Genomic DNA, 46566 nt, shown 5'->3' on the forward strand with positions numbered 1-46566 from the left:
GCTCGAACTCGACGGCGACTTAGCCGGCGGCTTCTATATCCAGCCGACAGTGTTCAAGGGTCAGAACTCGATGCGCATCTTCCAGGAGGAGATCTTCGGCCCCGTCGTCGCACTGACCTCGTTCAGCGACTACGACGATGCGATGTCGATCGCCAATGACACCCTCTACGGCCTCGGCGCCGGCGTGTGGAGCCGCAGCGGCAACGTCGCCTATCGCGCCGGCCGTGAGATCCAGGCCGGACGCGTGTGGGTGAACAACTACCACAACTATCCGGCGCATGCGGCCTTCGGCGGCTACAAGTCCTCGGGCATCGGCCGGGAGAACCACCTCATGATGCTCGATCACTACCAGCAGACGAAGAACATGCTCGTCAGCTACTCAGAAGACGCCCTCGGCTTCTTCTGATCCTGCCATCTGCGACGGGCCGGGCTGGAACACAGCACCTGTGCCGGCCTGCGGTCAGACCGCTCGCCGACCCGCGGTCAGAACGCTCGCCGGCCCGGCTGCCGGCCCGTCGCAGCAGCACAGTGCACGCATGTGCACGGAGATGAGGTCCGATGTCCGATGACACCACCGTCGCCGATGGAGCCGCCGCAGCGTCAGCCGATCCGGCCGTGCTCGACTCCGCGCCGACGATCGAGGGGGAGACCCGTTCACGGGTCGCCCTGACAGAGGCGGCCGTCGAGCTGCTCCAGCAGCTCATCGACCAGCACGGGGACCTGATGTTCCACCAGTCCGGCGGCTGCTGTGACGGGTCGACGCCGATGTGCTTCCCGGCCGGAGAGTTCCTCACCTCGGATGCCGACGTTCTGCTGGGCCGGTTCGAGATCCCACGACCGGCTGGCACCACCTCGGAGCTGGAGTTCTGGATGTCAGCCGAGCAGTTCAGCTACTGGAAGCACACACATCTGACCGTCGATGTCGTGCCCGGGCGCGGCGCCGGATTCAGCGTCGAGACGCCGACCGGCAAGCGGTTCCTCATCCGCTCGACCCTGATGGACGCCGACGAGAGCTGACCGCACCGCCGGGACACGACTGGGGGCCAAGAGAGTGAATCTCCTGGCCCCCAGTCAGCTGCCCGCCGGTGCGCCCGCCAGCCCGCGCGCCTGCCCGCCCGCTCGGTGCTGCGCTCACGCTCAGTCGAGTGCGGAGAGCTCCTGCCACTCATCCCAGTCGTAGACCCAATCGGAGACGTCTGAGGACTCCTTCGACAGGGACACCGAGGAGCCTTTGACGATGACCGGGTCGCCGTAGATCGCCGAGTCGTAGTACTCCTTGGCCCGCTCATTGGTGAGGTTGATGCAGCCGTGCGAGACGTTCGCCGAGCCCTGTGAGCCGGCCGACCACGGTGCACCGTGGATGAACTCGCCGTTGTTGTGGATGCGCACCGCCCAGCGCACTGGCGTCGAATACCCCCAGCGCTCCGAGGTCATCGTGTAGTTCGCCGCTTTCGACATGACGATATGGGTGCCGTTGAACGAGGGTGAGCGTGCCGCGCCGAGCGAGGCGGGGTAGTCCATGATCGTCTCATCTCCGCGGGTGACGATCATCCGGTGCGTCTTGGCATCGGCGGTCGTGGTCTGTTCACGGCCGATCGAGAAGTCCAGCGAGACGTCCTTCTCACCGAAGCGCGTCTGCGAGAACGGCACGTCCTCCAGGGCCATTGTCACCTTGACCTTCGAGTGCTCCGGCCAGAACTCCTTGGGCCGGTAGTGCACCCGCGAGATCCCGTCGGTGTCGTACAGCCAGCCCCACGAGCCCTCGACCTCGCGCTCCTTACCGTCCTCGTCGGTGACCTCGACGGACAGCCGATGTTCGATGTCATCGCGGTAGGACTCCGGCACGGTCGCGCCGATGTTCACGATGATCGGGGCGGCCACGCCGACCTCCTGGTCATCGCCGATGACGGTGAAGATCCGCGCCGAGCGGCCCTGCGGTTCGGTCGTCGTGATCGTCCCGGAAGCCTCATGCGTGGCACCGTCCGGGGTGACGGTCGTCGCCGTCCACTCGTAGTCGGCGTTGCCGGCCAGCCCGTAGCTGGAGACCCAGCGGGTGCCCTGGCCCTCGGCATCGTCGCCGCTGGGGGTGCCGCCTTCGTTGGGAGTGCTGCCGCCGTTGGTCGTGCTGTCGCCGCTGGGGGCGCCGCCCTCGCTGGGAGTTGCGTCTGCGCCTGCGGCGCCGCCGCCGACGTTGGCGCTCTCAGTCTCCGTCGCCGAGGCGGTGGCCGGCTCGCTCGGATCGGTTCCCTGGGTTCCGGAGTCGAAGGTGCCGTCGACGCTCACCTCAGGGTGGTCGGCATCGGTGACGGTGACCTCGGTGAATTCGCCGCCGGACACGGTCAGCGCGAAATGCCCGCTGGGGTCGAGTTCGATGCTCGCACCATCAGCGTCGGCTGCACCGGTGGTGCTGTCTGCCTCCGGTGTGCCGCTGGCACCTGCCGCCGAGGCGGGTGTAGCTGAGGCGTCGCCATCGTCGACGACCGAGACCGTCACCTCGGGTGCGGGATGCGGTTCCGCGCTCGGAGCCGCCGCGGATCCGCGCTCAGCATCGGGTGTCGCCGTGCAGGCGGCGAGGGCGATGGCGAGCGAGACGCTGAGGCCGGCAACGAAGGGGCGGCGACGGAGCATGAGGGACCTTTCTCATGGCAGTGGAGACGATGCACAGTCGCAGAACTGCGAGGGCAGGAATGGGAAGGCGACAGCACAAATCATAGGAACCGCGATGTAACGGCCGTGGAACAATGCGCGCTCTCAGCCTGCGGATCGCCGAGCAGATAGCGTGTGACCAGCACAAACAGTGCGGAGGGATGTTGCGCAATTGTGACAGCGCGTCAATGCGAGGACTCCCCGTGCACCCGCCAGAGCTCGCTTACCCTTGCTGCCTTCCGGCCCTGGGGGAGTTCACAAGATGACGCCACACGGGGAGCCGCATAACAGTCTAGACCAGGCAGGGACCGAACCAAAAACGCCTGAGACGACCACCGCCTCGGGCACGGGAGATGGGCTACAGCAGGGGCGTTGACAGGGGAGTGCCGCCAGCAGCACTGAGTCCACACCGCCATCGGGGGACTGTCACCAGCAGACCGCGTTCACAACCTCGCGGGGAAGTACACCTAGGAACCTGATCCGGGTGATACCGGCGGGGGAGATCACATGATACAGATTCAGACGACCATTCACGTCCCGGCCGACTCGCCGGTCGGGCGGCTGCGGCTCGGCGACAGCGCCGGGCAGTGGGACGCCGCAGTCGGGCACCGCTTCGTCGACGAGCTGTTCTCAGGCACCATCGAGGATGCGGTGCTAGCCGGCTGCCTCGTGCAGGACTATCAGTTCTTCGACGCGTTCCTCTCGATGCTCGGCGGATGTGTGGCGCACGCCGATCGGCGCGACTCCAAGCTGCGGTTCGCCGCCCAGCTCGGGATGCTCGCGGCCGATGAGGACGGATACTTCCAGCGGGCCTTCTCGCAGCTCGGCGTCGCCGAGGACGACTGGCGGAACCCGCAGCTTTCGCGCGCGGCCGCCGGGTTCCAGGCCGAGATGTACGATGCGGTCGCACAGGCCGAGTACGCAGACCTGCTCGTCATGCTCGTCATCGCCGAGTGGCTCTACCTCGACTGGGGTGAGCGCGATGCTCCGCTGCCCGAACATTATGTGCACTCCGAATGGATCGAGCTGCATCGCGGGGAGGCGTTCAGCTCGTGGTGCCAGTTCCTCGTCGATGAGCTCAACCGCGTATGGCCGGCCGCCGAGGCCGCAGGGCGAGCCGCGGAGCTCACCGCCCGCTGGGAGCGCACGGTCGCCCTGGAACTCGACTTCTTCGACGTCACCTACGACAGTCGCGACAGCTGACCGGCACGAGGGCCGCGTCGACTGAGCCGGTGACGTGTGTCGGGGAGGTCTCGCCGACCGTGCCAGCGAAGCGAGCGGGCGGGCTGGGGATAACTTCCAGCCCGCCCGTTCGTGATCAGAGGTCGTTCAGCCTGCGCGGTTCAGGCGTTGCGGTCGGTGGCACCCGGCTGCAGACCGGCGTCCTCCTGCTTGTCCTTCTCCGGGGCCTTCTCTCCGCCCTTCTTCTTGTCCGTCTTCTCGTCCTTCTTCTCCTTCTTCGGCGGGTCCTTCTTCACCGGTCCGCCGTTCTTCTGGATCTCGGCGATGTCCTTGCGCATCTGCGGCAGCTTCCCGTAGAGCGCATCGCCTGGGCAGTCGGTCTGACCGAGGTCCCGGTGACCGGAGACGACGTTGATCTTCGTTCCCTTGAGCGTGGTCTTGCCGCCGGCATCGACACCGGAGAGCGCGAGCTTCCAGGCGATCGCATGATCGACCGCATCCAGGGTGGCCTGCGGGGGCGCGGACGTGCCGTAGCTGCCGATGACCGAGATGCCGAAGCTGCCCTGGTTGTAGCCGACCACGTGCGCGCCGACCGGGTTCTTCTTCAGCCCGCCGCCGCGGCCCTCCCACAGGCGGCCGTACTTATCGGCGAGCATGTTGTAGCCGATGTCATCCCAGCCGCGGCCCTGCTGGTGGTAGTGCTGGATGCCGCGCAGGATCGCCGGAACGTCCTCGGCCGTGTAGTCATTCGACCCGCCGGTGTGGTGAACGACCGCGGCCTGCACCTTCGCAGTCGTATCCGGATCCGACTTCGGCTTCGCGGCACCCCACGCCTTGCGGTGCTCGATCTTCGGAGCCTTCACACCGCTGTCCTTGGCGATGGTCTGGGCCGCCGCGGCACCGGGTGCGTAGGCCATCGTCGCAGCCGTGCCTGAGGCGGCAGGCGCCTGGTCTGCGGCGCTGTCGGCAGCGCCCTCGGTCACCGGGGTGTTGAACTCAACGGCGGTCTCATCGCCGCTCCAGCGCTTCGGGTCGATGCTGAGGATCCGAGCGTCGTGCGGGGTGGCGTCGCCGAGGATGCGCAGCTGCGCGGCATCCATCCCGGCCAGCGAGTACGGTTCGGTGCCCGCGGCGCCGGGCTGCTCGGGGTCGTTGTCGGAGTCGAGACCCGACCAGGCACTCCACTGACTGCCGGTGCGGGTGCGGATCTCGACCTCGGCGTCCTCCGCCCCGCTCCACACGACCCCGACGATGCCGGGAGCGTCATCGGCCGGCTTGACGACATCCGATAGGGCGGCGATCGTGCGCCCGTCCTCGGTGATGTCAGAGGCCGAGCCGTGGATCGTATCCGTCAGTGAGCCGTCGTCCGGCGCCGAGGTGTCGGCCTGGCTGGCAGGGTAGGCGAGCGGCTGTGCCAGGGCGGCGGTTCCGCTGGTCTCGGGTGCCGGTGCGCGCAGCAGGGAGGGCAAGAACGAGAGGTGATCCGCGCTCTGCTGGGCGGTCGCGGATTCGGCTGCCGCTGAGCGGTCGCGGGCGCCGGGGATCCCGATGCCGGAGTCGCTGATCTCGGCGAGGTCGATTTCGTTCATCTCAGGCTGCGGATCCGCGCCGAAAGCGGCGGACGGAGCGAGCCCGAGTCCGGTCAGCAAGCTGGCGGCGACCGCAGTCGCAGCCGCAGAAGCGATATAGCGCATGTATGCCTTTCAGGGAAGGGGAAGACAGGCATTTCGGCGGCGCCGACGCTGGCTGCGCAGGACTCGCCGTGTGCCACTATGGCACGCATTCACCCAGATGTCTCGGGTTGAGGTGCAGTCGTTGCCGAATCGAGTTCTTCGAGCTCTGCGACGGGAATCGTGCTGTGAGGGCCGGTGAGCGTGCTGGCGGCAGTGGCCCGGTTGGCCAGGTGTGCTGCCGGCTGCGCGGGCGCGATTTCGCTTAACGTTCGGATTCCGGTAAGATACTCTGCGGAGGATTCGCCTAGCGGCCTATGGCGCACGCCTGGAACGCGTGTTGGGTTAACGCCCTCAGGGGTTCAAATCCCCTATCCTCCGCGCGAGATGAAGGCCCCTGACCAGGGAAAACGTGGTCAGGGGCCTTCGTCGTTTGCGGGAGGGCACGTCAGGGTTGGAAATCATGGGTTAATGGGGTTAATGCGGGTTAATGCTCAAAATGTGTGTATGGGTTCGGCGTGTCAGTGGTGTCTGCCGGCCCATCCTTGTTGGATTCCGATGCCGTCTTCGTAGCTGAAAGCGGCTTCGTCGTCATCCTGCACCGACGGCATCGTCTGGTGGAAGTCGGCAACGACATCGGCGCTGTCAGTGAAGAACCGCAGCAGCACATGCTCCTCGCCGTCGGGATACATCTTGGTCGGAGCCGGTCGCCCACAGTCCACGGCTACCAGCGATCCTTCCAGGGGCCGAACAGGCCATCGTCCGGGAGGTCCTCAATGAGCCGGCTCCACTCGTCCAACGGTGTGCCGGGGGCGAACTCCTTCCTCTCGCTGCAGGCGCCGTGCCCCATCACCGACTCAACCGCGGCACCGCCCGCTCAACCGCAGATATGGAATCTGCCTTCGGGCCCGTGCCCCCATCGTCTTTCTGCGCCGAGCTCGTGGCCTCGTCAGTCACGAGCTGTTCGCCGCTGTCAGACGTGTCCTTTCCGGCTGTGCCCTCGGCGGCAGGGCTGGAAGTGGATTCGGCCGGTGGCTGCGAGCTGCTGCCGCGACCAGCCAGCAGCACAAGTGACGTGCGGAGTGCGGCGGAGAGGGCAGGAGATGTGCCAGGGCGCATAGCGGAGCCCTTCTGGGCATGCAGAGTTCGAGGTGCGACGTTCACATCGGTCCTATGGCACTCGGTATGTGCACTGCCGACTGCGGAGGCATCCCGCATCTGCCTCGCTGCAGTGTCTTCAATGTCGAACCCGCGATCCGATGCTGGGCAAGCTGTCGAAGACCGAAACCAGCCGTCGTGGGTGTCATCTTCACCTTGTCCCGGAGCAGGCACTGCCACCCCAGGCGCAGCCACCCCAGGCCCCGCCGCTCCAGGCACCGCCACCCCGGCAGTGGGCCCGAGGCGGCGGCTGGCGGTCACTTCCGGCGCGGCTTGAACGACGTGGAGCACTTCCACGTCGTCTTGCCCTTTGTGGCGGTGACGGTGACCTTGACCGTACGGTTCGGGGTCGCGCCCGAGATGTAGTACTTCAGGCTCGCCTTGCCCTTCGTCGAAGCGGTCGCCCGCTTCTTCGTCTTCGTCGTCTTGTAGTGCGCGACGGTTTCGACCTTGGCCTTCGAGCCGACCTTCGAGACCTCGACCCAGGTGTTCGAGTACTGGCGCGGCTGGCTGATCGACATCTTCGCGGAGCAGGACTTCGGCGCGGCCGCAGCAGGTGCGACATCGGTGAAGACGGAGCCGGAGATGAGAGCGAGCGCGGCAAGTCCGGCAGCCAGTGAGCGGCGAGCCGAGGCGGTGGCAGAACGGCGGGTGAAAACAGCAGCAGTCATGGCAGATCCTTGGAAGAGATGAAAATGAGAAGAAGTTGGCACTGCCTGCGCATTCGGTAGGTCAAGACATCATCAGCTGTTTCGTTCCGCAGTGCCGGTGATATGGAGCATCATACGCCCACCGGGGTATCGGCAGAGAATCGGGTCGCACGCGTCTGTCTGCCTGCCCGCCTCACCGTGGCCCCTTGACGGCACCGAACGTCTGTACGCTGAGTGCAGATGCCACAGAGTGACGGAAGCAGGCGACGATGAAGCACCCTCTGAGCGGACGCACTGTTCTCATCACCGGCAGCGGCAGCGGCATCGGCCGGCTGCTCGCCGAGGGTGCCGCCGCCCGCGGCGCCCGGGTGGTGATCTGGGATCTTTCGCCCACCTCGGGTGCGGCTGTCTGCGCCTCGATCCGGTCCCGAGGCGGTGCGGCGACCTCCTTCGCCGTCGACGTCACCGACCGGGAGGCAGTCGCCTCCGCAGCGGAGGAGACCGGCCCGGTCGATGTGCTCGTCAACAACGCCGGAATCGTCACCGGCAAGCGGCTGCTCGACGCTGCCGATGAGGAGATCGAGCGCACCTTCGCCGTCAACACCCTCGCCCTGTACTGGGTGACCCGAGCGTTCCTGTCGGGCATGACCGCCCGACGCTCCGGGCTGGTGGTGACGATCTCGAGTGCGGCAGGCCTGGTCGGGGTGGCGAAGCAGACCGACTACTCGGCCAGCAAGTTCGCCGCCGTCGGATTCGCCGAATCGCTGCGCGTCGAACTGGCCAAGGACGACACCGGTGTCGACTCCTTCGTCGTGTGCCCGTACTACATCGACACCGGCATGTTCGCCGGCGTCAAGACGACGTTCCCGCGGCTGCTGCCGATCCTCAGCCCGGACTATGCCGCCGGCCGGACCCTCGACGCGATCGAATCCGGGCGCATCCAGCTCATCATGCCCCGGTTCGTGCGCACCCTGCCGCTCGTGCGGATGCTGCCGGTCGCCTGGTTCGACCAGATCATGAACGCCCTGGGCGTCAACAACACTATGGATGCCTTCACCGGCCGCCGGCAGCCGGCAGAGCCCCAAACCGCAACGGTGGATCGGCAGGTCTGAGATGAGCTACCAGCCCTACCCGCCGCGCCCGCCGCGTCGGCCCGGACCACCGCCTCCATCCGGAGCGGGACAGCCGCTGCCACCCGGAAACCGGCAGCCTCCGGGACACCGGCCACCCCACGGCGGCCCCGGCCACCCGCCCCAGCAGGCCGGGCCCGGGGCGCCGCCACCGCCTCGGCGCCGGACAGACGGACCGCGAGTCGCGCACCCGCGACCGGATATGACACCAGGCTCAAAGCCTGCCGACCGGCGGCCGCCGCGCTGGACCTCCGACGTCGGCCGCTGCGTGGGGATGGCGATCGTGTGGCTCGTCATCGGCACTGCGTTCGTCATCGGCGTGCACTTCAGGCTCGTGCGCCACAACAACCTCACGACCATTGACAGCACGGAGGTCTTTGCGGCGATGTGGCTGGGACTTCTCGGCATGTTGGTGCCGTTGGCGTTCATCGGAGAGAAGCGCGTCGATCGCGGAGTGCGCTTCGACGGGCTCGTCTCGATGTTCACCATCAGCTCCATCCTCGTTGCGCTCATGGGACTCATCGCCACGGTCGCCTGGAAACCGATCATCGGCTCCGAAGCCGTGCCCGGCAGCGTGCTCGACGAGCTCTTCTCCACCCCAGCAGCTGCGCTCATCAGCTTCCTCTTCCTGCTCACGGCGACCGCCGTCGCGATCGCCGCAGCCATCCCGCTGGCGGCTGATGCGTTTCCGCGCTGGGTGAGCGCCGGGGTCGGTCTGCCGGTGTGGATCATCGCCGGCATCGCCAGCGGGTTCGCGGCGATCTTCGTCTTCGGCGGCCCGCCGACACTGCTGCGGCTGGTGCTGTGGTTCCTCGCCGCCGTCGTGAGTCTGACGGTCATGTGCCTCGTGCTCGTGCTGGTGCAGCGCTGGCGGGTCAGGCACGGCATGATGCCGGCTGAGGCACCGAGGGGCTGAAACTCTGCTGCGCTGAGTCTCTGAGACGCTGCGTCGGCGACTGCGGGCAGCGCCTATTGTGTGACTATGACGCACACCACAGATCGCTTTCCCGCCGCTGAGCTCACCGACCTGCCCGCCGACATCCGTACCCGCATCGAAGAGGTCGGTCAGCAGACCGGCTTCGTGCCCAACGTCTTCGTCCACCTCGCGCGCCGGCCTGCGGAGTTCCGCGCGTTCTTCGCCTACTACGACGCGCTCATGGAGAAGGACACCGGCAACCTCACCAAGGCCGATCGGGAGATGATCATCACGGTCACCTCGGCGGCTAACAAGTGCCTGTACTGTGTGGTCGCCCACGGGGCGGTGCTGCGGATCTTCGAGAAGGACTCCCACATCGCCGATCAGGTCGCCCTGAACTACCGGCACGCCGACATCCCCGCCAGGCAGAAGGCGATGCTCGACTTCGCAATGAAGGTCCAGCAGACCCCGTGGCTCATCTGCGATGACGACTTCGCGACCCTGGCCGCCCACGGGTTCGACGACGAAGACGCCTGGGACATCACCGCCATCACCGGGTTCTTCGGACTGTCGAACCGGATGGCCACTGTCACCGGGATGACCCCAAACCCGGAGTTCTACCTCATGGGCCGCATCCCGCGCGACAAACGGTGACACCTCAGTCGGCCGGTGACACCTCAGTCGGCGCCGCCCCGGTCTGTGACGGCCCTGTCGGTGACATCCCAGCACCCGCCGAGTCCTGAACAGACATCGCGCACCCGTTCTTCACGCTCCCGCAAGCAGCGCCGGGCGCGGCACATGCGGGTGGGCAGGGCCCAATCACGCAGAACGAATATGATGCCTCGCCGGCTGAGGGCCCTGCGCGTGGGGTGCCGCACCGGCTGCGGCAGCCGGTGCGACGAGCGTGCGGGCCTGCACCCAGGTGAAGGCGGCGAGCACACAGAACAGCACCGCATCGAGGGCGATGTAGACCAGATGCACGGCACTTCCCGGGGCGCCGGTGCCGTTCAAGACCGCTTCGGTGCGGGCGTTGAGCAGCGGGCGGACGATGGCGACCTTGATGAGCAGGATGCCGGTGATCGTCGCGAGCAGCGTCCAGGCCGGGCGGACCTGCCGGCTCATGACGACGGCTGCGATGAGCATGATCGCGAGCACGCCTTCGACGCTGTTCATCGCGGTGAAGACGAGCCGCCCGATGCCCAGTCCCAGCGGGATCGTGATCCCCGGCGCCTGGAACTTCAGGGGTGCCTCGATGAGGTCGATGGCGATGATGAGGCCCAGCCAGATCGCAGGGATGATGAGCCGGGCGGTCAGGGCAGCAAAGCGCATGACGGCAGTCTACGCCCAGCCGGCGCCACTGCCGTCAGTTGACCAGCATGTTCAACCGATGATCCCAAAACGGTAGCCGGCGTCCTGATAGTGCTTGATGATCGCCGGCAGCGCCTTGGTCGTCAGCTGCTTGTTCTTCGCATCGTGCATGAGCACGACCTCGACGTTCGGGTTCTGCTCAGCGTCCCGGCGCTGGGCCAGCCGATCGAGCTGACCGGCGACGTCGTGGGGTCTGCGGCTGGCCGGTTCGGCATCGCCGTTGACGGTTGACCAGTCGACCCACGTCGCGCCCCGGTCGGCGAGTGCCGCATCGGCGGCTTGCATGTTCTTCCACGACATGTGCCCGCCGGGATACCGGTAGGCCGTCGAAGCGTAGTCCTCACCGAGCACCCCGCGCACGGCCTTGACCGCACGGTCGTAGTCTCGGCCGATCTGCCCGGCGGCGGCCTGCTTGCCGGGGTACAGCCGCTTGTAGTCATGCGAGTGCGAATGGATCGCCACCGCGCTGCCCTGGTCGATGACCTCTCGCACGATCGGCGCTGTGGAGTTGTTGATCTGCTTGCCCACTTGGAAGAACGTCGCATGCACGTCGTGGTCGCTCAACACCTTCAGGTTCTTCGTCGTCTGCTCCGTCGGCCCGTCATCGAAGGTGAGGAACACGATCTTCTCATCCGGGTACCCCTTCGCTTCGCTGCCCTCGTGCAGCCACCGGCTGACGTCCGCAGCAGGGTAGGCGTAGTCCTCGGCGGCGGCCGCATAGGCCTTGCCCGGTGCCACGCCCGAGGCGGCAGGCGCCTTTTCGCCCAGCTCGCCGGGCGGCCGGGTCGGGGTCTCCTGCGGGGCGGTGAGCTCAGGTTGTCGGCTCGTGTCCGGCTGCTTGTCACCGGCGTCGCCGAGGCGGGCCTCCGGTTCGGTCTCCGGCCTGGACTCGCGGCGTTCGGCAGTGGAGTGGGAGGCCGGCTCGGCTTGGTGGGTCTCGGCGTATCCGGCTGCGACGGTGCGTGCCGAGTGTGTGTCGTGCAGCAGGGTGTGGGCGGCGGCCGGGGCGACGGTCAGGGCGCCGAGCCCGACAGTGGTGCAGGCAGCCAGAGTCGCCAGTCGCTGACGCGAAGTCATGGGGGAAGTCCTTCCGCGGTTGCGTTCTTCTCCGCATTCAACTCCCGATTCGCCCCGAATGCGAGGACCCAGGCCGGTCATGCCGCGACTTTCTCATCTCGGCTCCAGCCGCGCGGCGGTGGGATGCCCTCCGATGTGCAGGGACCTGGGCGGGTTCATCGGGGTTTCACCGCGGTGTCACGAGATTGCCACACGGGTGCGCCGTTCGATCACCTGAGCGCGTGATGGGGCAGGGTACATTGGCTCCCAACTGCCCATCCTGTGCCCGCCCGGCATCGCTGCCGGCAGGCCACGACTGAGACGAAGGACATCCGATGAGATTGCCCACTCGCATCGCAGCCGCACTCGCCGCGTGCGCTCTGACGCTGAGCATCCCGACCGTCGGCTCCGCTGCCACCACCGTCGACCGCGCCGCGGACGCGACCGCTGCCGAGTCGGCCACCGCCTCGGGCGCGGACACTCCAGCGGCTGGTCCGCTTGCAGATCCCGCCACCGCCGGCGGTTCGACTGCAGGCAGCAGCGGCGGCAGTCAGCCGATCATGCTCATCATCGACGGTTCGGGCTCGATGAAGGCCGCCGACGTCGACGACAAAGGCACCACCCGGTTGGATGCTGCGAAGGATGCGGCCAAAGACGTCATCGACAACCTCAACGACAGCGCCCAGGTCGGCCTGACCGCCTACGGCATGAACACCGGCAGCTCTGATGCAGAGAAGGCCGCCGGCTGCAAGGACATCGAGGTGCTCTCCGCAGTCGAGCCGATCGACCGCGACGGGTTGAAGAAGCAGGTCGACTCGATCAAGGCCTCCGGCTACACACCGATCGGCGAAGCACTGAAAAAGGCCGCCGAAGAGCTGCCTGGCGAGGGCTCCGGCGGCATCGTGCTGCTGTCCGATGGTGAGGACACCTGCGCTCCACCGCCGCCGTGCGACGTGGCCAAGGAGCTCGTCGAAGACGGCGTCGACCTCAAGATCCACACTGTCGGCCTGCGCGTCGACGAGAACGCCCGCAAGGAGCTCACCTGCATCGCCGATGAGACGCAGGGCACCTACGCTGATGCCGAGGACACCAAGAGCCTGCAGGCCTCGATGCAGGCCGCTGCGCGGGCCGCACTGACCGGCTACGAGGCCCAGGGCACCCCGATCACCGGTGGTGAGGACCGCGCGTCCGCCGTCGACATCCAGCCCGGCCAGTACCTCGACAGCCTGCCCTCGGCCACCGGCAAGATCACCGAGTCGACCGGCATGCGCAGCTACAGGTTCCACCTCGACGAGGGCGAGCGCGGCCTGCTCTCAGCGACGATGGTCCAGCCGTGGTCGGATTCCGGACGGGTGGATCATGACGCGGTGAACCTGGTCGTCAGCGCTGCGGAGGAGGAGAGCTGCAGGCGCAGCGACACGACGCTGGCCAATGCGATGAACCTCGGCGATCTGCCGCCGAGCGCCTTCATCGACACCGGTGCGATCGGCCCGGACAACGCCCGCGTCGAAGGGTCTGATTGCTTCACCGAGGCCGGGGACTACATCGTCACCGTCGAGCGCACCGGCGGCAGCGACCAGACGAAGGACACTCCGTTCCCGCTTGAGCTCAACCTCGTCGTCCAGCCCGGAACCGATCCCGATGACTTCCCGGAGCCTGCGACCGGCCCGGAGCAGCTCGACTTCCTGCCCGCACCCGGTGATCAGGCGAGCCCGCTCGGCGGCGGCACCTCCTTCGGCACCGCCCCGGAGCTCAAGGACCCGGTGGTGACCTCGAGCATCAACGTCGGCGAGGTGCAGTATTTCAAGGTGCCGGTCAAGTACGGCCAGCAGATCCGCGTACGCGCCGACTTCGAAGTCCCCGGCAAGGACAAGGCGGTGACGGGCAACCCGAATCTGTGGATCCTCAATCCGCTGCGCCAGGAGGTCACCTCGGTGCGTCCCGGTGAACCCGGTGCACACGACTTCGACAACCAGGAGGACATCTTCGGCGACGAGGGCCACGCCTATACCGGCAGCCGGCAGGCCACGGTGCTGGCGCTCAACTCCGCGGTGCCGGTCAACCCGCGCAACCTCGACGGCGAAGATGACCCGAAGTTCAAGACCTCACCGGTGAGCTTCGATGGGTTCTACTACTTCGCCTTCAGCTACTCCGACCTCCACGGCGAGTCCTTCGGCACACCGGGGGAGTACACGCTGAGCTGGGATGTCGTCGGCGACCCGACCGACGGCCCGGGGGCTGAAGGTGCAGGGGATGCCGGTGATGACGGCGACGATCAGGCTGCTGGCGGCCAGTCGGTGTTGATGAGTGCACTCAAATGGGGCGGCATCGCCCTCGGCGCGATCGTGCTCATCGGCGCGGTGCTCGTCACGATCCTGCTGCTGCGCACCCGTCGCGCACGCATCGGCGGCTGACATGAACTGTGCCGAACCGCCTCGGGGCCGGATGATCCGCGCCCGAGGCGGTTCCTGCGTTCCGCCCGCTGGTGCGGTGGCCGAGCTGTGTGGTGACTGGTTGGTAAGGCGGCCGGGCTGTCAGGTCATTGGGGGCCGCGGGTCATGCGGATCTCAGCCAGGTCATCAGCGGCCGCGTCGACGTTGCGGGTGCCGTCGGGTGTGAAGCCGTTGCGGGCGTAGAAGCTGCGGGCGCGCGGATTGTCCTCGGCCACCCACAGGGTGGCCGGCGCAGTGCCGATCGCCGCATCCAAAAGCGCCTGGCCGAGACCGGTTCCGTAGTGGCTGCTGAGGATGTACAGCGCCCACAGCTCCAAGCCGGTGCGGTCGTCGTCGCGAGCCTCACCGACGCTCGCGAACCCGATGACATCGGTGCTCGGCAACAGGCCCGGTGTCGTGACCGGGGTGCCGGCGTCTGTGCGAATGGCCAGGCGAGTGCGCGCACATGACTCCGGCTGCGTCAGCCACTGTGCCCACTGCTCGGTGCGGGTGGCCAACACCGCATCGTCGTAGAAGCGCTCATCCAGCAGGTGGCCGTAGGCTTCCCGCCATCCGGCGACGTGCACGCGCGCAATCGCGGCCCCGAGCTCAACGTCGGGCTGCGGACTGGCCTGTGGGGTGATGATGGCGAAGGGCATGACAGCACCCTAGAGGAGGGGTTCTGGCCCGTCTAGACTCGGAGTCATGTCCTTCTCGATCATCGACGTCGGCAGCGAGCTGCTCGAACGCGCCGCCGACGAGCCGACGAAGCTGGCGACCAAACGGATTCCCTCGGACAATGCCGCAATCGTGCGTATCCTCATCGCGATGCGCACTGGCGCGCAGCTGTCCGATCACCCCAACCCCGGTGAGGCAGTCATCACGATCCATCGCGGAGCTGCCACCCTGACCGGCGAATCCGGTGAAGCGATCGCCCTCGACTCCGGCGAGACCGCCGACATCCCGCAGGAAACCCATCGGCTTGATGCCGACCGTGACACGATCGCTGTGCTCACCCTTATCCACCGCAGCCGCCTGCAGTCCTGAACCATCGCCGGTCAGCACGCCGTCAGCCGGCAGACGTGCTGGCAGGCCGGTCAGCAGATCCTGGCAATCCGCTCCAGGTGACCGCCAGGTCCCTTGTCCTCCCTGGGCAATGTTGGCAGAGTTGCAGACATGACTGAGAACACTACGAACATCACCGTCACGCGCACGATCGATGCCCCGGCCAAGGAGATCTTCGACCTGCTCAGCCTGCCGGAACGCCATCACGAGTTCGATGGCTCGGGCATGGTGCGCTCAGATGACAAGTCGGATCGCATTCAGGCGGTCGGCGAAGTGTTCGTCATGAACATGCACGCCGAGCACATGGGTGGGGATTACCAGACGTACAACCACGTCACCGCCTTCGACCGCGATAAGATGGTCGGCTGGCAGCCGGCTCCGGAGAAGAACAAAGACAACCCGGACGGCTGGGAGTGGCTGTACGAGCTGCGCCCGCTCAGTGCCGACTCGACCGAGGTGACGCTCACCTACGACTGGTCGAAGATCGATGATGAGAAGCTCGCCTCGATCTTCCCGCTCGTGAGCGAGGCCGAACTCGACGACTCCCTCAATCAGCTCGCTGCCGCCGTCTCCGGAAGCTGAGCGGTCGCCTCGGAAGCGGAACCCCCCCCCGCATGAGGGTCGCCCGGTCGCTGTCAGCGCAGCGACCGGGCGATCGTCGTGCAGGGGGCGGCCTCATGGCCTCATGGCTGCAGCTCAGTCCTCGGTGACCTCACCGGTATCGGCGTCGACGGTGACCTCTTCTGAGTCGCCGTTCTGCTCGATGTCGAACTGGTACTCCAGGCGGTTGTCGTCCCAGCTGTAAGACCATTCCGTGATCCGGCCGTCACGCACCTCAAGGGCCTTGTCGCGGGCCTCTTCGAAGGTCATCGGATCATTGAGATCGATGGCCTCCTCCTTGTCGTTGGTGCTGTCCTCTTCGGTCTTGACGATCTCACCGGTGTCGGCGTTGATGTCGACCTCGTGGTCGGTGCCGTCGACGAGCGTCGCGACGGTCCAGACCCAAGCGCTGTGGTCGTCCTCCCAATCGATCTCGATGGAGTGGACGGTGCCGTCGCCGGCCTCTTGGGCGGCGGCGTCGATGGCATCCTGGGCGCTGGTGGCGAACTCATGGGTGGCCAGGTCGGCGTCCTTGGGGGTGCCGTCACCGGAGTCCGCGCCCGAGGTGTCCCCACCGGTGTCCTCGGAGGTCGCCTCCGCGCCTGCGGGCTGGGTCGGGCTGTCATCAATGGCGTCGTCGCCTCCGCTGCAGCCGGCGAGGACTGCGGCGACGGACACTGCTGCGATACCTGCCAGAACTCTGCGCATAAGGTGCTCCTTCGTCGGCGGATTGATCGGCTTCAGGATACCAGCATCGGATCAAGGCGCCTTGTGCAGCCGATGTCGGCGTGCGAGCGGTTCTGCGCTGCACATGACGGTGCCCGGGGCAGCAGAAGCGCTGCCCCGGGCACCGGAGTCACTGCTGCAGCCGGCGGACCGGTCAGCAGCTGAACGTCACTTCGAGAGGGCTTCGATGAGTGCCTTGTTGAAGACCTCCAGATCACCGGGGTTGCGAGAGGTGATGAGGTTTCCGTCGACGACGAGTTCGGAGTCCTCCCAGGTCGCCCCGGCGTTCTGCATATCGACCTTGAGCGACTCGTACGAGGTCAGCCTGCGCCCCTTGGCCAGACCGGTCTGGGCGAGGATCCAGGGAGCGTGGCAGATCGCAGCGACAGGCTTGCCGGCTGCGAAGAATGCCTCGACGAGTGCGCCGGCATCGGCATCAAGGCGCAGTGAGTCGGCGTTGAGCGTGCCGCCGGGCAGCACGAGCATGTCGTAGTCAGCGGCATCTGCATCGGCGACCGGGACGTCGACGTCGAAGACCTCGGCGTGCTCCCAGTCGCCCTCCATCGCCTGCAGAGTGCCCTGGCTGGGGGACACGATGAATGTCTGCGCGCCAGCCTCGTCAAGCGCCGTGCGCGGGCTGGTGAGTTCGACCTGCTCGACGCCGCGTGTGAGCAGGAATGCAACCTTCTTATCGGACAGGGCCATGGTGCTCCTTCCATCGGGTGTGTGATCCACATCTGCATAAACGCCGCAGCCCGGGCGAGTATTCCATGCCCGAGGCGGTGGTTCCCGTGCCAGAGGTCTTGGTGCCCGTGCCCGAGGTGGTGGTGGGCTCGCATCGTCCGGCTCAGAGACCGCCGGTGCCCAGGGCGGTGCGCACCATCGTCTCGAAGTGGCTGACGTGCTCAGCGGCCAGGTCGGCGGCGCGCTCGCCGTCGCCGTCGAGGATCGCGGCCAGCAGCTCGGCGTGCTCGCCGACGTGCTGCGGGACCCCGCGCAGGCGCAGTGCGAGGACGCACCAGATGCGGGTGGCGAGGCTGTCGAGCCGGATGAGCGTCTCACTCAGGTGCGGATTGCCGGCGGCAGTGTAGATCGTCCGGTGCACACGGGTGTCGAACTCCAGCAGGCTCCGCGCATCGGCCGCCGCGGCCGTTCTGATCGCACCAGACGTGTCGATCGCCGCGGCCTCGGCGGCGAGCGCTGCGAGCTGGCTGCGCAGCTGCGGATCCTGGCAAGCGGCAGCCCGCCGTGCGGCGACGGGCTCGAGGATGCTGCGCAGTTCGGAGATGTCGACGAGGTCGGCGATCTCGACCTGCGTGGCGAAGGTGCCGCGGCGCGGATACGAGACGACGAGGTGTTCGCTCTCCAGGCGCTTGAGCGCTTCGCGCAACGGGGTGCGGCCGATCCCGAACTCTGCTGCGAGGTTCGCCTCGCGGATCGGCTCACCTGGGGCGATGTCGAGCATCACGAGTGCATCGCGCAGGCGCACATAGGCCTGCTCGGCCAGTGAGCTCGCCTCCGGCATCAGCATCTCCCCTCATCGCGCCGCACTGCGGTGAACGAACCGCGGCGAAAGGACCTCTTGACGAGATCCTAGTCACATTCTATCGTGGTGTCACATTGATATATCAGTCGTCGATCAGGCGTCTCCTGCAGTGATGGGACGGTGTCTGAGCCCGGCACAGGCGCCGGTGCCGATGACTGCGTGCGAGAGGAGCACCATGCACGATCAGCGCGTGCTGCCAGCGCATCCGGACTTCATGTGGCGCAGCCCGGAGCCCAAGCGCCGGTACGACGTCATCATCGTCGGCGGCGGAGGCCACGGTCTGGCCACCGCCTACTACCTGGCCAAGAACCACGGCGTCACCAACGTCGCCGTCCTCGAGCGCGGCTGGCTGGCCGGCGGCAACATGGCCCGCAACACCGCGATCATCCGCTCCAATTACCTGTGGGATGAGTCGGCTGCGATCTACGAGCACTCGATGCAGCTGTGGGAGGGCCTCGAAGACGAACTCGACTATGAGATCTTCTTCGACCAGCGCGGCGTGCTCAACCTCGCCCACACCCTGCAGGAGGTCCGCGACTCCGTCCGCCGCGTCGAGGCCAACCGGCTGGCCGGCATCGACGCCGAATGGGTCGAACCCGAGCAGGTCAAAGAGCTCTGCCCCATCATCAACATCGATGACAATCTGCGCTATCCGGTCCTCGGCGCGACATACCAGGCCCGAGGCGGGATCGCCAAGCATGACTGGGTCGCCTGGGCATTCGCCCGCCGGGCCTCCGAACTCGGCGTCGACATCATCGAGAACTGCGATGTCACCGGCTTCGACATCGAACACGGCCAGGTCAAGGGCGTACAGACCAACCTCGGGCCCATCGGAGCCGAATCCGTCGCCCTCGCTGCCGCCGGTGCCTCCTCGACGCTGGCGGAGCAGGCCGGCTTCCGCCTGCCGATCCAGACCCGGCCGCTGCAAGCACTCGTGTCCGAACTCCACGAGATCGTTCACCCCAATGTGGTGATGAGCAACCACGTCCATGTCTACGTCTCCCAGGCGCAGAAGGGCGAACTCGTCATGGGTGCCGGTGTCGATGCCTACAACGGCTACGGCCAGCGCGGGTCCTTCCACGTCATCGAACACCAGATGGCCGCCGCCGTCGAGCTGTTCCCGATCTTCGCCCGCGCCCACCTGCTGCGCGCCTGGGGCGGCAACGTCGACGTCACGATGGACGCCTCCCCGGTCGTCGGGCTCAGCCCGGTCGACAATCTCTACGTCAACTGCGGCTGGGGCACCGGCGGTTTCAAGGGCACCCCGGGCGCCGGGTACGTCTACGCCCACACGATCGCCACCGGCCAGCCGCATGAGCTCAACGCCCCGTTCAGCCTCGAGCGCTTCGACACCGGCGCCCTCGTCGACGAACACGGCGCAGCCGGCGTCGCCCACTGACCGGATCGCAGACCTCAGGAGACACCATGCTCATCATCGACTGCCCCCACTGCGGTCCCCGGATGGAGACCGAGTTCCACTACGGTGGCCAAGCCGACGTCGCCTACCCGGCCGATGCCGCGAACCTGCCGGATACCGACTGGGCCCAGTTCCTCTTCTACCGCGACAACCCGCGCGGGGACTTCGCCGAACGCTGGGTCCACGCCGCCGGCTGCCGCAAATGGCTCACCGTCACCCGCGACACCGTGACCAACGAGTTCACCTCCACTCCGCGGCCCGGCGCCCCGGCACCGCAGGCCAGCACCGACGCCCACGTCACCACCACCGCCGAGGCGCCGCTCGCCTCGGGCGCGGACACCGCCCGGAAGGAGGGCCAGCCATGACCCGCACACCACACGCCAACAGCGGCCAGCCCGGCACCCGCCTGCCGGGAGCCGGCATCGATATCGACACCCCCATCAGCTTCGAGATCGACGGTGAGACGATCACCGGCTTCGCGGGTGACACGCTGGCCTCTGCGCTCATCGCCGCAGGCCGCACCCGCTGCGGTGACTCGCTGTACCGGTCGCGGCCGCGCGGCATCTTCACCGACGGCACTGCTGAGCCCAACGCCTACGTCGAGACCACCATCGACGGGGTCACCGAGACGATGCGCCAGGCCACCATCGTCGAACTCAGCCCAGGCATCACCGCCCGCACACTCACCGGCCTCGGCCGCCTCATGGACCCGCCCGCCCCAGGCGAATCCGCCGACCCGGGCAAGCGGACGATCGCCCGCTACGACAAGCGCAGCACCTTCGCCGACGTGCTCATCGTCGGCGCAGGCCCTGCCGGCCTGGCCGCCGCCCGGGCTGCCGCGCGCACCGGAGCACGGGTGATCCTGGCCGAACAGGACTTCCGCCTCGGCGGCCGCGCCCTTTCCTCCGACGGGACGATCGAAGGCCAGCCGGCCGCCGCCTGGATCGCAGGCGTCCGCGCCGAACTCGACACCTACGACGAGTGCCGCGTGCTCACCCGCACCGCCGTCGTCGGCGCCTTCGACTCGAACTACTTCGTCGCCGTCGAATCCCGCCGCGACCACCTCGACGGAGCACCGGCCGGCATGTCCCGGCAACGGCTGTGGCACATCACCGCCGACCAGGTGGTGCTCGCCACCGGCGCGCTCGAACGCCCCCTCGTCTTCGCCCACAACGACCGGCCCGGCATCATGCTCGCCTCGGCCGCGGCCAGCTGGCTGCACCGCTTCGGCATCCTGCCCGGCCGCCAGGTCACGATCGCCACGACGAACGACTCGCCCTACCCGCTCGCCTCCGCGCTCGCCGCCGCCGGCGCCGAGGTGACGGTCATCGACTCGCGCACGAACCCCGCCGCCGAGGCGGTCGAGACCGCCGGCGTCACAGTCCACCGCGGGTGCGCGGTCACCGAATCGCTCAGCGACTGCGATAACGGGCATGTCACCGGCCTGCGCTTCGGTGCTTTCGACGGCACGCTTGTCGACGCAGCCAGCCAGCAGGAGACCGACTGCGATCTGCTGCTGCTCGCCGGCGGCTGGACGCCGACGGTGCACCTGCACTCACAGCGCCGCGGGGACCTGCACTGGGACGAGACCCTCAGCGGCTTCGTCCCGAGCACACCCGTGCGGGATCAGCACCTGGCCGGCGCCGTCTGCGGCACCTACACCACCGAGCTGTGCCTGACCGAAGGCACGGCTGCCGGAGCGGCTGCTGCTGCGACGACCGCATGGGTGCGCGAACACGGCGACCCGGCCACCGCCTCGGGCACGGAGCCGGCCACCGCCTCGGGAACGGGCGTCACCGACAGCCAGCGCCGCGAGGCCTGCGGCGAGGTCCGCCCGGTGTGGCTGGGCGCGACCCGCCCGCCGAGCAGCGACCGCGCCGATGAGAATGTCGAGTTCGACACCTGCTTCCTCGACCTGCAGCGCGACGAATCCGTGCGCAACGCGGTCCGGGCGATCAACGCCGGGATGCGCAACGTCGAGCACATCAAGCGCTACACCTCGATCGCCACCGGTGCCGAGCAGGGCCGCCTGTCCTCGGTTGTGACGAACGGGGTCATCGCCCAGGCCCTCGGCGCAGACATCGGCGAGCTCGGCGTCACGACCTTCCGTGCCCCGTACACGCCGGTGTCCTTCGCCGCACTTGCCGGCCGCTCGCACGGGGAGCTGTACGATCCGGCACGGCTCACGCCCACTCACTTCTGGGCCCTTGAGCGCGGCGTCGTGTTCGAAGACGTCGGGCAGTGGAAGCGCGCCCGTTTCTTCGCCCGCGACGGTGAGGACATGGACGCTGCCGTCGCACGCGAATGCGCGGCCGTGCGTGAGCGGGTCGGCTTCCAGGACGCCTCGACGCTAGGGAAGATCGAGATCCGTGGCGCCGACGCCCCGGAGTTCCTCAACCGCATGTACACCAACGGGTTCCTCAAGCTCGCCGTCGGCAAGGGCCGCTACGGGCTCATGTGCGGCCCCGACGGGATGGTCATCGACGACGGCGTCTCACTGCGCTTGGCCGAGGACCGGTACTTCATGTCGACGACGACCGGCAATGCCGCCCACATCCTCGAACACCTCGAAGAGTACGCGCAGACCGAATGGCCCGAACTCGACGTAACGATCACCTCGGTGACCGAGCAGTGGGCGACGATCGCGGTGGCCGGGCCGCTGTCGCGCAAGGTCATCGCCAAGCTCTTCCCGGACCTCGACGTCAGCCAGGACGCCTTCGGCTTCATGGAGTTCCGCACCGCCCGCCTGCACGCCCCCAGCACCGGAGCTGCCGGTCAGGACGGCGATTCGATCGAGGCGCGGGTCTGCCGGATCACCTTCTCCGGTGAGCTCGCCTTCGAGATCAACGTGCCCGCCTGGTACGGCCGCGCGGTCGCCGAACTCGTCGAAGCCGCAGGTGAGGAGTTCGGCATCACCCCCTACGGCACCGAGACGATGCATGTGCTGCGAGCTGAGAAGGCCTTCCCGATCGTCGGGCAGGACACCGACGGCACCGTCAGCCCCCACGACCTCGGGATGGGCTGGGCGGTCTCGACGCGCAAGGAATTCGTCGGCAGTCGCTCGTTCGCCCGCGCCTTCAACCACGACCCCAACCGCAAACACCTCATCGCGCTGCTGCCCGACGACCCCGAGGTGGTGCTTGCCGAAGGGGCGCAGATCATCACCGCAGACGTGGCCCCCGCCGCCGAGGCGGTCGTCGTCTCCCGCGGGCGCGCTGACGCGGCTGCCCCGATCCCGATGATCGGGCAGGTGACGTCGAGCTACATGTCCCAGGCGCTCGGCCGCAGCTTCGCGCTCGCCCTCGTCAAGGGCGGCCGGGAGCGGATCGGCCAGACGGTCGTAGCGAGCTTCGGCGGCCGCTTCGTCCCCGCGACCGTCGCCGACACGGTCGTCTTCGACCCGGAGAACACGCGCCGCGACGGCGTGGAAGGAGTGAGCTGAGATGACGACGACAGCCCAGACCGGCAGCCGCGCACCGCAGCTGCGGCCGATCAGCCCAGCCGGGCACCGCCATGCCGACATGGACGCCGGCTCGAGTGCGGCAGTGCGCCTGCGTGAGATCCCGTTCGCGCAAATGCTCGCGATCCGCGCCGAACCCGGCTCGCCGATGGCCGCTGCCGTCGAGGCCGAGGTCGGCCGCCTGCCGGCTGCGGTCAAGCAGGTGACGGTCAGTCAGCAGGCCACGACCTGCTGGCTGAGCCCTGATGAGTTCCTCGCCGTGCTCACAGATGAGTCGCTCACTGCCGCCGCCGAGGTGGCGGAGACGATCATGGCCCATGCCGGTTCTGCTTCCGGTCACGTCCTCGATGTCTCAGCCAACCGCACGACCCTCGAACTGTCAGGCCCGGCCGCTCGGGACATCCTCGAATCGTCAGCGACGATCGACCTGCACCCGAGGATGTTCCCCGCCGGCACGGCTGTTGCGACGAATTTCGCTCAGACCCAGGTGATCCTGCACAAGACAGGGGAGGAGACGTGGCGGATCCTGCCGCGCTCCTCGTTCGCCGACTCCGTTGTCACGTGGCTGCTCGACGCGATGGAGGAGTACCAGAACGCCGGCTGACCGGCAGCCGGGAACCCTCCGAGCCGGAGACGCACCCAGCCGGAAACTCTTCCGGGACGAGCCGCCTCGGCGCCCGGCAGCATCAGCCGCAGGGAACCTCGCCCCAACAGCGGGCTCCCTGCGGCTTGTGCATGCAGCGCTGGCCGGAACGCCGATGCCTGATGAGAGGGCTGCCATGGCTGACATCACGACCCCAGAGATCATCGACTTCCCCGGCAGCCCCACCGCTGTCGTCCGTGCCGAAGGGCTGGAGGTCGCCGAGATCGCCGCCTTTATGGATGAGACGTTCGCCGCCCTGACCCAGGCGATCGAGAACGGCGACATCACCCCGGCAGGACCTGCCTTCTGCCGCTACGACACCGCCATGGTTCCCGAGGAGACCGGCCAGCTGCCGCCGTTCGACCTCGAAGCCGGGTTCCCGCTCGTCTCCCTACTCGACGGCCCGCTCATCACCGGCGCGGTGCGGATCGAACCATCCGAGCTCCCGGCCTGTCAGCTGGCGGTGACGAAGCACACCGGACCCTATGACCAGCTCGGCCAGGCATGGGAGCAGTTCACGCAGACCCTCGTCGATGACGGCTACTCACTGGCCATGCCCTGCTGGGAGGCCTACGACACGGAGCCGACCCCGGACACCGACCCGGCCACACTCGTCACCGGGCTCGCCGTCCCCGTCGTCCGCGACGGAGCGCACCCGGTCCACTCCTGCCGCCTGCCCGGACACGAACACGCCCCGCACAGCCGGAGCTGTGCGGGGCGTGCCGCGCGGATGGCGGAGGTCATCGTTCGGAGCTCACCGCTCGCCCGGCTGCCGAGAGCTGGCCTCACCGGCCCGGCGGGCGACGTCGGACTGCTCCCGGTCGCTTCGGCTGCGGGTGAAGAGATTCTTCGTCGCTGAGAGCCGGTAGTCGATGCGGTTGTCGACGCGGTGATCGACCTTGTCGCCGAGCACATCGTCGAATTCATCAGTGAGGTACTCCGACATCTGCTTGCTCTCGATGATGCGCTTGATCGCGACCTGGCGGGCGTCTTCCTTGCGGAACGCCTGCACTGTGGCCAGCGCGATGAGGATGAGCACGACTGAGAACGGCAGCGCTGTGGCAAGGGATGCCGCTTGCAGCGCCTCCAGACCGCCTGCCAGCAGCAGGCCGATGGCGATAGCGCCTTCGAGCGCGCAGAAGAGGATGCGCGACCACATCGGTGGGTTCGGGTGTCCGCCGGAGGCGAGCATGTCGACGACGAGCGATCCGGAGTCCGATGAGGTGATGAAGAAGACCGTCACCAGGATGATCGCCAGGACGGACATGATCGCACCCATCGGCAGCCCGGAGAGCACGTCGAACAGCGCCTTCTCAGCGACCACGCCCTCCTCCGGGTCGACGAGTCCGCCGGAGCCGAACAGCTCCTGGTGGATACCGGCGCCGCCGAGCACGGAGAACCAGAAGAAGCCGACGAGCGAGGGCACCACGAGCACACCGGCGATGAATTCGCGCACGGTGCGCCCACGCGAGATCCGGGCGATGAACACGCCGACGAACGGCGCCCAGGAGATCCACCAGCCCCAGTAGAAGATGGTCCACGCCGAATTCCATTCTGCGCCCTCAGCGCCGGTGAAGGCACCGGCATCGAAGGTGAGGTTGAAGAAGTTCGCCAGGTACACACCGAGGGACTCGATGAAGTTCTCGAACAGGAACAGCGTCGGCCCGAGCATGAGCACGGCGATGAGCAGCAGGCCGGCGACGGACAGGTTGATGTTCGACAGCCACTTGATGCCTGCGCCCACACCTGAGACCACCGACAGGGTGGCCAGGAAGGTGATGCCGGTGATGAGGATGATGAGGAAGGTGTTGTCGACGGTGTCGACGACGCCGATCTCCTGCAGACCCGAGGAGATCTGCTGGACGCCCAGGCCCAGCGAGGTGGCGATGCCGAAGACGGTGCCGAACACGGCGAGGATGTCGATGAGGTCACCGGCCCAGCCGCGCACGCGGTCGCCGAGGAGGGGCTCGAGTGCCCAGCGGATCGAGACCGGGCGGCCCCGCCGGTGGATGGCGTAGGCCAGTGCAAGGCCGATGACGGCATAGATCGACCACGGGTGCAGTCCCCAGTGGATGAACGTCTGCGCCATCGCCAGATGCTGCTGCTCGACTCCGTCGGTCGGCCAGCCCGGTTTGGGCGTGGTCGTCGCATAGGTCAGCGGCTCGCCGACGCCGTAGAAAACCAGGCCGATGCCCATACCGGCAGCGAACAGCATCGCAAACCACGACAGCAGCCCGAATTCCGGCTCCTCACCGTCGTCGCCAAGCCGGATCTTGCCGAACTTCGAGACCCCGATGCCGATCGAGAAGAACACGAACCCGCCGATGACGAGCATGTAGTACCAGCCGAGGTTGTGCACGATCCAGTTCTGGGTGGCTGTGAGCACCGTGCCGGTGGTGTCCTGGAAGACGATCGCCAGGATCGCGATGAGACCGATGAGGATGATCGACGGCCAGAACACCGCCGGGGCGATGAGCCCCTTCTTGTCGATCCGCACGCCTTGGGCGATGAGCTTCGCAGCGATCCGCGAATCGGCGTCCTCATCCTCGATCTGCAGGTGGTCCGGCAGCCGCAGCTCCTCAGCTTCCTGCACCTCGTCACGCAGATGTTCGGGGGCTGCGTGGACGGTCGCTGTGCTGCGATCCTGTCCTGTCTTGTCGTCAGTCGTCACTGTGGTTCTTTCCGTGTTGTCAGCGTGTCTGCGTATCGAATTCCGTCACTTACCATCTCGGATTGTCCCAGCAGCGGCAAGTTCACCTGACAGTCCAGTGATGTCCCTCACATGGCGCTGCCTGGTCTCAAGGGTAGCGTGCCGGCCGCCTCCCCACCCGCGCCCGAGGCGGTGGGCGCCGAGCGCGGGGCTGTCGCCTCCGCTGGGGTCTCGTCGGCATCTGCGGTCGGGTCGCCTGCCGCGTGCAGGTTCCGCGGCGCATGCGGGGGTCTTTATGGGTGTCTGCGGTGTTTGTCATCAGTGTGGTGTGGTTCGTTGCAGTTCTGTGACCAGCAGTGACACGTAACTGCAACACACCTGTCATACGGCCTCCTTAGACTCATCCTCACGCCGTGCGCGGATGCCCGCGGCGCTCCCGATCCCCGAGGTGCCCCCATGCATGTCTTCCGTCGCATCGTCCTCCCCGTCAGCTACCTGGTGGTGCTGCTCATCATCGCCATCGCGCTCGCCTGGCTGGCCTTCCGCCCGCAGGCGAGCACCACCGTCGACGGCGAACCCACCGGGGAGGTGCTGGCTGAGGAGACCGTCGTGGCGCGCGGAGACGTGTCCAATGTGCTCAGCTTCGACGGCAAGATCGAAGTCGAGCCGGCCAAGGACGCCAAAGCATCAGAGACCGGCACGCTCGTCCACGTCTTCGAGCAGTCCGGACGCAAGGTGAAGAAGGGCGCCCAGCTGTACCAGATCAAGGTCGAAGGCGAAGCCGAGGCCCCGGCCCCGGCCGCCGAACCCGGTTCTGACGGTGACGCCGCCGAACCCGCCCCGGCACCGGCCCCGCGTCCACGCTACGTCAACGTCGTCGCCCCTGCCGACGGGGTCGTCGGCGACTATGCGGCTGAGAAGGGCGAGGACGTTGCGAAGGGGCAGGCGGTCACGAGCATCGAACAGGACTCCTTCCGCGCTGTCGCCTCCATCGAACCGGCTCAGCTGTACCGGATCCCCAAGATGCCGGACACCGGCACCGTGACGATCACCGACGGACCGCAGCCCTTTGAGTGCACGAGCCTGCGCCTCAACCAGGTCTCCGGCAGCCGCAGCGCCGGTGACAGCGCCGGTGACAGCGACGGGGAGGACGCCGGTGCGGAGCCGGCACCAGACGACAGCGAGGCCCCGGCACCGGAGGCCGGCGCCTCGGGCCCGTCGATCAGCTGCGAGGTCCCCGACGAGGTGACCGTCTACAACGGGCTGAACATGAAGCTCGAACTCGACGCCGGCTCAGCCACCGATGTGCTCATCGTCCCGACCACCGCGGTGCGCGGCACGATCGGCGACGGCAGCGTGTGGGTCATCGACGACTCCGGCGAACCGGTCGAAACCCCGGTCAAGCTCGGCATCAACGACGGCGAGAACGTCGAGATCACCGAGGGGCTTGAGGAGGGCCAGTCGATCGCCGCCTACGTGCCCGGCGCTGAGCCTGAGTCGCCTGAGGACTTCGACGAGGGCGGCATGGTCGACGAGGGAGAGATGTGAGCGCAGCGCCGATCCTGCAGCTGCGCGACGTCACCCGTTCCGTGCGGCTGCCCAACGACAGCATCCTCGACATCCTCACCGGCATCGACCTCGACGTCTATCCCCGCGAGCACGTCGGCATCGTCGGCCGCTCCGGCACCGGCAAATCGACCCTGCTCAACATCCTCGGGCTGCTCGACCGGCCCACCAGCGGCGGCATGTGGTTCGCCGGGACCGAGGTCTCGCGCATCTCCCAGCGCCGGGCCGCCGCGATCCGCGGGCAGGATGTCGGATTCGTGTTCCAGCAGTTCAACCTGCTGCCCGGCCGCACCGCGCTGGAGAACGTCGAAGCACCCCTGCTGTACGGCTCGCCCCGGGAGTTCTGGCAGCGCCGGCGACTCGCCACCGAAGCCCTCGAGCGCCTCGGCCTCGGCCACCGGCTGCGCCAGCTGCCGATCGCGCTCTCCGGCGGTGAGCAGCAGCGGGTGGCGATCGCCCGGGCGATCGTGCGCAAGCCGCGCGTGCTGCTCGCCGATGAGCCCACCGGTGCCCTCGACGTCGACACCGGCCGGGCGGTGATGCGGCTGCTGGAGGAGATCACCACCGAAGGCGACTGCTCGCTCATCACCATCACCCACGACCCGAACATCGCGGCGATGGCCTCCCGCCGCTTCCAGCTCAAGGACGGCCGGCTGCACCTGCTGGAAGCCGCCACCGCAGCCGAGGTCGCCACCCACCTGGGCGGAGGTGCGGCATGACCCGAATCGTGTCCCTGCTGGCCGAAGCCTGGCAGGAGCTGCGCATCCACAAGCTGCGGGTGCTGCTCTCCCTCATCGGCGTCGGCGTCGCCGTCTGCGCCCTCACCCTCGTCGTCGCTCTCGGGGCGATCGCCGAACGCGTCTCCACGGAGTACATGGAGCGGGTCGGCGGCCGCCCGGTGACCCTGAGCATGTACCCCTCCCAGCTGAGCACTGCCAGCGAGTACGAGGTGTTCCGCGACCGACTCGATGCCGAGGCCGAACGCTTCGACATCAGCTACATCACCGCCCTGTCGGAGGGCTACGGCCCGATCGCGGTCAACGGCACCCCGTACGATGTCAACCTCAACGCCGTCGACCCGTCCTTCAAGGTCATGCGCCACCAGGTCGTCACCGCCGGCCGCTGGTTCGAAGCCGGCGATGAGCAGAACATGTCGCCGCCGGTCGTTGTGAGCTCGAACTTCCTCGACCAGACCGGGGTGTCGGCAGCGGACCTGCCGCGCACCATCACGACGCCGACCGGGGCGCAGGCCACCGTCATCGGAGTGGTGCAGGGCGGCGGGGTGATGGAGGACCCGACGGTGTTCTTCCTGCCGCAGCATATGGCGGTGATGAACCCGGATGAGGGGTTCGACAGCCTGCGGGTGGACCTGTGGGTGCCGGAGCACAACGCCAAGACCCTGCAGAAGCAGCTCGGGCCGGCCCTCAAGGCCAGCCTCGGGGTGCAGTCGGTCGAGCGATCCGACTTCGCCGCGCAGGGCGATATGGGCCTCGGGATGCTCAAGGCGATCCTGCTGTCGATCTCCGGGATCATCATGGCGATGGGCGTGCTCGGGATGATCAACATCGCCGTCGTGACGATTCAGCAGCGCATCCGCGAGATCGGCATCCGGCGCAGCTTCGGCGCCTCGACCGGACGGGTGTTCTTCTCGGTCATGATGGAAAGCGTCGTCGGCACGTTCGTGGCAGGCGTCGTGGGTGTCGGAGCGGCGATCCTGCTGCTGCGCAACCCGCTGGTGGCCCAGGTGCTGTTCGACGGGCTCCAGGACACCCCGCCGTTCCCGATCTCAGCCGCGCTGCTCGGCATCGGCGTCGCGCTCGCCGTCGGCGGACTGGCCGGGCTCATCCCAGCCCTCGTCGCCACCCGTATCCGGATCATCGACGCGATCCGCACCTGACCCGGCCACCGCCTCGGGCACGGACCCGGCCGCCGCCTCGGGTGCGGCCACTGCCTCGGGTGCGGACCCGGCGCCCCTCACATCACGGTCGCGGCGACCGTGGCGGCCATCTCGGTGACCTGTGCGAGGTGCTCCTCGCCGACCTCGCCGGTGAAGGTGACCGGCTCGAAGGCCTTCTCCCACCCGAATCCGGTGGTGATCGCCTCCATCGCCTTCTCGGCCCCCGTTGTGTCGTAGCCACCGTGGATCCAGTAGGAGAACGGCCGCCCGGCGGTCTGCTCGCGGGAGTCGTAGTAGGTGGTGTCGAAGAAGTGCTTGAGGGCACCGGAGATGTAGCCGAAGTTCGCCGTCGTGCCGAGCACGTAGGCGTCAGCTGCGAGCACATCGTCGGCTGTCGCCTCGAGTGCGGCCCGCTCGATGACCTCGACGCCGTCGAGTTCGGGCATATTCAGCCCCTCCCGCGCAGCCGCGGCGAGCTTCTCGGTCGCCGGCGAAGGCGAATGATGGACGAGCAGCACACGTGCCATACCTCCACTGTACCGACGCCCGCGCCCGAGGTGAATGCCCGGTTTGCACGGATCGATAGACTGCCGTGCATGGCAGTCATCCGCGATCCGCTGCGCGGTGCGCGCACCCCGCAGCCGAGTCACAGCGACGAGCAGATCGCCGCAGTCATCGCCGAGCTGGCAGACTCTGCGCCGGCCGGCGAGCACCCGTGGACGGTGCTCACCGGGGCCGGAATGAGCACCGATTCCGGCATTCCCGACTATCGCGGTCCCGGCTCTCCGCGCCGGAACCCGATGACCTACCAGACCTTTCTGTCGCATCCGCGCCAGCGCGCTCGCTATTGGGCGCGCAGCTGGGTCGGCTACCCCCGGATGCGCCTGGCTGAGCCGAACCGCGGGCACGAACTCCTCGCCTGCCTCGGGCTCGGACCTCTCATCACGCAGAACGTCGACGGACTGCACATCGCCGCCGGTTCCGATCCGGTCATCGAGCTGCACGGCAGCCTCGCCAGGGTGGTGTGCCTGCAGTGCCGGCGGGTCTTCGACCGCAGCTGGCTGCAGGAGGAGATGACGGCGCTGAATCCCGGCTTCGGCGAGCAGCTCGAGATCGACCTGGCTGATATAGAGACCGCTCCCGACGGCGACGTCGAACTCGATGAGACCGCCGGGTTCCGCTACCCGGACTGCCCGATCTGCGGCGGCATCCTCAAACCCGATGTCGTGTACTTCGGCGAATCCGTCCCGCGTGAGCGCGTTGAGGCCGCCACCGCCGCCGTCGATGCCGGGTCAGGGCTGCTTGTGGCCGGCAGTTCGCTGGCGGTGCACTCGGGACTGCGGTTCGTCCGCCGGGCGGCCAAGGCCGGCAAGCCGATCGTCATCGTCACCGACGGCCCGACGCGCGGCGATGACCTGGCCGATTATCGCTCCACCAGCCGGATTGCGGACTTTCTGCAGACACTCAGCGAGAAATGTGGACGCCCTCGCACAGCAGACGGCACACTGAGTGTATGAGGAAGAACTACGCACGCGACGAACGGCTCAGCCTAGCGGCGCTGATGTTCGATGTCGGCCCCGATGCACCCACCCTGTGTGAGGGATGGACGGTGCGGGATCTGGCAGTTCACCTCGTCATCCGCGACCGCCGGCCCTTTGCGCTGCCGGGCAACGCCTCTCCGCAGCTGGCCGAACGCTTCCCGTCACTGGACCGGTACAAGACCTCGGTCGAGACGGAATTCACCGAGATGCCGTTCGAGCAGCTCGTCGGGCTCATGGCCGAGGGCGCGCCGATCTGGTCACCGGCGAAGCTGTCGTCAGTCGACCGGGTGATGAACACCGCGGAGTTCCTCGTCCACCACGAGGACGTCCGCCGGGCTGCCGATGATTGGCAGCCGCGCAGCCTGTCATGGGACATGCAGATGAGCGTGTGGCCGCTGCTGAAGATGCTCGTGCTGCCCCAGGCCCTGTCGATCGGCAAGCACCTGATCTTCGACGCCCCCGGATTCGCCGGCACCACCGCCGGACCCAAGTCCAAGGGCATCATGAAGGTCACCGGCAAGCCGCTGGAGATCCTGCTGTGGGTCTACGGCCGCAAGGACCATGCGATCGTCGAGGTCGAGGAGTTCGACCCGCCTGAGGGAACCGACCCCGAGGCGGCAGACGATGTGCAGACCGGCACCCTTCCCATCGTGGAGCCGTGCCCAGGCGACGTGAGCGCCGATGAACGTGACGAGAGCGAGCACGGTGACGCTGCCGGGCGCGGCGATGCAGCTGGGCGCGATGACGCCGCCGGGCGCTGATCAGCGCTCCGGCGACTGATCCTCCGGGCCGCGCGGGCCCCGCACGTCGCGTGGGTTCATCGCCTCGTGTTCGCCTGTCGGGCTGGCTGGACCGGTCTGGCCTGCAACCGGCGCCGCGCCTCCCGTGCTGTCACGCTCCTGCTGGAGCCGACGCTGCTCTTCAGCGTGCATGCGGGCGCCGATATAGGAGTTCGGCCGGTTCATCGTCCGGTAGATGAGGTAGCCGCCGCCGAAGAGCGTGATGAAGAAGAACGCGATGACAATGAGCACCGCCAGAAGCTGCGGCTCATCCATCTTTCGGCCTCCTGATCTGGGGAGAAGGAAACGCGGTTCGGCAGTATGCACTCGGCGGTGCACGGGTGCCGTTCCGCCACCATGGTGCCACACCTCGTCCTCCGCGCAGCATCCGACCCAGCCACCGCCTCGGGAGCGGGGATCCACAGCGTCAGCTGAGCGATGTCAGCGGTTCGCAGTAGGGTAGGGGATGTGTCTACTGCACTGTACCGCCGCTACCGCCCGGAGACTTTCGATGAGGTCATCGGCCAGGACCATGTGGTCACCCCGCTCATGGCCGCGATCGCCAATGACCGCATCAACCATGCCTATCTGTTCTCCGGCCCCCGCGGCTGCGGCAAGACCACCTCAGCGCGCATCCTCGCCCGCTGCCTCAACTGCGTCGAGGGCCCGACCGCGCAGCCGTGCGGGCAGTGCCCCAGCTGCCGCGATCTCGCCAACGACGGTCCCGGATCACTCGACGTCGTCGAGATCGACGCAGCCAGCCACAACGGTGTCGATGACGCACGTGACCTGCGCGAACGTGCGGTCTACGCGCCTGCCCGTGACCGGTTCAAGGTCTTCATCCTCGATGAGGCGCATATGGTCACGCCGCAGGGCTTCAACGCCCTGCTCAAGCTCGTCGAGGAGCCGCCGGCGCATGTGAAGTTCGTCTTCGCGACCACCGAGCCGGAGAAGGTCATCGGCACGATCCGCTCGCGTACGCACCACTACCCCTTCCGGCTCGTCCCGCCCGAGGTGCTCACCGGGTACCTCGATGAGCTGTGCACGCGTGAGAACGTGCCGGTCTCCAAGGGCGTGCTGCCGCTGGTCGTGCGCGCCGGCGGTGGATCGGTGCGCGATTCGCTCTCCGTTCTCGACCAGCTCATGGCCGGCGCCGGAGCTGACGGCGTCGACTACCACACCGCGATCGCCCTGCTGGGCTACACGCCCGATTCGCTGCTCGGTGACATCGTCGACGCATTCTCCGCCGGTGACGGCGCGGCGGTGTTTCGGGTCGTCGACCGGGTCATCGAGTCCGGCCAGGATCCGCGCCGGTTCGTTGAGGATCTGCTCGAGAGGTTCCGCGACCTGGTGGTCGTCGGTGCCGCGCCCGAGGCGGCGGCCTCGTTCCTGCCTGAGGTCCCCTCCGATCGCCTGGAGCGCCTCGTCCAGCAGGCCCGGTCGTTCGGGCAGGCGGAGCTGTCGCGGGCGGCGGACCTGTTCAATACGGGGCTGTCGGAGATGTCCGGCGCGACCTCGCCGCGGCTGCAGCTCGAGCTCATCTGTGCGCGCGTGCTGCTGCCGGCTGCCGAGAAGTCCCGACGGTCAACGCTCAGCCGCGTTGAGCGGATCGAACGCCGCATCGGCATGGGTGCCACCGGCACTCTGCCGCCTGGAGCAGTTCCGGCTGCCGTACCCGAGGGCACCGATAACGGTCCTGGTGCTGCCGAGACCGGTAGCACCGCTGGTGTTGCCGCGCAGACTGAGTCTGCCCAGCCTGCGAAGCCTGCGCCAGCTCCTGCGCGCAGCGTCGACGACGACCTCGACGAGTTCGCAGCTGCTGCCGCTGCAGCAGAATCCATGCTCAGTGATGAACCAGACGCCGGGCAGTCCGCAGAATCCGCCCCGGCGGCTGACCCGTCATCGCCCGAACCGGCATCTGCAGCGCCCGAGGCGACTGCGCCTGAGCCGACCGCGCCAGCCGTGCCCGAAGCCGCTGCCACCGCTGCGCGGCGTGCCGCAGACTCTTCTGCTCCCGCAGCCGCAGACGCCGGCCAGCAGACTGGTGCGCAGCAGCCGACGGAATCGCAGCAGCCGGCTCAGCTTCAGCCGTCTGCTCGGCTCGAACAGGCCGGGCCGCAGTCTGCCCCGGCAGCCCAGACTTCTCAGCCCGGGCAGGTCTCGCAGCCCAGCCAGACGCAGGGCATGCAACAGCCGTCCCAGCCTCAGCCTGCCTCCGAGCCTGCGCAGCCGCCGACCCCTGCCTCGGGACCGGGACAGCCAGGAGCCGAGATTGACGCGATCCGCCGCGCCTGGCCCGACATCCTCGACGCGCTCGGCCGTACGGCGAAGCTCGCTCGCGCGATCGTGAGCAACAGTGCGGTGCCCTATGGATTCACCGACGGTGTCTTCTACCTCGGGTTCGACAACCCTGGTGCGCTCAACTCCTTCAATCGCGGAAACAACGCGCAGAAGCTGAGCGAAGCGCTCAACGACGTGCTCGGCATCCAAGCCCGTGTCGAAGTTGGACCGGCGACCGGAAACGTGCCCGGAGGCCACAGCGGCAGCACACCCGCAGCCAACCCGGGCAACCCCGGTGGGGGAGCTGGCGGGCCGCAGAGTTCCCGTGGACCGGAGCAGCAGAACACGATCAACCGCCCGCGGCCCACGCAGGAGGAGATCGACTCCGTAGTCGGCCCCCGCGAGGCCGACCGCGAGCCGATCGACCATGAGCGCTTCTGGAAGAGCCCCGGCGATACAGCAGTTGCCGAATCCGCCGCCGACGATGCGGAGGAAGGGCAAAGCCTAGACCAGCCCGCAGCGCAGACTCCGGATTCGGCAAGGGAAAAGCCGAACGCGGAGCAGTCCGCACCGGAACCGCCGGCGAACGCCGGCAGCCGGTCGACAGCGGAAGAGCCGACCGCGGACGAGTCGACCGAGGAACGGTCGGCGGCGAGGCAGCCAGCTGCCGAAGAACCGGCGGCTCCTCAGCAGCACCCTGCACGCCAGGCACCTATCGCCCACGATGTCGAAGAACCTGACGACGGACCCGAACCACCACCGGAGGACGACTACTACGCAGGTGCTGACTTCGCTGACCCGTACGAGGCAGATACGAGCGCAGGCTCCGGCGCGGTCGACATGCCGGCCGTCGTCGTGCCACCGCCAGCGGCCATCGACGACGAGCCCGATTCATCCGGTGCAGACTCAGATAACTCCGGTTCCGCCGACGACGCCGCAGCCGAGACGCCTGCCCCGACTCCCTCGGCGAGCGGCAGTGCGTCGGACAGCGACGATGACCTCGACTTCCTCGGCGCCTATGCCGACCCGAACATCGCCTTCACCACCAACGACGGACCGGAAGCCCCGCTGCCGAAGGGCGAGAAGCCCGCGGAATCGGCCAACCCGTACGCCAGCTTCGCCCAGCGGGCCCAGCAGAACGGCAATGGCAGCACCCCTGGCCACGACACGAACCCAGGTGCTGCCGAACAGTCAGCCCACACCTCGGGCCCGGCCGACGCCGCAGACCCGGGACCTGCGACAGGCAGCGGACCGGCAATGGCTGGTGCCGCCAACGGCGACGGGCCGGAAGCCCAGCGCCAGCAGACCGGCGCCGGTCGGCCCGATGACGGATACGAGGACTTCGATCCCGATACGGATATGGACATCACCGAGGCCCCTGACGTCGGCGTGCCCGTCGTCGAACGGATCCTCGGCGGTGTCGTGATCGAGGAGACGGACGCATGAGCATGCTCTACGAAGGCGCCCTGCAGGACCTGGTCGACGAATTCGGCAAGCTGCCGGGAATCGGCCCCAAGTCCGCTCAGCGCCTGGCCTTCCACATCCTGCAGAGCCCCAGCGAGGACGTGTCGGGGCTGGCCCGCGCGCTGACCGAGGTGAAGAAGCGGGTGAAGTTCTGCGAGACCTGCGGCAACGTTGCAGAGGACACCGAATGCGTCATCTGCAAGGACACCCGCCGCGACCAGAGCGTCATCTGTGTGGTCGAAGAGCCCAAGGACGTCATCGCCATCGAACGCACCCGCGAGTTCCGCGGGCTGTACCACGTCCTCGGCGGTGCGATCGACCCGATGGCCGGCATCGGCCCCGATGAGCTGCGCATCAAGAGCCTGCTGCCGCGGCTGCAGAGCGGCGAGGTCACCGAATGCGTCATCGCCACCGACCCGAACCTCGAAGGCGAGGCGACCGCCACCTACCTCGTGCGGCTGCTCTCCAGCCTCGGCATCACCGTCAGCCGGCTGGCCTCCGGCCTGCCGGTCGGCGGCGACCTCGAATACGCCGATGAGGTCACCCTCGGCCGCGCCTTCGAAGGCCGTCGGCCCGTTGCCCAGTGATAGCCCAAGCCCCATAGCGGGTCCCGTGGCAGGGCCCAGCAGCTCCGCGCGCACAGCCCAGCCTGGCGGGCTGAATTTTCTTCTGGGGCCTCACCAGGAACAACGCAGTTTATCGAATATCGATATGCTGCAATCCCTTGACTCCTTATCGAAACTCGAGAAGTATATTGATTGTCGATATATCGAGAATCGATATACGACGATGACAACCCTCGATTAAGGAGAAGCCCATGAACACCCCGGGCAACACAGCACCTGCAACCGCCGCCGGCCGTCGCAAGAGCCGCGGAGGCCTGGAACTCTTCAGCCTCATGGCCCTGGCCGTCATCCTCGTCAACGCCGTCACCAGCATCGTGCGGGCGATCGTCAACCGCGAACTCACCGTCTCGCTCGAGCTGCCGGACGAAACCGAAGGCCTCATCTCCGGAGTCCCGGCCCGCGCCGACGGGCTCATGAGCTTCATCATCCCCTTCGATGAGCTCAGCGCATGGGCGATCACCCACGTGCTCATCGCACAGATCATCCTCGTCGCCGGAACCCTCGTCGCAGGCTGGTACCTCAGCCGGGTCATCAGCATCATCGCCGAAGGCAAGCCGCTGTCGCAGCCGGCCTCGCGCTTCCTGAGCATCGCCTTCTGGGTCGCCTTCGGCACGGGACTGGCCGTCGGACTCAACCTCATGCTCGGCGGCAACCTCGTCACCCGCGACCTCGGCGTCGCCGAAGCCGGCTTCACCAACGGAGTCACCACCATGGGCAGCTTCGTCTGGCTCGGCGTCCTCGGCCTCATCCAGGTCTTCCGCCTGGCCCTGCAGCGCGGCCAGCGCGCAGAGGACGAGCTCGAAGGAGTCATCTGATGAGCACCGAGAACACCACCCGCGCGGTCCGCTGCCACCTCGACGAGCTGCTCACCGCCCGCGGCAAGACCCTGACCGAACTGGCGAACGAGGTCGGCGTGACACTGGCCAACCTCTCGGTGCTGAAGAACAACCGCGCCAAGGCCATCCGCTACACCACACTCGTGGCCCTGTGCGACGCACTGGACTGCCAGCCCGGTGACCTCTTCACCGTCGCCGAGGTGCCGGTACCGGCCGGCTGACCCCTCACCTCCCGAGAACCCAGCCCCCACCTCGGGACCGGCGCACCCCTCAGAGGCCGAGCCCCCACCTCGGGACTGGAAAGGCCCGTCATCGTCCAGATGGCGGGGCCTTCTGATGCCCGCGCGGGCCGGTGTTTACAATGGGCCGTGGCGTTGCGAGCAACGCGACTGTACCCGGACGAAAGTGATTGCTGTGAGCCTAGTTGTGCAGAAGTTCGGCGGATCCTCCGTGGCCGGTGCCGACTCCGTCAAGCGCGTGGCCAAGCGGATCGTCGAATACCGCCAGGCCGGCCATGATGTCGTCGTCGTGGTCTCGGCGATGGGCGACAGCACCGACGATCTCATCGACCTGGCCAAAGAGATCTCCCCGGTCCCACCGGCCCGCGAACTCGACATGCTGCTGACCGCCGGCGAGCGGATCTCGATGGCCGTGCTCGCCATGGCGATCGCCAACCTCGGCTACCACGCACAGTCCTTCACCGGCTCGCAGGCCGGCGTCATCACCGATGAGTCCTTCGGCAAGGCCCGCATCATCGACGTCACCCCCGGCCGCATCCGCTCCGCCCTCGACGACGGCAACGTCGCGATCGTCGCGGGGTTCCAGGGAGTGTCCCAGACGACGAAGAACATCACGACCCTGGGCCGCGGCGGCTCCGACACGACCGCCGTCGCACTGGCCGCGGCACTGAACGCCGACGTCTGCGAGATCTACTCCGACGTCGACGGCGTCTTCACCGCCGACCCGCGGATCGTGCCGAGTGCGCACAAGATCTCGCTCATCAGCTACGAGGAGATGCTCGAGATGGCAGCCTCCGGCGCGAAGATCCTCATGCTGCGCTGCGTCGAGTACGCCCGCCGCTACGGGGTTCCCGTCCACGTCCGCTCCTCGTTCTCCCAGCACCAGGGCACCTGGGTGACCGACGCCCCCATCCCCGAGGCGTTCCGCACCGCACAGACAGAAGAAACGGAAGAGAAAATGGAACAGGCAATCATCTCCGGTGTCGCCCACGACCGTTCGGAGGCCAAGCTCACGATCGTCGGCGTGCCCGACATCCCCGGCAAGGCCGCCGAGATCTTCCGCACCGTCGGGCACCAGGAGATCGACATCGACATGATCGTCCAGAACATCTCCACCCGCGACCCCGGCCGCACCGACATCTCCTTCACCCTGCCGAAGGACGACGGTGTCAAGGCCATCGAAGCGCTCGAGTCCGCCAAGGGCAGCATCGGCTTCGACCACATCCAGTACGACGACCAGATCGGCAAGCTCTCGGTCATCGGCGCCGGCATGCGCTCCCACCCGGGCGTGACCGCCACGCTGTTCGACGCGCTCGCCGACGCCCACATCAACATCGACATGATCTCCACCTCGGAGATCCGCATCAGCGTCGTCACCAACGCCGAGCTGCTCGACGACGCCGTGCGCGCGGCCCACACCGCCTACGGGCTCGATGCCGATGACACCGAAGCGATCGTGTACGGAGGTACCGGACGATGAAGGCACTGAACATCGGCGTCGTCGGCGCCACCGGCCAGGTCGGCGAGGTCGTGCGCGACCTGCTGGCAGATGATCCCGGCTTCGAGATCGCCTCGATCCGGTTCTTCGCCTCGGCGCGATCGGCCGGCCGCGAACTCGACTTCGCCGGGCAGACCGTCGTCGTCGAAGACGCCGCGACCGCAGACCCCACCGGCCTCGACGTCGCTCTGTTCTCCGCCGGCGGGGCCACCTCCCGGGCGCAGGCCGCGCGCTTCGCCGAAGCCGGGGTGACGGTCATCGACAACTCCTCGGCCTTCCGCTCCGACCCTCAGGTGCCGCTCGTCGTCAGCGAGGTCAACCCCGAGGCCATCAACGACACACCCAAGGGGATCATCGCCAACCCCAACTGCACGACGATGGCCGCGATGCCGGTCATCAAGGCCCTGCACGACGCCGCCGGTCTGGAGCGCATGACGGTGGCGACCTACCAGGCGGTCTCCGGCTCCGGGCTGGCTGGCGTCGAGGAGCTTGCCGGGCAGGCGCGCGCGGTCATCGACGATGCCGAGCAGCTTGTGCGCGACGGCGCTGCCGTCGGCTTCCCCGCTCCCGAGGTGTACACGGCTCCCATCGCGTTCAACGTTCTGCCGATGGCCGGGTCGATCGTCGACGACGGCGAAGGTGAGACGGACGAGGAGAAGAAGCTGCGCAACGAGAGCCGCAAGATCCTCGGGCTGCCTGAGCTGCGGGTGGCTGGGACGTGTGTTCGCGTGCCGGTGTTCTCCGGTCACAGCCTCGCTGTGCATGCCGAGTTCGCCCGCGAGATCACCCCGGCGGCCGCTCGCGAGGTGCTCGCTAACGCACCCGGCGTCGAGCTGGCGGATGTGCCGACTCCGCTGGGGGCTGCCGGCCGCAATGCCAGCTTCGTCGGCCGCATCCGCGCCGACCAGTCGGTACCTGAAGGACGCGGTCTCGTGCTGTTCATCTCGAATGACAACCTGCGCAAGGGCGCAGCGCTCAACACCGTGCAGATCGCCCGCCTCATCGCCGAACGCAGCTGAGGCGGCTGTCGGCTGCGGTGCGCGGCAGTGCGCTGCAGTATGCGGCTGTCGGCGCAGCGGATCCGGTCATCGTGGCTGCATCGGGCAGGAGATCTGCCCGATGCAGCCACATGCGTTCGGTGCCCGCGAATGATGACGGGCTGGCCGCTTGAGCACGCAGATGAACGACCATCCCGGAACCATAAAAACATTGCAATAAATCCATTACCGCTATGTTGATGTATAGGAGTAACGTCCGACGAGATCGACAATCTCCGCCTGGAAAGGTGTCCTATGCGCTCGCTCCGCACTCCTGTTCTTGCGGCTCTCGCCGCTGGTTCCCTTGTCGCGCTGGCCGGCTGCGGTGGTTCCGACAACTCCGCCGAGGGCAGCAACGAGGACTTCACCGTTGTGACGTCCACCAACGTCTACGCTGACATCGTCAAGAACGTCGCCGGCGATGCAGCTGAGGTGACTCCGGTCATCGACGATCCGACACAGGATCCGCACGATTACGAGGCCACCGCCCAGGACCAGCTCAAGCTGTCGAAGGCCGACATGGTCGTCGTCAACGGCGGCGGCTATGACGCCTTCATGACGACGATGCTCGAGGCTGCCGATCACAAACCGACCGTCGTCGACACCGTCGCCATCTCGGGCCTGCCGGGCTCGGAGGGCGTGGCCAACGAACCTCACGACCATGATCACGGTGACGAAGACGGCCATGACCACGGTGAAGAAGGCCATGACCACGGCACCGAAGAGGCACATGATCACGGCACCGAGGATGCCCACGACCATGGTGAAGAAGGCTACGAGGACCACGATCACGGTACTGAAGACGCCCATGACCACGGCGAAGACGCCCATGACCACGGCGAAGAGGGCCACGACCACGACCATGACCACGGCGCCTTCAATGAACACGTCTGGTACTCCGTGCCGACGATGACGAAACTCGTCGACGAGGTCTCCTCGAAGCTGAGCGACGAGCTGCCCGACAGCGCTGACGACATCAAGAAGAACGCTGAGGACTACAAGGCCGAACTCGGCAAGCTGCAGTCCCAGCTTGACGAGGCGAAGTCCCAGCACGAGGGTGAGAAGGCCGCGGCCACCGAGCCGATCGCCCTGTGGCTCTTCCACGACATGGGCATCGAGAACATCACCTCCCAGGACTTCCTCTCCGCCGTCGAACACGGCGACGATGTGCCGCCTTTGGTGCTGAAGAAGGCCAAGGAGCAGATCGAGAACAAGGAAGTCGTCGTCCTCGCCTACAATTCGCAGAACGCCGGCCCGCAGGCCGACGAACTGAAGAAGACCGCCGAAAGCGCCGGTGTGCCGGTCGTGAATCTGGCGGAGACCATGGACAATGACGAAAAATACATCGACTGGATGGGCGGCTACATCAAGGACGTCCAGGAAGCGCTGGCAGGTCACGATCACTGATTCGGCTCCACACAGCTCCAACCCGGTCCTCGAGCTCAGCGACGCACAGCTGCGTTTCGGGGACCGGGTGCTGTGGCACAACCTCAACATCGACGTCGAGCCCGGCGAGTTCATCGCCATCCTCGGCCCCAACGGCTGCGGCAAGACCTCACTGCTCAAAGTCCTCCTCGGGCAGTATCAGCTCTACACCGGCAGCGCCCGCGTCAACGGCCACCGCGCCCGACGCGGAGACCCGGACATCGGCTACATCCCCCAGCAGCGCGGCATCGACGACGACACCCCCATGCGCGGCCGCGACCTCGTGCGCATGGGACTCGACGGCCACCGCTGGGGACCGGGCTGGTTCTCCCGCTCGCGCAGCCAGAAGGTCGAAGCGCTGCTCGAAGAGGTCGGTGCCCAGACCTACGCCGACTCCCCGGTCGGCATGCTCTCCGGTGGCGAACTGCAGCGCCTGCGCGTCGCCCAGGCTCTCAGCTCGGACCCGCACCTGCTGCTGTGCGATGAGCCGCTGCTGCACCTCGATATGACCCATCAGCGGCTCGTGGCCCGCCTGCTGCACGAGAAGCGCCGGGCCCGCCAGACCGCGATCCTCTTCGTCACTCACGAGATCAATCCGATCCTGCCCTACGTCGACCGGGTCCTCTACATCGCCGGCGGACATTTCCTCGTCGGCACCCCAGACGAAGTCATCAACTCCGCGGCGCTCAGCGAACTCTACGACTCACCGATCGACGTCGTGCGCGCCGGCGGGCGCATCGTCATCGTCGGCAGCGACTCCGACCATCACCCGATCCATCACCCCGAGCCCTCGGCCGGGGCGATCTGAGGAGCGCAGGCACCATGACTCACCTGGCATCGAACATCCTCACCGAGTACTTCACGTTCGAAAACTACGGCGAGCTCATCGTGCTGCTGCAGAACTCCTTGTTCGCAGCCGCACTGCTCGGCGTGGTCGGCGGCCTCATCAGCGTCTTCGTCATGGCCCGCGACATTCCGTTCGCCGTCCACGGCGTCGCCGAACTCTCCTTCGCCGGAGCCTCCTTCGCGCTACTCATCAGCTTCGACGTCGTCTACGGCTCGATCATCGGCTCACTCGCTGCGGCTCTGCTCATCGGCATCGGCGGTGCGCGCAGCAGTGAGAAGAACACCATCACCGGCGTCCTCATGCCCTTCGGCCTAGGCCTCGGCATCCTGTTCCTGGCCCTCTACGACGGCCGCGCGGCGAACAAGTTCGGACTGCTCACTGGTCAGATCGTGGCGATCAACTCGGGCCAGATCCGCACGCTGGTCATCTGCGCGGTCATCGTCCTCGTCACCCTGCTCATCATCTGGCGCCCACTCGTCTTCGCCAGCATCGACCCAGCCGTCGCCCGCGCCAAGGGCGTTCCGGTCACCGCGCTCACCATCATCTTCATGCTCGCCCTCGGCCTGGCCGTCGCACTGTCCGTCCAGGTCGTCGGCGTGCTCCTCGTCCTCGCCCTGCTCGTCACCCCGGCGGCAGCTGCCACCCAGATCTCAGCCTCCCCGGTCTTCGTGCCGGTCCTGTCGATGCTGTTCGCCGTCATCTCGTCCGTCGGCGGCATCCTCATCGCCCTCGGTTCGCCGGTCGTGCCGATCAGCCCGTTCGTCACCACCATCAGCTTCCTCATCTACCTCATCTGCCGCCTCATCGGCCACCGCCGCAAATCCCGCCACACCCGCGCCCGGATCCGTCGTGAAGCCGATGTCCATCGCCACCCCTCGCTGGTGAGCACCGCTGACGAGGCGGGGGACGCCTCGGGCACGGACGCTCGCTGACCTGTCCCCGGTTGCCGCTAGGATGGGGCAGATGAATCGAACGCTCGCCACCACTCTCGCCGCAGCCGGGGCCGTGTCCGCGGCTGGGCTTGCCGGTGCCGTCTGGGCTGCCGGCATCGAACCGGCGCTGTTCCGCATCCGCCGCAGCACTGTGCCCGTGCTGCCGCCGGGTGCCGAGGACCTGCGCATCCTCCACATCTCCGACCTGCACCTGTGCGCGTGGCAGAAGAGGAAGATGGCATTCGTCTCGCAGCTGGCCGAGCTCGAGCCCGACCTCATCGTCAACACCGGTGACAACCTCGCCGCCCCGATGCTCGAGCGGCTGCTGGAGGTCTACGACGAGCTCCTTGACGTTCCCGGGGTGTTCGTTCTGGGATCGAACGACTTCTTCGCCCCGCAGATGAAGAACCCGCTGCGCTATCTCGGCGCGCCTTCAGAGGTGAAGCATTCGAAGAAGAATGCGACACTGCCGACCATGGAGCTCGTCGACGCCTTCGCTGAGCGCGGCTGGGCCTTCCTCGACAACCGCGGCTCAGAGATCGAGCTGCGCGGCACCCGTCTGGCTTTCGCCGGCATCGGAGATGCGCACATGAACCGCGACCGGATCGACGACCAGTGGCCGCGCTTCGACGACCCGACCGCCGATGTGCGCATCGGTGTCACCCATGCGCCGTACCTGCGCGTGCTCGATGCCTTCGCCGCCGCCGAAGCGGACCTCGCCTTCGCTGGTCACACGCACGGCGGGCAGGTGTGCGTGCCCTTCTACGGAGCGCTGGTGACGAACTGCGACCTGCCGGCCCGGTATGCCAAGGGCACCTTCGTCTACCACGGCATGACGGTCAATGTCTCGGCCGGGCTCGGGTTCTCGCCGTTCGCCCCAGTGCGTTTCGCGTGCCCACCGGAGGTCTCCCTCATCACCCTGACTGCCCGCAGCTGAGGCCCATTTGGACCTTCCGTGTCCGACCCTGCGGGCCCGGTGGGGCGTTAGCCGCCCCACCGGGACTTTCGTGATTGTCAGGTTCATTGGGCGAATGCTGAGGGAATCGACTTGCGCTGTTCGTTAAAATGATCCGCATGGTGTCATCTGTCTCAGAATCCTCCAACAAGGTCGCGGCGCTGTTTCAGTTCATCGCCGTCAGCGTCGTCGCCGGCGTTGTCGGTGCAGGACTGGCGATCCCCTCCGTCGGCGTTGCCTCCATGGGAGCCGACGCCGGCGTCGAGCTGTTCAGCGCGCTGCCGGCCGAACTCGACGAGCGTCCCCTCGCCGAGCAGTCCCGCATGCTCGCCTCCGATGGCTCGGAGATCGCGACCTTCTACTGGCAGAACCGCAAGGAAGTCTCCCTCGAGGATGTCTCCGAGCAGATGCAGCAGGCGACTGTGGCCGTCGAGGATGAGCGCTTCTTCGAACACGGCGGCGTCGACCTGCAGGGCATCGCCCGCGCAGTGGTCTACAACCTGCTCTCCGATGACACCCAGGGCGGTTCGACACTGACGCAGCAGTACGTCAAGAACGTGCTGAGCGAGAACGCCAACGCTGAGGACGAGAGCAACCGCGCAGCGATTGAAGAGGCCACCGAGAGCTCCGGTGCAGCCGGATACGCCCGCAAGCTCCGCGAGGCGAAGCTGGCTGCGGCCGTGGAGAACAAGTACAGCAAGCATGAGATCCTCAACCGCTACCTCAACATCAACAACTACTCCGGCACCCCGCGCGTCTACGGCGTTGAGGCCGCGGCTCAGCGCTACTGGGGCATTTCGGCGAAGGACCTGAATATCCAGCAGTCGGCCACCCTGGCCGGCATTGTGAAGAACCCGGCTGCCTTCAATCCGCAGACCAAGCCGGAGAACGCCATCGAACGCCGCAACACCGTGCTCGGACTCATGCACAAGCAGGGCAAGATCACGCAGGAGGAGTACGACGAAGCGCGCAACTCCGACCTCGAACTCGACATTCACGAGACCCCCAACGGATGCGCGGCTGCCGGCAACAAGGGCTACTTCTGCGATTACGTCCAGCGTGTCGTGGAGAACGACCCGATCTTCGGTGAGACGAAGGAGGAGCGCCGCAACCTGCTGCAGCGCGGCGGCCTGACGATCAAGACGACGCTCGACCCGAAGATGCAGAACGAAGCCGACAAGGCCGTGAAGAAGCGGGTTCCGGTCGGCGATCCCTCCGGTGCCGGTCACACCATCGTCTCCGTCGAGCCTGGTTCCGGCAAGGTGCTCTCGATGGCACAGAACCGCAACTACACGGCGTCTGAGGGCAAGAAGGGCTCTGACACCCAGATCAACTTCAACGTCGACAACTCCCACAACGGCGCCAACGGCTTCCAGGTGGGTTCGACGTGGAAGCCGTTCGTGCTGACCGAATGGCTCAAGGAGGGCAAGACCCTCGGCTCGACGGTCAACGCGACCAAGCGCGAGTACGCTGCCGGGTCATGGAAGTACCGTGGCTGCGACAACAACGGGGCGAAGTGGAATCCGAACAACGCCGGCGACGGCGGTGGCAACTCCGCGATGACCGCACTCGACGCCACCCGCAAGTCCGTCAACACCGGTTATGCGGCTATGGCCAACCAGCTTGACATGTGCGGGATCATGAAGACCGCCACCGACCTGGGCATCAAGTACGGAAACGGCTCGCCGCTGGACACGAAGCTCCAGGATGGTACGACTGACGCCCTCAAGCCCGCCTCGGTGCTGGGCATCGTGCAGGTCGCGCCGATCGACATGGCCAGCGCATACGCAGTGTATGCCTCAGGCGGCACCTACTGCCGCCCGACCCCCATCACCGAGATCACCGATTCGGAAGGTGAGAAGGTCGACGTGCCGAAGGCCGACTGCAAGAAGGTGCTCGATAAGAAGGTCGCCGATTCGGTTGCCTGGGCGCTTTCGCAGACGTTCAACGGCGGCACCACCTCCTCACTCCGGATCGGCGCGCCGGCTGGTGCGAAGACCGGTACGACGAACTTCGAAGTCGGTTCGACCTGGCTCGTCGGCTTCACCCGGAAGATCTCGACTGCGGTGTGGACCGGCCATCCGGACAAAAACATGGACTGGCGAAAGAACAGCAAGGGCAAGGTCCGCGGCCGGATCTACGGTGCGACCATCTCCGGCCAGACCTGGCAGTCCTACATGAGCAAGGCCATCAAGGAGACGAAGGGCAACACCGGATTCTCCCGCCCATCTGGCACCCAGCCCGAAAGCAGCACCAAGTCCGGTGGCAGCCGCAGCGGTAACAACGGCGGCGGCAACCGCGGCGGCGGCAGCAGCAACAACAACGGCGG

At 67.2% G+C, this 46566-nt stretch carries 43 protein-coding genes, 1 tRNA gene and 1 other RNA gene; 31 read left to right on the forward strand and 14 right to left on the reverse strand.

Features of this window, described 5'->3' with window-relative positions; genetic code table 11:
• Both B4E96_RS00645 and B4E96_RS00650 read left to right on the forward strand, forming a co-directional pair.
• On the forward strand, positions 1 to 406 hold a 406-nt coding region (locus B4E96_RS00645; RefSeq protein WP_286955968.1), incomplete at its 5' end, for an aldehyde dehydrogenase family protein.
• A 152-nt stretch (positions 407 to 558) separates the two neighbouring features.
• Positions 559 to 1017 (forward strand): DUF779 domain-containing protein, encoded by a 459-nt coding sequence (locus tag B4E96_RS00650; protein WP_102161127.1) that lies wholly within the window; start codon positions 559 to 561, stop codon positions 1015 to 1017.
• 120 nt (positions 1018 to 1137) lie between these two features.
• Here B4E96_RS00650 and B4E96_RS00655 read toward each other — a convergent pair whose 3' ends face one another.
• Both B4E96_RS00655 and ffs read right to left on the reverse strand, forming a co-directional pair.
• The gene (locus tag B4E96_RS00655) at positions 1138 to 2628 is read right to left on the reverse strand and encodes an Ig-like domain-containing protein (RefSeq protein ID WP_286955970.1); all 1491 of its coding nucleotides are present in this window, start codon (positions 2626 to 2628) and stop codon (positions 1138 to 1140) included.
• Between the two features lie 207 nt (positions 2629 to 2835).
• Positions 2836 to 2931, reverse strand: an RNA gene (ffs, locus tag B4E96_RS00660) — signal recognition particle sRNA small type.
• A 222-nt stretch (positions 2932 to 3153) separates the two neighbouring features.
• Here ffs and B4E96_RS00665 point away from each other — a divergent pair.
• A complete protein-coding gene (locus tag B4E96_RS00665) occupies positions 3154 to 3849 on the forward strand; it encodes a TenA family protein (RefSeq protein ID WP_286955973.1) in 696 nt (231 codons plus the stop codon).
• Between the two features lie 140 nt (positions 3850 to 3989).
• Here B4E96_RS00665 and B4E96_RS00670 read toward each other — a convergent pair whose 3' ends face one another.
• A complete protein-coding gene (locus tag B4E96_RS00670) occupies positions 3990 to 5522 on the reverse strand; it encodes a peptidoglycan recognition protein family protein (protein ID WP_286955976.1) in 1533 nt (510 codons plus the stop codon).
• A gap of 272 nt (positions 5523 to 5794) precedes the next feature.
• Here B4E96_RS00670 and B4E96_RS00675 point away from each other — a divergent pair.
• A tRNA-Ser gene (locus tag B4E96_RS00675) sits at positions 5795 to 5879 on the forward strand.
• Positions 5880 to 6019: 140 nt separating this feature from the next.
• Here the strand turns inward: B4E96_RS00675 and B4E96_RS00680 are convergent.
• Both B4E96_RS00680 and B4E96_RS00685 read right to left on the reverse strand, forming a co-directional pair.
• A complete protein-coding gene (locus B4E96_RS00680; protein WP_286955978.1) occupies positions 6020 to 6220 on the reverse strand; it encodes a hypothetical protein in 201 nt (66 codons plus the stop codon).
• Positions 6221 to 6913: 693 nt separating this feature from the next.
• Positions 6914 to 7327: a hypothetical protein gene (locus B4E96_RS00685; RefSeq protein ID WP_180964701.1), complete on the reverse strand. Its 414-nt coding sequence runs from the start codon at positions 7325 to 7327 to the stop codon at positions 6914 to 6916.
• Positions 7328 to 7575: 248 nt separating this feature from the next.
• On the opposite strand from B4E96_RS00685, the gene B4E96_RS00690 reads away from it, so the two are divergent.
• From B4E96_RS00690 to B4E96_RS00700, 3 genes are all read left to right on the forward strand, one after another.
• Positions 7576 to 8418: an SDR family oxidoreductase gene (locus B4E96_RS00690; protein ID WP_286955981.1), complete on the forward strand. Its 843-nt coding sequence runs from the start codon at positions 7576 to 7578 to the stop codon at positions 8416 to 8418.
• A gap of 220 nt (positions 8419 to 8638) precedes the next feature.
• Complete coding sequence (locus tag B4E96_RS00695; RefSeq protein WP_286955982.1) at positions 8639 to 9352, forward strand: hypothetical protein; 714 nt, start codon at positions 8639 to 8641, stop codon at positions 9350 to 9352.
• 66 nt (positions 9353 to 9418) lie between these two features.
• A complete protein-coding gene (locus tag B4E96_RS00700) occupies positions 9419 to 10006 on the forward strand; it encodes a peroxidase-related enzyme (protein ID WP_102161141.1) in 588 nt (195 codons plus the stop codon).
• Between the two features lie 165 nt (positions 10007 to 10171).
• On the opposite strand, the gene B4E96_RS00705 is transcribed toward B4E96_RS00700, so the two are convergent.
• Together B4E96_RS00705 and B4E96_RS00710 are read right to left on the reverse strand one after the other, a co-directional pair.
• A complete protein-coding gene (locus B4E96_RS00705; RefSeq protein ID WP_286955983.1) occupies positions 10172 to 10681 on the reverse strand; it encodes a hypothetical protein in 510 nt (169 codons plus the stop codon).
• Positions 10682 to 10732: 51 nt separating this feature from the next.
• The gene (locus B4E96_RS00710) at positions 10733 to 11797 is read right to left on the reverse strand and encodes a polysaccharide deacetylase family protein (RefSeq protein ID WP_286955985.1); all 1065 of its coding nucleotides are present in this window, start codon (positions 11795 to 11797) and stop codon (positions 10733 to 10735) included.
• 314 nt (positions 11798 to 12111) lie between these two features.
• Between B4E96_RS00710 and B4E96_RS00715 the strand changes: the two genes are divergently transcribed.
• Positions 12112 to 14190 carry a vWA domain-containing protein gene (locus B4E96_RS00715; protein WP_286955986.1) on the forward strand — a complete coding sequence of 693 codons (2079 nt, stop codon included), beginning with the start codon at positions 12112 to 12114 and terminating at the stop codon, positions 14188 to 14190.
• Positions 14191 to 14315: 125 nt separating this feature from the next.
• Here B4E96_RS00715 and B4E96_RS00720 read toward each other — a convergent pair whose 3' ends face one another.
• Positions 14316 to 14867 carry a GNAT family N-acetyltransferase gene (locus tag B4E96_RS00720; protein WP_286955988.1) on the reverse strand — a complete coding sequence of 184 codons (552 nt, stop codon included), beginning with the start codon at positions 14865 to 14867 and terminating at the stop codon, positions 14316 to 14318.
• A gap of 46 nt (positions 14868 to 14913) precedes the next feature.
• Here B4E96_RS00720 and B4E96_RS00725 point away from each other — a divergent pair, with 46 nt between their 5' ends.
• Both B4E96_RS00725 and B4E96_RS00730 read left to right on the forward strand, forming a co-directional pair.
• Positions 14914 to 15255 carry a hypothetical protein gene (locus B4E96_RS00725; protein WP_102161149.1) on the forward strand — a complete coding sequence of 114 codons (342 nt, stop codon included), beginning with the start codon at positions 14914 to 14916 and terminating at the stop codon, positions 15253 to 15255.
• Between the two features lie 129 nt (positions 15256 to 15384).
• Positions 15385 to 15855 (forward strand): SRPBCC family protein, encoded by a 471-nt coding sequence (locus B4E96_RS00730; RefSeq protein WP_259854722.1) that lies wholly within the window; start codon positions 15385 to 15387, stop codon positions 15853 to 15855.
• 114 nt (positions 15856 to 15969) lie between these two features.
• On the opposite strand, the gene B4E96_RS00735 is transcribed toward B4E96_RS00730, so the two are convergent.
• The 3 genes from B4E96_RS00735 to B4E96_RS00745 form a co-directional block, all read right to left on the reverse strand.
• A complete protein-coding gene (locus B4E96_RS00735) occupies positions 15970 to 16581 on the reverse strand; it encodes a PepSY domain-containing protein (RefSeq protein WP_259854720.1) in 612 nt (203 codons plus the stop codon).
• Between the two features lie 186 nt (positions 16582 to 16767).
• The gene (locus B4E96_RS00740) at positions 16768 to 17304 is read right to left on the reverse strand and encodes a type 1 glutamine amidotransferase domain-containing protein (protein ID WP_170273133.1); all 537 of its coding nucleotides are present in this window, start codon (positions 17302 to 17304) and stop codon (positions 16768 to 16770) included.
• 142 nt (positions 17305 to 17446) lie between these two features.
• Positions 17447 to 18130 carry a GntR family transcriptional regulator gene (locus B4E96_RS00745; RefSeq protein ID WP_102161156.1) on the reverse strand — a complete coding sequence of 228 codons (684 nt, stop codon included), beginning with the start codon at positions 18128 to 18130 and terminating at the stop codon, positions 17447 to 17449.
• A 190-nt stretch (positions 18131 to 18320) separates the two neighbouring features.
• Here B4E96_RS00745 and B4E96_RS00750 point away from each other — a divergent pair, with 190 nt between their 5' ends.
• From B4E96_RS00750 to B4E96_RS00770, 5 genes are all read left to right on the forward strand, one after another.
• The gene (locus B4E96_RS00750) at positions 18321 to 19544 is read left to right on the forward strand and encodes a sarcosine oxidase subunit beta family protein (protein ID WP_286955991.1); all 1224 of its coding nucleotides are present in this window, start codon (positions 18321 to 18323) and stop codon (positions 19542 to 19544) included.
• Between the two features lie 26 nt (positions 19545 to 19570).
• The gene (locus tag B4E96_RS00755; protein ID WP_286955992.1) at positions 19571 to 19927 is read left to right on the forward strand and encodes a sarcosine oxidase subunit delta; all 357 of its coding nucleotides are present in this window, start codon (positions 19571 to 19573) and stop codon (positions 19925 to 19927) included.
• Positions 19924 to 23004: a 2Fe-2S iron-sulfur cluster-binding protein gene (locus B4E96_RS00760; protein ID WP_286955994.1), complete on the forward strand. Its 3081-nt coding sequence runs from the start codon at positions 19924 to 19926 to the stop codon at positions 23002 to 23004. The genes B4E96_RS00755 and B4E96_RS00760 overlap by 4 nt, the downstream gene beginning before the upstream one ends.
• A 1-nt stretch (position 23005) precedes the next feature.
• Positions 23006 to 23626, forward strand: coding sequence for a sarcosine oxidase subunit gamma (locus B4E96_RS00765; protein WP_286955995.1), 621 nt, complete (start codon positions 23006 to 23008; stop codon positions 23624 to 23626).
• Positions 23627 to 23801: 175 nt separating this feature from the next.
• A complete protein-coding gene (locus B4E96_RS00770) occupies positions 23802 to 24524 on the forward strand; it encodes a GyrI-like domain-containing protein (RefSeq protein WP_286955996.1) in 723 nt (240 codons plus the stop codon).
• Here B4E96_RS00770 and B4E96_RS00775 read toward each other — a convergent pair.
• The gene (locus B4E96_RS00775) at positions 24420 to 26336 is read right to left on the reverse strand and encodes a BCCT family transporter (protein ID WP_414632653.1); all 1917 of its coding nucleotides are present in this window, start codon (positions 26334 to 26336) and stop codon (positions 24420 to 24422) included. The genes B4E96_RS00770 and B4E96_RS00775 overlap by 105 nt on opposite strands.
• A gap of 435 nt (positions 26337 to 26771) precedes the next feature.
• On the opposite strand from B4E96_RS00775, the gene B4E96_RS00780 reads away from it, so the two are divergent.
• Genes B4E96_RS00780 through B4E96_RS00790 form a run of 3 tightly spaced genes read left to right on the forward strand, consistent with a single transcriptional unit; the run spans position 26772 to position 29778 of the window.
• A complete protein-coding gene (locus tag B4E96_RS00780; protein WP_286955997.1) occupies positions 26772 to 27863 on the forward strand; it encodes an HlyD family efflux transporter periplasmic adaptor subunit in 1092 nt (363 codons plus the stop codon).
• Entirely contained in the window at positions 27860 to 28600 is a 741-nt protein-coding gene (locus tag B4E96_RS00785) for an ABC transporter ATP-binding protein (protein WP_191725958.1), read from the forward strand. The genes B4E96_RS00780 and B4E96_RS00785 overlap by 4 nt, the downstream gene beginning before the upstream one ends.
• On the forward strand, positions 28597 to 29778 hold the full coding sequence (locus tag B4E96_RS00790) for an ABC transporter permease (RefSeq protein ID WP_286955999.1): 1182 nt from the start codon (positions 28597 to 28599) through the stop codon (positions 29776 to 29778). Before B4E96_RS00785 ends, B4E96_RS00790 begins: the two co-directional genes overlap by 4 nt.
• A gap of 77 nt (positions 29779 to 29855) precedes the next feature.
• Here B4E96_RS00790 and B4E96_RS00795 read toward each other — a convergent pair whose 3' ends face one another.
• Positions 29856 to 30305 (reverse strand): flavodoxin family protein, encoded by a 450-nt coding sequence (locus B4E96_RS00795; RefSeq protein ID WP_286956001.1) that lies wholly within the window; start codon positions 30303 to 30305, stop codon positions 29856 to 29858.
• 69 nt (positions 30306 to 30374) lie between these two features.
• On the opposite strand from B4E96_RS00795, the gene B4E96_RS00800 reads away from it, so the two are divergent.
• Positions 30375 to 31295: a Sir2 family NAD-dependent protein deacetylase gene (locus B4E96_RS00800; RefSeq protein ID WP_286956002.1), complete on the forward strand. Its 921-nt coding sequence runs from the start codon at positions 30375 to 30377 to the stop codon at positions 31293 to 31295.
• Entirely contained in the window at positions 31292 to 32080 is a 789-nt protein-coding gene (locus tag B4E96_RS00805; protein ID WP_286956003.1) for a TIGR03085 family metal-binding protein, read from the forward strand. The genes B4E96_RS00800 and B4E96_RS00805 overlap by 4 nt, the downstream gene beginning before the upstream one ends.
• Here the strand turns inward: B4E96_RS00805 and B4E96_RS00810 are convergent, their stop codons facing one another.
• On the reverse strand, positions 32081 to 32374 hold the full coding sequence (locus B4E96_RS00810) for a hypothetical protein (protein ID WP_102161179.1): 294 nt from the start codon (positions 32372 to 32374) through the stop codon (positions 32081 to 32083).
• Positions 32375 to 32566: 192 nt separating this feature from the next.
• Between B4E96_RS00810 and B4E96_RS00815 the strand changes: the two genes are divergently transcribed.
• From B4E96_RS00815 to B4E96_RS00865, 11 genes are all read left to right on the forward strand, one after another.
• Positions 32567 to 35824: a DNA polymerase III subunit gamma and tau gene (locus tag B4E96_RS00815; RefSeq protein WP_286956006.1), complete on the forward strand. Its 3258-nt coding sequence runs from the start codon at positions 32567 to 32569 to the stop codon at positions 35822 to 35824.
• On the forward strand, positions 35821 to 36429 hold the full coding sequence (recR, locus tag B4E96_RS00820; protein WP_165884517.1) for a recombination mediator RecR: 609 nt from the start codon (positions 35821 to 35823) through the stop codon (positions 36427 to 36429). The genes B4E96_RS00815 and recR overlap by 4 nt, the downstream gene beginning before the upstream one ends.
• A 230-nt stretch (positions 36430 to 36659) precedes the next feature.
• Entirely contained in the window at positions 36660 to 37283 is a 624-nt protein-coding gene (locus B4E96_RS00825) for a hypothetical protein (RefSeq protein WP_102161185.1), read from the forward strand.
• Positions 37283 to 37525 carry a helix-turn-helix domain-containing protein gene (locus tag B4E96_RS00830; RefSeq protein WP_102161187.1) on the forward strand — a complete coding sequence of 81 codons (243 nt, stop codon included), beginning with the start codon at positions 37283 to 37285 and terminating at the stop codon, positions 37523 to 37525. Before B4E96_RS00825 ends, B4E96_RS00830 begins: the two co-directional genes overlap by 1 nt.
• 193 nt (positions 37526 to 37718) lie before the next feature.
• Positions 37719 to 39023, forward strand: coding sequence for an aspartate kinase (locus B4E96_RS00835; protein WP_286956009.1), 1305 nt, complete (start codon positions 37719 to 37721; stop codon positions 39021 to 39023).
• Entirely contained in the window at positions 39020 to 40060 is a 1041-nt protein-coding gene (locus tag B4E96_RS00840; protein ID WP_286956011.1) for an aspartate-semialdehyde dehydrogenase, read from the forward strand. Before B4E96_RS00835 ends, B4E96_RS00840 begins: the two co-directional genes overlap by 4 nt.
• A 273-nt stretch (positions 40061 to 40333) precedes the next feature.
• Positions 40334 to 41485 (forward strand): metal ABC transporter solute-binding protein, Zn/Mn family, encoded by a 1152-nt coding sequence (locus B4E96_RS00845; RefSeq protein ID WP_286956014.1) that lies wholly within the window; start codon positions 40334 to 40336, stop codon positions 41483 to 41485.
• A gap of 67 nt (positions 41486 to 41552) precedes the next feature.
• Entirely contained in the window at positions 41553 to 42311 is a 759-nt protein-coding gene (locus B4E96_RS00850) for a metal ABC transporter ATP-binding protein (RefSeq protein WP_286956016.1), read from the forward strand.
• Between the two features lie 14 nt (positions 42312 to 42325).
• The gene (locus tag B4E96_RS00855; protein ID WP_102161196.1) at positions 42326 to 43282 is read left to right on the forward strand and encodes a metal ABC transporter permease; all 957 of its coding nucleotides are present in this window, start codon (positions 42326 to 42328) and stop codon (positions 43280 to 43282) included.
• A 31-nt stretch (positions 43283 to 43313) separates the two neighbouring features.
• On the forward strand, positions 43314 to 44219 hold the full coding sequence (locus tag B4E96_RS00860) for a metallophosphoesterase (RefSeq protein ID WP_286956019.1): 906 nt from the start codon (positions 43314 to 43316) through the stop codon (positions 44217 to 44219).
• A gap of 137 nt (positions 44220 to 44356) precedes the next feature.
• The coding region (locus B4E96_RS00865; RefSeq protein WP_286956021.1) for a transglycosylase domain-containing protein at positions 44357 to 46566 on the forward strand (2210 nt) is incomplete at its 3' end.

Origin of the sequence: Brevibacterium sp. UBA7493 (assembly GCF_002479565.1) — a bacterium.
Classification (GTDB): Bacteria; Actinomycetota; Actinomycetes; order Actinomycetales; family Brevibacteriaceae; genus Brevibacterium; species Brevibacterium luteolum.

Excerpts from the sequence above, each read along its gene's own strand:
- B4E96_RS00750 (WP_286955991.1), top strand. The coding sequence starts at position 18,321 with ATGCACGATCAGCGCGTGCTGCCAGCGCATCCGGACTTCATGTGGCGC.
- B4E96_RS00725 (WP_102161149.1), top strand. The coding sequence starts at position 14,914 with ATGTCCTTCTCGATCATCGACGTCGGCAGCGAGCTGCTCGAACGCGCC.
- B4E96_RS00690 (WP_286955981.1), top strand. The coding sequence starts at position 7,576 with ATGAAGCACCCTCTGAGCGGACGCACTGTTCTCATCACCGGCAGCGGC.
- B4E96_RS00855 (WP_102161196.1), top strand. The coding sequence starts at position 42,326 with ATGACTCACCTGGCATCGAACATCCTCACCGAGTACTTCACGTTCGAA.
- B4E96_RS00685 (WP_180964701.1), bottom strand. The coding sequence starts at position 7,327 with ATGACTGCTGCTGTTTTCACCCGCCGTTCTGCCACCGCCTCGGCTCGC.
- B4E96_RS00860 (WP_286956019.1), top strand. The coding sequence starts at position 43,314 with ATGAATCGAACGCTCGCCACCACTCTCGCCGCAGCCGGGGCCGTGTCC.
- B4E96_RS00765 (WP_286955995.1), top strand. The coding sequence starts at position 23,006 with ATGACGACGACAGCCCAGACCGGCAGCCGCGCACCGCAGCTGCGGCCG.
- B4E96_RS00800 (WP_286956002.1), top strand. The coding sequence starts at position 30,375 with ATGGCAGTCATCCGCGATCCGCTGCGCGGTGCGCGCACCCCGCAGCCG.
- B4E96_RS00650 (WP_102161127.1), top strand. The coding sequence starts at position 559 with ATGTCCGATGACACCACCGTCGCCGATGGAGCCGCCGCAGCGTCAGCC.
- B4E96_RS00665 (WP_286955973.1), top strand. The coding sequence starts at position 3,154 with ATGATACAGATTCAGACGACCATTCACGTCCCGGCCGACTCGCCGGTC.
- B4E96_RS00805 (WP_286956003.1), top strand. The coding sequence starts at position 31,292 with ATGAGGAAGAACTACGCACGCGACGAACGGCTCAGCCTAGCGGCGCTG.
- B4E96_RS00795 (WP_286956001.1), bottom strand. The coding sequence starts at position 30,305 with ATGGCACGTGTGCTGCTCGTCCATCATTCGCCTTCGCCGGCGACCGAG.
- B4E96_RS00720 (WP_286955988.1), bottom strand. The coding sequence starts at position 14,867 with ATGCCCTTCGCCATCATCACCCCACAGGCCAGTCCGCAGCCCGACGTT.
- B4E96_RS00810 (WP_102161179.1), bottom strand. The coding sequence starts at position 32,374 with ATGGATGAGCCGCAGCTTCTGGCGGTGCTCATTGTCATCGCGTTCTTC.
- B4E96_RS00840 (WP_286956011.1), top strand. The coding sequence starts at position 39,020 with ATGAAGGCACTGAACATCGGCGTCGTCGGCGCCACCGGCCAGGTCGGC.
- B4E96_RS00695 (WP_286955982.1), top strand. The coding sequence starts at position 8,639 with ATGACACCAGGCTCAAAGCCTGCCGACCGGCGGCCGCCGCGCTGGACC.
- B4E96_RS00710 (WP_286955985.1), bottom strand. The coding sequence starts at position 11,797 with ATGACTTCGCGTCAGCGACTGGCGACTCTGGCTGCCTGCACCACTGTC.
- B4E96_RS00825 (WP_102161185.1), top strand. The coding sequence starts at position 36,660 with ATGAACACCCCGGGCAACACAGCACCTGCAACCGCCGCCGGCCGTCGC.
- B4E96_RS00770 (WP_286955996.1), top strand. The coding sequence starts at position 23,802 with ATGGCTGACATCACGACCCCAGAGATCATCGACTTCCCCGGCAGCCCC.
- recR (WP_165884517.1), top strand. The coding sequence starts at position 35,821 with ATGAGCATGCTCTACGAAGGCGCCCTGCAGGACCTGGTCGACGAATTC.
- B4E96_RS00755 (WP_286955992.1), top strand. The coding sequence starts at position 19,571 with ATGCTCATCATCGACTGCCCCCACTGCGGTCCCCGGATGGAGACCGAG.
- B4E96_RS00780 (WP_286955997.1), top strand. The coding sequence starts at position 26,772 with ATGCATGTCTTCCGTCGCATCGTCCTCCCCGTCAGCTACCTGGTGGTG.
- B4E96_RS00845 (WP_286956014.1), top strand. The coding sequence starts at position 40,334 with ATGCGCTCGCTCCGCACTCCTGTTCTTGCGGCTCTCGCCGCTGGTTCC.
- B4E96_RS00715 (WP_286955986.1), top strand. The coding sequence starts at position 12,112 with ATGAGATTGCCCACTCGCATCGCAGCCGCACTCGCCGCGTGCGCTCTG.
- B4E96_RS00790 (WP_286955999.1), top strand. The coding sequence starts at position 28,597 with ATGACCCGAATCGTGTCCCTGCTGGCCGAAGCCTGGCAGGAGCTGCGC.
- B4E96_RS00745 (WP_102161156.1), bottom strand. The coding sequence starts at position 18,130 with ATGCTGATGCCGGAGGCGAGCTCACTGGCCGAGCAGGCCTATGTGCGC.
- B4E96_RS00670 (WP_286955976.1), bottom strand. The coding sequence starts at position 5,522 with ATGCGCTATATCGCTTCTGCGGCTGCGACTGCGGTCGCCGCCAGCTTG.
- B4E96_RS00655 (WP_286955970.1), bottom strand. The coding sequence starts at position 2,628 with ATGCTCCGTCGCCGCCCCTTCGTTGCCGGCCTCAGCGTCTCGCTCGCC.
- B4E96_RS00830 (WP_102161187.1), top strand. The coding sequence starts at position 37,283 with ATGAGCACCGAGAACACCACCCGCGCGGTCCGCTGCCACCTCGACGAG.
- B4E96_RS00705 (WP_286955983.1), bottom strand. The coding sequence starts at position 10,681 with ATGCGCTTTGCTGCCCTGACCGCCCGGCTCATCATCCCTGCGATCTGG.
- B4E96_RS00740 (WP_170273133.1), bottom strand. The coding sequence starts at position 17,304 with ATGGCCCTGTCCGATAAGAAGGTTGCATTCCTGCTCACACGCGGCGTC.
- B4E96_RS00760 (WP_286955994.1), top strand. The coding sequence starts at position 19,924 with ATGACCCGCACACCACACGCCAACAGCGGCCAGCCCGGCACCCGCCTG.
- B4E96_RS00735 (WP_259854720.1), bottom strand. The coding sequence starts at position 16,581 with ATGCGCAGAGTTCTGGCAGGTATCGCAGCAGTGTCCGTCGCCGCAGTC.
- B4E96_RS00700 (WP_102161141.1), top strand. The coding sequence starts at position 9,419 with ATGACGCACACCACAGATCGCTTTCCCGCCGCTGAGCTCACCGACCTG.
- B4E96_RS00730 (WP_259854722.1), top strand. The coding sequence starts at position 15,385 with ATGACTGAGAACACTACGAACATCACCGTCACGCGCACGATCGATGCC.